This is a genomic window from Kitasatospora sp. NPDC059973, from assembly GCF_042737525.1.
In the GTDB taxonomy this organism is placed as follows: domain Bacteria; phylum Actinomycetota; class Actinomycetes; order Streptomycetales; family Streptomycetaceae; genus Kitasatospora.
Window position 1 is genome coordinate 1 of record NZ_JBHWUI010000042.1, and the last position, 56,034, is coordinate 56,034.

At 75.4% G+C, this 56,034-nt stretch carries 47 protein-coding genes, 1 tRNA gene and 1 pseudogene; 23 read left to right on the top strand and 26 right to left on the bottom strand.

Going from position 1 to position 56,034, the window contains the following annotated elements:
* Positions 1-93: 93 nt before the first annotated feature.
* From ACFWA9_RS14260 to ACFWA9_RS14285, 6 genes are all read right to left on the bottom strand, one after another.
* On the bottom strand, positions 94-1,239 hold the full coding sequence (locus ACFWA9_RS14260) for an FAD-dependent monooxygenase (protein WP_380386865.1): 1,146 nt from the start codon (positions 1,237-1,239) through the stop codon (positions 94-96).
* Between the two features lie 80 nt (positions 1,240-1,319).
* Entirely contained in the window at positions 1,320-1,931 is a 612-nt protein-coding gene (locus tag ACFWA9_RS14265; protein ID WP_329490370.1) for an ATP/GTP-binding protein, read from the bottom strand.
* 3 nt (positions 1,932-1,934) lie between these two features.
* Complete coding sequence (locus tag ACFWA9_RS14270; protein WP_380386868.1) at positions 1,935-2,360, bottom strand: DUF742 domain-containing protein; 426 nt, start codon at positions 2,358-2,360, stop codon at positions 1,935-1,937.
* A gap of 7 nt (positions 2,361-2,367) precedes the next feature.
* Positions 2,368-2,799, bottom strand: coding sequence for a roadblock/LC7 domain-containing protein (locus tag ACFWA9_RS14275; protein WP_329490371.1), 432 nt, complete (start codon positions 2,797-2,799; stop codon positions 2,368-2,370).
* Positions 2,796-5,909 carry a nitrate- and nitrite sensing domain-containing protein gene (locus ACFWA9_RS14280; protein ID WP_380386871.1) on the bottom strand — a complete coding sequence of 1,038 codons (3,114 nt, stop codon included), beginning with the start codon at positions 5,907-5,909 and terminating at the stop codon, positions 2,796-2,798. The genes ACFWA9_RS14275 and ACFWA9_RS14280 overlap by 4 nt, the downstream gene beginning before the upstream one ends.
* Before the next feature lie 370 nt (positions 5,910-6,279).
* Complete coding sequence (locus ACFWA9_RS14285; protein ID WP_329490374.1) at positions 6,280-6,972, bottom strand: FCD domain-containing protein; 693 nt, start codon at positions 6,970-6,972, stop codon at positions 6,280-6,282.
* Positions 6,973-7,186: 214 nt separating this feature from the next.
* On the opposite strand from ACFWA9_RS14285, the pseudogene ACFWA9_RS14290 reads away from it, so the two are divergent.
* The 3 genes and pseudogenes from ACFWA9_RS14290 to ACFWA9_RS14300 all read left to right on the top strand — a co-directional run bounded on the left by ACFWA9_RS14290 (position 7,187) and on the right by ACFWA9_RS14300 (position 9,622).
* A pseudogene (locus tag ACFWA9_RS14290) lies at positions 7,187-8,934 on the top strand (2-isopropylmalate synthase).
* Positions 8,931-9,413 (top strand): YbaK/EbsC family protein, encoded by a 483-nt coding sequence (locus tag ACFWA9_RS14295; protein WP_352287500.1) that lies wholly within the window; start codon positions 8,931-8,933, stop codon positions 9,411-9,413. Before ACFWA9_RS14290 ends, ACFWA9_RS14295 begins: the two are co-directional and overlap by 4 nt.
* A gap of 140 nt (positions 9,414-9,553) precedes the next feature.
* Positions 9,554-9,622, top strand: a tRNA-Glu gene (locus ACFWA9_RS14300).
* 78 nt (positions 9,623-9,700) lie between these two features.
* On the opposite strand, the gene ACFWA9_RS14305 is transcribed toward ACFWA9_RS14300, so the two are convergent.
* Positions 9,701-11,230 carry a DHA2 family efflux MFS transporter permease subunit gene (locus tag ACFWA9_RS14305; protein WP_380386874.1) on the bottom strand — a complete coding sequence of 510 codons (1,530 nt, stop codon included), beginning with the start codon at positions 11,228-11,230 and terminating at the stop codon, positions 9,701-9,703.
* Positions 11,231-11,364: 134 nt separating this feature from the next.
* Here ACFWA9_RS14305 and ACFWA9_RS14310 point away from each other — a divergent pair, with 134 nt between their 5' ends.
* Positions 11,365-12,048 (top strand): helix-turn-helix domain-containing protein, encoded by a 684-nt coding sequence (locus ACFWA9_RS14310; protein ID WP_380386877.1) that lies wholly within the window; start codon positions 11,365-11,367, stop codon positions 12,046-12,048.
* A gap of 103 nt (positions 12,049-12,151) precedes the next feature.
* On the opposite strand, the gene ACFWA9_RS14315 is transcribed toward ACFWA9_RS14310, so the two are convergent.
* Positions 12,152-12,679, bottom strand: coding sequence for a GNAT family N-acetyltransferase (locus tag ACFWA9_RS14315; protein WP_380386880.1), 528 nt, complete (start codon positions 12,677-12,679; stop codon positions 12,152-12,154).
* A 647-nt stretch (positions 12,680-13,326) separates the two neighbouring features.
* Here ACFWA9_RS14315 and ACFWA9_RS14320 point away from each other — a divergent pair.
* The 6 genes from ACFWA9_RS14320 (at position 13,327) to ACFWA9_RS14345 (ending at position 22,042) form a co-directional block, all read left to right on the top strand.
* On the top strand, positions 13,327-14,574 hold the full coding sequence (locus ACFWA9_RS14320) for an aminotransferase class I/II-fold pyridoxal phosphate-dependent enzyme (RefSeq protein ID WP_352287491.1): 1,248 nt from the start codon (positions 13,327-13,329) through the stop codon (positions 14,572-14,574).
* Complete coding sequence (locus ACFWA9_RS14325; protein WP_329490381.1) at positions 14,571-16,175, top strand: carboxyl transferase domain-containing protein; 1,605 nt, start codon at positions 14,571-14,573, stop codon at positions 16,173-16,175. The genes ACFWA9_RS14320 and ACFWA9_RS14325 overlap by 4 nt, the downstream gene beginning before the upstream one ends.
* A gap of 8 nt (positions 16,176-16,183) precedes the next feature.
* Complete coding sequence (locus tag ACFWA9_RS14330; protein WP_380386884.1) at positions 16,184-18,304, top strand: acetyl/propionyl/methylcrotonyl-CoA carboxylase subunit alpha; 2,121 nt, start codon at positions 16,184-16,186, stop codon at positions 18,302-18,304.
* 100 nt (positions 18,305-18,404) lie between these two features.
* A complete protein-coding gene (locus tag ACFWA9_RS14335) occupies positions 18,405-19,667 on the top strand; it encodes an ATP-grasp domain-containing protein (RefSeq protein ID WP_380386887.1) in 1,263 nt (420 codons plus the stop codon).
* Positions 19,664-20,965 (top strand): MFS transporter, encoded by a 1,302-nt coding sequence (locus ACFWA9_RS14340; protein ID WP_352287480.1) that lies wholly within the window; start codon positions 19,664-19,666, stop codon positions 20,963-20,965. Before ACFWA9_RS14335 ends, ACFWA9_RS14340 begins: the two co-directional genes overlap by 4 nt.
* A 300-nt stretch (positions 20,966-21,265) precedes the next feature.
* Positions 21,266-22,042, top strand: coding sequence for a helix-turn-helix domain-containing protein (locus ACFWA9_RS14345; protein ID WP_380386890.1), 777 nt, complete (start codon positions 21,266-21,268; stop codon positions 22,040-22,042).
* A gap of 65 nt (positions 22,043-22,107) precedes the next feature.
* On the opposite strand, the gene ACFWA9_RS14350 is transcribed toward ACFWA9_RS14345, so the two are convergent.
* Together ACFWA9_RS14350 and ACFWA9_RS14355 are read right to left on the bottom strand one after the other, a co-directional pair.
* Positions 22,108-22,542: a protein phosphatase gene (locus ACFWA9_RS14350; RefSeq protein WP_380386893.1), complete on the bottom strand. Its 435-nt coding sequence runs from the start codon at positions 22,540-22,542 to the stop codon at positions 22,108-22,110.
* A gap of 100 nt (positions 22,543-22,642) precedes the next feature.
* Positions 22,643-24,052: a LuxR C-terminal-related transcriptional regulator gene (locus ACFWA9_RS14355; protein WP_380386896.1), complete on the bottom strand. Its 1,410-nt coding sequence runs from the start codon at positions 24,050-24,052 to the stop codon at positions 22,643-22,645.
* A 155-nt stretch (positions 24,053-24,207) separates the two neighbouring features.
* Here ACFWA9_RS14355 and ACFWA9_RS14360 point away from each other — a divergent pair, with 155 nt between their 5' ends.
* Positions 24,208-25,137 carry an NADP-dependent oxidoreductase gene (locus ACFWA9_RS14360; RefSeq protein ID WP_352287470.1) on the top strand — a complete coding sequence of 310 codons (930 nt, stop codon included), beginning with the start codon at positions 24,208-24,210 and terminating at the stop codon, positions 25,135-25,137.
* A gap of 126 nt (positions 25,138-25,263) precedes the next feature.
* Positions 25,264-26,049, top strand: a complete 786-nt coding sequence (locus ACFWA9_RS14365; RefSeq protein WP_380386899.1) for an SDR family NAD(P)-dependent oxidoreductase — start codon at positions 25,264-25,266, stop codon at positions 26,047-26,049.
* 67 nt (positions 26,050-26,116) lie between these two features.
* Here the strand turns inward: ACFWA9_RS14365 and ACFWA9_RS14370 are convergent, their stop codons facing one another.
* From ACFWA9_RS14370 to ACFWA9_RS14385, 4 genes are all read right to left on the bottom strand, one after another.
* Positions 26,117-26,788, bottom strand: coding sequence for an ABC transporter ATP-binding protein (locus tag ACFWA9_RS14370; RefSeq protein ID WP_380386902.1), 672 nt, complete (start codon positions 26,786-26,788; stop codon positions 26,117-26,119).
* Positions 26,789-26,912: 124 nt separating this feature from the next.
* The gene (locus ACFWA9_RS14375) at positions 26,913-27,680 is read right to left on the bottom strand and encodes an ABC transporter ATP-binding protein (RefSeq protein ID WP_380386905.1); all 768 of its coding nucleotides are present in this window, start codon (positions 27,678-27,680) and stop codon (positions 26,913-26,915) included.
* A complete protein-coding gene (locus ACFWA9_RS14380) occupies positions 27,677-29,653 on the bottom strand; it encodes an ABC transporter permease (RefSeq protein ID WP_380386908.1) in 1,977 nt (658 codons plus the stop codon). Before ACFWA9_RS14380 ends, ACFWA9_RS14375 begins: the two co-directional genes overlap by 4 nt.
* A 13-nt stretch (positions 29,654-29,666) precedes the next feature.
* Entirely contained in the window at positions 29,667-30,287 is a 621-nt protein-coding gene (locus tag ACFWA9_RS14385; protein ID WP_380386911.1) for a hypothetical protein, read from the bottom strand.
* 144 nt (positions 30,288-30,431) lie between these two features.
* Between ACFWA9_RS14385 and ACFWA9_RS14390 the strand changes: the two genes are divergently transcribed.
* The gene (locus ACFWA9_RS14390) at positions 30,432-31,037 is read left to right on the top strand and encodes a hypothetical protein (protein ID WP_380386914.1); all 606 of its coding nucleotides are present in this window, start codon (positions 30,432-30,434) and stop codon (positions 31,035-31,037) included.
* Complete coding sequence (locus ACFWA9_RS14395; RefSeq protein WP_380386916.1) at positions 31,028-32,464, top strand: ABC transporter substrate-binding protein; 1,437 nt, start codon at positions 31,028-31,030, stop codon at positions 32,462-32,464. Before ACFWA9_RS14390 ends, ACFWA9_RS14395 begins: the two co-directional genes overlap by 10 nt.
* Positions 32,465-32,546: 82 nt before the next feature.
* Here the strand turns inward: ACFWA9_RS14395 and ACFWA9_RS14400 are convergent, their stop codons facing one another.
* The 4 genes from ACFWA9_RS14400 to ACFWA9_RS14415 all read right to left on the bottom strand — a co-directional run bounded on the left by ACFWA9_RS14400 (position 32,547) and on the right by ACFWA9_RS14415 (position 36,580).
* Positions 32,547-33,734 carry a PP2C family protein-serine/threonine phosphatase gene (locus ACFWA9_RS14400; protein ID WP_380386918.1) on the bottom strand — a complete coding sequence of 396 codons (1,188 nt, stop codon included), beginning with the start codon at positions 33,732-33,734 and terminating at the stop codon, positions 32,547-32,549.
* Positions 33,735-33,878: 144 nt separating this feature from the next.
* Positions 33,879-34,301: a MarR family transcriptional regulator gene (locus tag ACFWA9_RS14405; protein ID WP_329490397.1), complete on the bottom strand. Its 423-nt coding sequence runs from the start codon at positions 34,299-34,301 to the stop codon at positions 33,879-33,881.
* 146 nt (positions 34,302-34,447) lie between these two features.
* Positions 34,448-35,674 carry a M48 family metalloprotease gene (locus tag ACFWA9_RS14410; RefSeq protein WP_380386921.1) on the bottom strand — a complete coding sequence of 409 codons (1,227 nt, stop codon included), beginning with the start codon at positions 35,672-35,674 and terminating at the stop codon, positions 34,448-34,450.
* Positions 35,675-35,812: 138 nt separating this feature from the next.
* Positions 35,813-36,580, bottom strand: coding sequence for a universal stress protein (locus tag ACFWA9_RS14415; RefSeq protein WP_380386924.1), 768 nt, complete (start codon positions 36,578-36,580; stop codon positions 35,813-35,815).
* 403 nt (positions 36,581-36,983) lie between these two features.
* Here ACFWA9_RS14415 and ACFWA9_RS14420 point away from each other — a divergent pair, with 403 nt between their 5' ends.
* Both ACFWA9_RS14420 and ACFWA9_RS14425 read left to right on the top strand, forming a co-directional pair.
* The gene (locus ACFWA9_RS14420; RefSeq protein WP_352287446.1) at positions 36,984-37,691 is read left to right on the top strand and encodes a M24 family metallopeptidase; all 708 of its coding nucleotides are present in this window, start codon (positions 36,984-36,986) and stop codon (positions 37,689-37,691) included.
* A 156-nt stretch (positions 37,692-37,847) separates the two neighbouring features.
* Positions 37,848-38,987 carry a CapA family protein gene (locus tag ACFWA9_RS14425; protein ID WP_380386927.1) on the top strand — a complete coding sequence of 380 codons (1,140 nt, stop codon included), beginning with the start codon at positions 37,848-37,850 and terminating at the stop codon, positions 38,985-38,987.
* A 20-nt stretch (positions 38,988-39,007) separates the two neighbouring features.
* Here the strand turns inward: ACFWA9_RS14425 and ACFWA9_RS14430 are convergent, their stop codons facing one another.
* Complete coding sequence (locus ACFWA9_RS14430; protein WP_380386930.1) at positions 39,008-39,376, bottom strand: hypothetical protein; 369 nt, start codon at positions 39,374-39,376, stop codon at positions 39,008-39,010.
* 145 nt (positions 39,377-39,521) lie between these two features.
* Here ACFWA9_RS14430 and ACFWA9_RS14435 point away from each other — a divergent pair, with 145 nt between their 5' ends.
* Positions 39,522-40,082, top strand: a complete 561-nt coding sequence (locus ACFWA9_RS14435; RefSeq protein WP_380386932.1) for an NUDIX domain-containing protein — start codon at positions 39,522-39,524, stop codon at positions 40,080-40,082.
* Positions 40,083-40,110: 28 nt separating this feature from the next.
* Here the strand turns inward: ACFWA9_RS14435 and ACFWA9_RS14440 are convergent, their stop codons facing one another.
* The 3 genes from ACFWA9_RS14440 to ACFWA9_RS14450 form a co-directional block, all read right to left on the bottom strand.
* Positions 40,111-40,833, bottom strand: coding sequence for a siderophore-interacting protein (locus ACFWA9_RS14440; RefSeq protein ID WP_380386935.1), 723 nt, complete (start codon positions 40,831-40,833; stop codon positions 40,111-40,113).
* 172 nt (positions 40,834-41,005) lie between these two features.
* Positions 41,006-41,668, bottom strand: coding sequence for a TetR/AcrR family transcriptional regulator (locus ACFWA9_RS14445; RefSeq protein ID WP_380386938.1), 663 nt, complete (start codon positions 41,666-41,668; stop codon positions 41,006-41,008).
* 4 nt (positions 41,669-41,672) lie between these two features.
* Positions 41,673-42,992, bottom strand: a complete 1,320-nt coding sequence (locus ACFWA9_RS14450) for an MFS transporter (RefSeq protein ID WP_380386941.1) — start codon at positions 42,990-42,992, stop codon at positions 41,673-41,675.
* Between the two features lie 613 nt (positions 42,993-43,605).
* On the opposite strand from ACFWA9_RS14450, the gene ACFWA9_RS14455 reads away from it, so the two are divergent.
* Positions 43,606-44,808: an isochorismate synthase gene (locus ACFWA9_RS14455; protein ID WP_380386969.1), complete on the top strand. Its 1,203-nt coding sequence runs from the start codon at positions 43,606-43,608 to the stop codon at positions 44,806-44,808.
* Between the two features lie 87 nt (positions 44,809-44,895).
* Here the strand turns inward: ACFWA9_RS14455 and ACFWA9_RS14460 are convergent, their stop codons facing one another.
* The 4 genes from ACFWA9_RS14460 to ACFWA9_RS14475 form a co-directional block, all read right to left on the bottom strand.
* A complete protein-coding gene (locus ACFWA9_RS14460) occupies positions 44,896-45,228 on the bottom strand; it encodes a hypothetical protein (protein WP_380386944.1) in 333 nt (110 codons plus the stop codon).
* A gap of 137 nt (positions 45,229-45,365) precedes the next feature.
* Positions 45,366-45,560, bottom strand: a complete 195-nt coding sequence (locus tag ACFWA9_RS14465; RefSeq protein ID WP_380386947.1) for a DUF397 domain-containing protein — start codon at positions 45,558-45,560, stop codon at positions 45,366-45,368.
* Between the two features lie 81 nt (positions 45,561-45,641).
* Positions 45,642-45,839: a DUF397 domain-containing protein gene (locus ACFWA9_RS14470; protein WP_380386950.1), complete on the bottom strand. Its 198-nt coding sequence runs from the start codon at positions 45,837-45,839 to the stop codon at positions 45,642-45,644.
* Positions 45,836-46,648, bottom strand: a complete 813-nt coding sequence (locus tag ACFWA9_RS14475; RefSeq protein ID WP_380386953.1) for a helix-turn-helix domain-containing protein — start codon at positions 46,646-46,648, stop codon at positions 45,836-45,838. Before ACFWA9_RS14475 ends, ACFWA9_RS14470 begins: the two co-directional genes overlap by 4 nt.
* 274 nt (positions 46,649-46,922) lie before the next feature.
* Between ACFWA9_RS14475 and ACFWA9_RS14480 the strand changes: the two genes are divergently transcribed.
* The 5 genes from ACFWA9_RS14480 to ACFWA9_RS14500 form a co-directional block, all read left to right on the top strand.
* Positions 46,923-48,095, top strand: a complete 1,173-nt coding sequence (locus ACFWA9_RS14480; RefSeq protein WP_380386956.1) for a PQQ-dependent sugar dehydrogenase — start codon at positions 46,923-46,925, stop codon at positions 48,093-48,095.
* Between the two features lie 292 nt (positions 48,096-48,387).
* A complete protein-coding gene (locus ACFWA9_RS14485) occupies positions 48,388-49,245 on the top strand; it encodes a DUF4132 domain-containing protein (RefSeq protein ID WP_380386958.1) in 858 nt (285 codons plus the stop codon).
* A complete protein-coding gene (locus ACFWA9_RS14490) occupies positions 49,242-54,350 on the top strand; it encodes a hypothetical protein (protein WP_380386960.1) in 5,109 nt (1,702 codons plus the stop codon). Before ACFWA9_RS14485 ends, ACFWA9_RS14490 begins: the two co-directional genes overlap by 4 nt.
* A complete protein-coding gene (locus tag ACFWA9_RS14495) occupies positions 54,347-55,543 on the top strand; it encodes an AAA family ATPase (RefSeq protein ID WP_380386963.1) in 1,197 nt (398 codons plus the stop codon). The genes ACFWA9_RS14490 and ACFWA9_RS14495 overlap by 4 nt, the downstream gene beginning before the upstream one ends.
* 4 nt (positions 55,544-55,547) lie before the next feature.
* On the top strand, positions 55,548-56,034 hold a 487-nt coding region (locus tag ACFWA9_RS14500; RefSeq protein WP_380386966.1), incomplete at its 3' end, for a DUF5682 family protein.

A 56,034-nucleotide genomic window follows, 5' to 3' on the forward strand; every position in this document is an offset into this window, starting at 1 on the left:
CGGCGCGGCGGCCGACGGCGCGGCCCCGCCCGGGAGGTTCCGGGCGGGGCCGGTCGGGCCGGTCGGTGCCGTCGGCCGGGCGAACGCCCCGGGTCAGTACGGCTGGACGAGGACGTGCGCGGCGCCCGGGATGCCGACCTTCAGCAGCTCGTCCTCCTCCGGGGTGGTCGGCGTGCCGGTCTCCTGCTTCAGGACCGCCCGCGAGAGCGCCTGCACCCACATCGCCCGCGGCCGGCGGCGCTCCTCCCAGGCGGCGAGCGCGGCCGCGACGTCCGTGGCCGGGTCCTCGACCGCGTCCAGGCTCTGGGCCAGCACCAGCGCGTCCTCGACCGCCATCGCCGCGCCCTGCGCCAGGTGCGGGGTGCTCGCGTGCGCGGCGTCGCCGGCCAGCACCACCCGGCCGACGTGCCACGGCTCCTCGACGCTGACCTGGGAGATCCGCGAGTAGACCACCGCGGCCGGGTCGGTGACCAGCGCCAGCGCCTCGGCGACCGGGCCGCCGAAGCCGGTCAGCCGCTCGGCCAGCTGCTCGTGGGCGCGCTCCTCGTCCGGGCGGAAGTCCGCCGGCTCGGCGAACACCGATCCCAGGTACATCAGCTCGTCGGTGATCGGGGTCAGCAGCGCCTTCGCCCGCTGGTTCCCGGCGGACATCACCACGCCCTGCACCTCGGGCGAACGCGGCAGCGTCACCCGCCAGTTGGCGAAACCGGTGTACTCGGGCAGGTACTTCTCGCCGTACAGCCGGCGGCGCAGCGGCGAACCGATCCCGTCGAAGCCGACCACCAGGTCGTAGCGGCCGTGGTGGCCGTCGGTCAGGGTGACGTCGACGCCCGCGCCGTCGTCGGTCAGCTCGGCGATCGTGGTGCCGAAGCGGAGGGTGGCACCGGCGGCGGTGGCGGCGTCGCCCAGCACCCCGGCCAGGGCGGGGCGCGGTATGCCGTTGTTGGACGGGGCGTCACCCATCCGGGGCTGCGGGATCTTGGCGAGGGTGGCCCCGGACGGGTCGCAGATGGTCAGCACCTCCCACTCGAAGCCGGCCGCCAGGCAGGCCTCCAGCACGCCGATCTCGCGCATCACGTGCAGGGCGTTGGACGGCTGGATGATGCCGACGCCGAGCGCCTCCAGGCCGTCGCGCAGCTCGGCCACGTCGACCCGGTGGCCGCGCCGGGCGAGCGCGGTGGCCAGGGTCAGGCCGCCGATGCCGCCGCCGTGGATCAGTACGCGCAGGGGTGAGGTCATGACGGGGGTCTCCCAAGGGGGTCGGTGCGGGCGGTGCGGTGGGGTCGGGTGCGGGGTGGTCGGGGAAGGGCGGGCCGGGGTCAGCCGACCGGCGCGGGCCGGGCGGCGGAGAGGTCCATCAGGTGGTCGACCAGGGCCAGCAGCAGGTCCCGGCCGAAGCCGCGGTCGCGCACGTCGCCGAGCAGCATCGGGACCTGCGGGTCCAGGTCCAGGGCGGCCCGGATCTCGTCCGGCGTCCGGGTGTTCTGCCCGTGGAAGCAGTTGATCGCCACCACGAAGGGGATGCCCCGGCTCTCGAAGAAGTCGATCGAGGCGAAGCTGGTCTCCAGCCGGCGGGTGTCGGCGATGACGACGCCGCCGAGCGCGCCGTTCACCAGGTCGTTCCACATGAACCAGAAGCGCTCCTGGCCGGGGGTGCCGAACAGGTAGACCACCAGGTCGGGGCTGACCGTGATCCGGCCGAAGTCCAGGGCGACGGTGGTGGTGTCCTTGCTGTCCACGCCGGACAGGTCGTCGACGCCCACGCTGGCACGGGTCAGGTACTCCTCGGTGCGCAGCGGGGCGACCTCGCTGACCGAGCCGACCAGGGTGGTCTTGCCGACGCCGAAGCCGCCCGCGATGAGGATCTTCACGGCGGACGGCGCGGTGGCGCCGGAGGCGGAGGAGGAGGGAAGGGGTGCGGTCGGTGCCATGGTTCAGAGTCTCCGGAGTCCTTCGCGAACGGCCGTCAGCAGGCCGAGGTCCAGGCCCCCGCCGGCCCGGGCCACCGAGAGCGGCGCCCGGGCCAGCAGCAGGCCCTGGGAGATCAGGTCGCCCAGGAGGATCTTGGTGACCGAGATCGGCAGGTCCAGCTCCGCCGCCACCTCGGCGACGGCGGCCGGACGCCGGCAGCGGTCCAGGATCATCCGGTGCTCGGGCTGGAGCCCGCGCGGCCCCGAGCGGGAGGAGCCCCGCGCCAGGACGGTGCGGGCCTCCTCCGACACGGTGGTCAGCACGGTGATCAGGGTGAGGTCGTCGCGCTCGGGCGCGGTGCGGCCGCGGGTGATGGTGTACGGGCGCACCATCGTGCCGGCACCGTCGTCCTCGTCCTCGTCGGGCACCTCGCTCCAGTGCGGGATCACCGGGGCATCAACCCCGGTTCCTGGCCGCGAAGGCGTCGAAGTCGCTGCGCACCGGCGTGCTCAGCTTCTGGCCGACCTGCTGGACCAGGGTGTGCATGGCCACCGACATCACCTCGGCGTCCACCTCCTGGGAGGCGACCACGGCCAGGTGGGTGCCCTGCGCCGCGGCGATGATGAACAGCCAGACCTCGGACAGCTCGACGATCACCTGGTGCACCGGCCCGCCGTCGAACAGCTGGCCGACGCCCCGGGCGAGGCTCTGCTGGCCGGTCGCGACGGCGGCCAGCCGCTCGGCGTCGGCCCGCTCGATGGTGCGGGAGTGGCTGACGACCAGGCCGTCGTCGGAGAGCAGCACGGCGTTTCTGGTCCCGGCCACCGAGTCGACGAGTCCGTCCAGCAGCCAGTCCAGGTCCTGGTGGGTGGCGATCGTGCGGTTCATGACTGGTCATCCGTCCTAGTGGTTCGGGGATCCGCGGCGGGCAGGGCCCAGGGGGCCGGGTCCGGTGCGGGCGCCGGGGAGCCGGCGGATCCGGTGGGGGGCGCCGGGCGGGAGCCGCGGGTGAAGACGTCGGGCCCGGGGAGGTGGACCTCGCCGGAGTCCTGGCCGCGGGCCACCCGGGACTGTCGCTGGAAGGCGCCGATGGCCGCCCCCGAGCGGCGCGGGGGGCGCTGGAACGCGCCGACCGAGCCGATCGGCGTGCCGAAGGAGCCCGGCATGCCCGGCGCTCCGGTGACGCGCTCGCCGGGCGCCGGGGCCGGCGGCGGGACGCGCAGCTCGGCGGCCAGGCTGGCCTGGCGCACCCGCTGCGGCAGCGGAGCCTGGCCGTCGGCCGGCTCGCTGAGCGGCACCGTCGAGGCGTACTCGCGCCGCTCGGCGAGGCGGTAGTGGTCGGCCGGGCGGTACTGCTCGTCGGCGTAGGGGGCCTCCGCGGGCGTCACCTTGGCGTAGGCGATGTCCGGGTAGGCGGGGGCGTCCTGGGCGGGGGTGCCCCGGGCGGGGGTGTCTCGGGCGGGCGTCTCCTGGGCGGGCGCGGCGTACTCCGGGGTGCCGTCGGCGGGCGCGGCGTACTCCTGGCCCCCGTAGGCGTCCGTGCCGTACCCGTTCGTCCCGTAGCCGTCGGTGCGGTACCCGTCGGTGCCGTACTCGCCGCCGCCGTGGCCGGCCGTGCCGTACTCGCCGGCGCCGTACCCCGCGCTGCCGTAGCCGGCCGAGGCGTCGACCGGGGAGCTGTGCTCGACCGGCTGCTCGGGCGCGGGCGGCTGGATGTACTCGACGTGCGCGAACGCCTCGGCCGAGTTCTCCGCGGCCGCCGTCGCGACCAGGACGGTCTCCGGCGGCTCGATCGCCGGCGGGGCCGTCGCGACCGCCGTCGCCACGGTGGCCTCCGGGTCCGCCGGCCGGGCGTGGGCCCGGGTCCCGGCGAGGGCGGCCGGCGCGGTCCCGCGGGTGCGCCGGGCGAGCGGGATCGGCTCGACCGGGGTGGCGTCCGGCAGCCCGGCGTCACCGTCGATGACCAGCTCGTCGGGGACGAGCACGACCACCCGGGTGCCGCCGAAGGCCGACGGGCGGAACTCGATCCTCAGGTTGGAGTTGGCGGCCAGCCGGGCGACCACGTAGAAGCCGAGGCGGATGTCGTCCGCCCGGGCCAGCACGTCCATCCGGGGCGGACGGCTCATCAGCTCGTTCGCCGCGTCGTACTGCTCCGGGTCCATGCCGAGGCCGCGGTCCTCGATCTCCACCGCGAGTCCGCGGCCGACCATCGCGGCACGGACCTCGACCGGCGTCGGCGGCTTGGAGAAGCTCGCGGCGTTCTCCATCAGCTCGGCGATCACGTGCGCGACCGGGCCGACGGCGCGCTCGGAGAGCCACGGGTGGCCCTCGACGTCCAGCATGATCCGCCGGTAGTCCTGCACCTCGCTCTGGGCGGCCCGCAGCACGTCCAGCAGCGGGACCGGCTTGCGCCAGCGCCGCTGCGGCTGGCCGCCGGCCAGGATGACCAGGTTCTCCTCGTAGCGCCGCAGGCGGGCGGTGAGGTGGTCGAGGTCGAACAGGCCCTCCAGCACCTCCGGGTCCTCGTGCTTGCGCTCCAGCTCGTCCAGCTTGCGCAGCTGCTGACCGATCAGCAGCTGGGTGCGGCGGGCGATGCGCTGCAGCAGCCGCTCGAAGCCGCGGTGCTGGTCGGCCTGCCGGACGGAGGTCTCCAGCGCGGAGGTGCGGGCCAGGTTGAGCGCCTGGCCGAGCTGGGCCAGCTCGTCGGTGCCGTTGCCGTGCGGGTCGGCGGTGATGGCGCGGCTCTCGGCCTCGACGTCGACCTGCTCGCCCCGCGAGAGGCGCTCCACGACCTCGGGCAGCGTCCGCTCCAGCTCCTCGGCCTGGGTGTGCAGCGCCTTGATCCGGCGGCGCAGCGAGCGGGTCAGCCGCCAGCTGGTGAGGATCACCGCGACGACCGCGATCAGGCCGATGACGGTGGTCAGCACGAAGGCGGTGAGCAGCGAGAGGAAGGAGCCCTTGCCGACCTCGACGATGCCGTCGGTGCGGGTCTCGATCGCCTTCACCAGCTCCGGGTTGAGCTGGTCGAGCGCCTGGCGCCACTGGTCCTGGGCGGCCGGGAGCTTGACGGCGCCGCTCGGATCGGCCGGGGTGGCCCTGATCAGCGACTGCTCCACGGAGGCCTTGGCCTGCCAGGCGGGGCTGGTCATGACGTCCTGCCAGGCGGCGGCCTCGGCGGCCGGCACGTACGGCACGACCTGCACGGTGAACAGGTGGTCCTGCGCGCCGATCGCCTGCTGGACCTGCTGGTAGTCGCCGGCGGTGAGCTTGCCGGACGGCCAGCCGCGGGCCAGCAGGGCGTCCTCGCGGGCCAGCATCTCCTTGGCCCAGAAGGCGTTCACCAGGGTCTTGGAGATCCAGGTGACCTCGCCGTTGTCGACGTGGCTCAGCGCGGTGAACAGCCGCAGGTCGACGGCGATCAGGTCGGTGTAGTAGGTGAAGGCGGTCTGCTGGTCGACGGCTGCGCGGTCGATCGCCGCCCGCTGCTCGGCCAGCTTGCCCATCGCCTGCCGGGCCTCGGTGACCGCGGTGCGCACCTCGGTGGGCGCGCTGTCGGCGGTCTCGTCGGAGAGCGACTGGAACTGGCGCACCGCGTCGTCGGTGAGCTGGCGCTGGCGGCGCAGCGCGTCGGTGACGCTGCCGGGCCGGGCGAGTGCCTCGGCGCTGAGCCGGCGCTCCTCCTGGAGGTTGTAGTAGACGTGGTTGGACGGCTGCCCGGCCTTCTGGGCCAGCAGGCCCTGGGCCGCCTGGCGCTGGAAGTCGAGGAAGGTCTGGCCGCTGGTGACCGCCCAGAGGGCGGCGAGGGCGAGACTGGGGACGACGGCCAGGACGAGCAGCGCCGTCCGCAGGGACAGGCGCGGACGCCTGCGGGGGGACTTCGGCGTCGGGGGCCGCCGATTCGCACGCGCGCGCAGAGCTGACTCCTTGGGACTGGCGGCCGGCCTGGTGGGGCCGAACCGTCCGGGGGCACGAGCTTTTGACGAAGTGATACTAGTCATACGGTGTGATAGGAGTGAAAACTCGTTCGCTGCCTGGACGGTGTGCGCACACAGTCTTAACACACCGTCATCGGGCCGTTAATGATCGGTGAACGAAGGAGCCTTGCGGGGCGCGGCGCTCCGGGGCTCCGGCGGCCGGCCGCCGATGCGCCGTGATCGTGTGCGGAGCGTGCCTCCCGATTGCCCGCGCGGCCGGGGGGCGGCTGCCCGCCGGTGCGGCCGCGACTGCCCGAACGGGCCCTCGTGGAGGCGGGCTGACGGGGGCTCGGGCCGGCGGCCGGCCCGGCCCGTCGGGCCGCCCCGGCGGCTCGGGCGACTCAGGTGTCTCGGGCGGCTCAGGTGGCTCAGGCGGTTCAGGGGCTCGGGTGGCTCAGGCGGCGAGCAGGCGGGTCAGGGTCGAGGTCAGTTCGTCCGCCAGGACCTGCCCGGCCGCCTCCGCGTCGCGCCGGCGGACGGCCTCCACCAGCTCCGCGTGGGTCGCGTAGCCGTGGTGCGGATCGCCCTCGCGCAGCCCCAGCAGTCCGACCAGCTCGACCAGGCGCTCCCGGAGCACCGGGACGAACTCGGCGAACAGATCGGAGAGCACCGGATTGTGGGCGGCCGCCACCACCGTCGCGTGCAGGGCGATGTCCGCGTCCACGAAGGCGGCGTCGTCCGCCGCGCCCGCCGCGTGGCGGGCGGTCAGCGCCCGGTCGAGCGCCGCCTCGTCGGCCTCGTCGTGCCGGACGGCGGCCAGCCGGGCCGCCTGGACCTCGATCATCGCCCGCACCTCGTACACGTGCGCCAGCTCGGCCCGGCGCAGCCGCGCCGACCAGTCCTCGCCCGGCCGGTCCGCCGTCACGAACACCCCCGAGCCCTGGCGGCTCTGCACCATGCCGGCGCCCGCCAGCGCGCGCAGCGCCTCCCGGACGGTGGACCGGCCGACGCCCAGCTCCTTGGCCAGGGCCACCTCGCCGGGGAGCTTGCCGCCGACCGGCCACTGCCCGGCCGCGATCTGCTCGGCGATCCGCCGGGTCGCCTGGTCGACCAGGGGGGAGGGGCGCAGTGGGTCGAGCGGAGACATCGCGTTCACCTGTCAGGTTGTCTGAGGACTTGGTTCACGGTTACGGTACCCCGCATGAAGTCGTGGAGTCTCCTTCCCGGCTGCCTTCGCGGTGGCCTTCTTGGTGGCCTTCTTGGTGGCCGCAGCGGGGTCTGACCGGACCGGCACCCCGCTGCGGGGCGCCGTGCTGCCGGTTCGTCCTCCGGTGCAGAACCCGAGACGAAGGACCTCCCCCATGCCATTCCCCACGCTCCGCACCCCCGCCGGGCCCGTACCGGCCGCGGCCCCCGCCTGGAACCCGCAGCGCGGCAGCGCGATGCCGTTCCAGCGCTACCGCCCCGCCCACGAGCGGGTCGAGCTGCCCGCCGGCGACCGGCGGCAGTGGCCCTCCCGGCGGATCGAGCGGGCCCCGCTCTGGGTGCCCGTCGACCTGCGCGACGGCAACCAGGCGCTGGCCGAGCCGATGGACCCGGCGCGCAAGCAGCGGATGTTCGACCTCTTCCTGGCCATGGGCTTCAAGGAGATCGAGGTCGGCTACCCCTCCGCCAGCCGGACCGACTTCGACTTCGTCCGCCGGCTGGCCGACACGCCCGGGGCCGTCCCCGAGGACGTCACCGTGGTGGTCTTCACCGCCGCCCGCGCCGACCTGGTCGAGCGGACCTTCCGCTCCGTCGAGGGGCTGCCCCGGGTGGTCGTGCACCTCTACACCGCCACCGCGCCGATCTGGCGCGACGTGGTGCTCGGCCGCGGCCGGGCGGAGGTGCGCGCCCTGGTCACCGAGGCCGCCGAACTGATGGCCCGGCTGGCCGAGGGCCGCCCCGGCGTCCGCTTCGAGTTCTCGCCGGAGGTGTTCAACCTGACCGAGCCGGACTACGTCCTGGAGGTCTGCAACGGCCTCACCGAGCTGTGGGACGCGAGCCCCGACCGGCCGGTGATCCACAACCTGCCCGCCACCGTCGAGATCGCCACCCCCAACGTCTACGCCGACCAGATCGAGTACGTGCACCGCCACCTGGTCCGGCGGGAGTCGGTGATCCTCTCCGTCCACCCGCACAACGACCGCGGCACCGGGGTCGCCTGCGCCGAACTCGCCCTGCTGGCGGGCGCGCAGCGGGTCGAGGGCTGCCTGTTCGGCAACGGCGAGCGGACCGGCAACGTCGACCTCGTCACGCTGGCGCTCAACCTGCACACCCAGGGCGTCGACCCGATGATCGACTTCTCGGACATCGACGAGATCCGGCGCACCGTCGAACACGTCAACCGGCTGCCCGTGCACGAACGCCACCCCTACGCCGGCGACCTCGTGCACACCGCCTTCTCCGGCACCCACCAGGACGCCATCCGGAAGGGCTTCGCGCACCACGCCAAGGCGGCGGCCGACCTCGGCCTGCCACCGGGCCGGGCCCCGTGGGCCGTCCCCTACCTGCCGATCGACCCGGCCGACCTCGGGCGGGACTACGAGGCGGTGATCCGGGTCAACAGCCAGTCCGGCAAGGGCGGGATCGCCTACCTGCTGCAGACCGGGCACGGGCTGGGCTGCCCCGGCGGCTCCAGATCGAGTTCGCCCGGGTGGTCCAGGAGTCGGCCGACGACAGCGGCCGCGAGGTCGGGGCCGACGAGCTGTACGCGCTGTTCCGCTCCCACTACCTGGACGCGGCCCCGGCCGTCGACTGGCGCACCGGGGAGGAGGACGGCCGCCACTGGGCCGAGGTCGGCGGGCACCGGGGCGAGGGCAACGGCCCGCTGGACGCCGTCACCGCCGCACTGCGCGCCGCCGGGACGGCCGTCGACATCCTCCGCTTCACCGAGCACGCCGTGCGCACCGGGCCCGACAGCGACGCCGTCGCCTACGTCGAGGCGCGGGTGGCGGGACAGGTGGTCTGGGGCGCCGGCCGGGACTCCTCCGTCCTCGCGGCCGGGGTCCGGGCCGTGCTGAGCGCCGTCGGCCGGGCGGCCGCGGGGCACGGGAGGATGCCGGTATGACACCCTCCCTCCCCGCCCGGAGCCAGGCGGTCGCCGACGCCCTCGCGGCGGCCGGCCTGCCCGGCGAGATCCGCGTCCTGCCCGACTCCGCGCGCACCGCCGCCGAGGCGGCCGCCGCCCTCGGCTGCGAGGCCGGGGCCATCGCCAACAGCCTGGTGTTCAGCTGCGACGGCGCTCCGCTGCTGGTCATGACCAGCGGGGCGCACCGCGTCGACACGGCCTACCTGGCCGGGCGGCTGGGCACCGGCCCGATCGTCCGGGCGAGCGCCGCCGAGGTCCGCGAGGCCACCGGCCAGGCCATCGGCGGCGTCGCCCCGGTGGGCCACCCGGCGCCGCTGCGCACCGTGGTGGACGAGGCGCTGGCCGGGTACGAGCTGCTCTGGGCGGCCGCCGGACACCCGCACACCGTGGTGCCGATGACCTACGACGAACTGCTCCGGCTCACCGGCGGCACGCCGTCGGCGGTGGTCGCTCCCTAGCCTCCGGTCCCCTGACGCCGCGCGCGCGTGGCGTCAGGGGGCGGGCGACGGGGTCGATTTCACCTTTGGATCATCCCTTGGTAGTTTCTTCCTCGTCGGCGGGACGAGATCGCGGAAGTGATCGGAAGCCCGGCGGTCAGGCGTCGGTGGTGCAGTGGTAGCACGCCCGCTTTCAGCGGGAAGGGTTCGTTCGATTCGGGCCCGGCGCTCGGACATGCAGGGCGGGAGTCGTCATCGGCTCCCGCCCTCGCTGCTTTCCCGGGGGCCTTCGCTCCGGGGCCCTTCCGTCATCGGCTCCCCGCGTCCGGGCTCTTCGGCCCCGGGTTCTTCGGTCCCGGGTTCTTCGGCCCCGGGTTCTTCGGTCCCGCGCTCTTCGGTCCCGGGTTCTTCGGCCCCGGGTTCTTCGGTCCCGCGCTCTTCGGTCCCGGGCTCTTCGGTCCCGGAGCCGAGGCGCGGGCGACCAGGAGCAGGAACAGCCCGCACAGCGCCACGAGCAGCCAGCCGGGCCGCGACGCGACGGCCAGGCCGTCCGGACCGACCCCCACCACCAGGCCGCCCGCGACCGCGATGCCGATCGCCGCACCGACCTGACGCGCGGTGGAGGTGATCGCCCCGGCCACCCCGGCCCGGGACGGCGGCAGCCCGCCGACCGCGGTGTTGGTGATCGGCGCGTTGGCGAAACCGAAGCCGACGCCGATGAGCAGGTAGGCCGCCAGGAGCAGCGGGATACCGGTGTCCGGGCCGAGATCCACCAGACAGAGACCGCCCGCGGCGACGAACCCGCCCGCCAGCAGGAGCGGCCGCCGCGGCCCGAACCGCGCCACCAGGGAGCCGGACCACGGCGCGCACACCGTCGCCCCGAGCGCCATCGGCAGGGTCGCCGCCCCGGTGGCCAGCGCCGTCCAGCCCCGGGCGTGCTGGAGGTACAGCGTGTTGAGCAGCAGGCTCACGTTCAGGGCGACGAACAGGGCCACGGCGCCCAGGGCCGCCATGGCGAACGGCATCCGGCGGAAGAGCGCGAGGTCCATCAGCGGCTCGGGCCGGCGCAGCTCGACCCGGGCGAACCCGGCGGTGGCGAGCGCCGCCACCGCGCAACCGGCCACTGCCGCAGGAGAGGTCCAGCCGATCCGGGGGCCCTCGATGAGCACGGCCACCGCACTGCCCAGGGCCAGCACCAGCAGCGCCTGGCCGGGGAGGTCGAGCCGCCGGGCGCGCTGCCCGTGCGACTCCGGCACGAACACCGCCACCAGGACGAGGGCGGCGAGGATGACCGGCGCGTTGATCCAGAACACCGAGCGCCAGCCGAAGGCCGCGATGAGCGCCCCGCCGGTGACCGGCCCGGCCGCCATGCTGAGCCCGAAGACGGACGCCCAGACGCCGATCGCCCGGGCCCGCTCCCGGGGGTCGGGCATCGTGTTCACCACGATCGCCAGGGCGACCGGGCTGAGCATCGAGGCACCGATCCCCTGGGCGGCCCGGGCCGCGACGAGGAAGCCGAGCGAGGGCGCCACCGCGCAGGCGAGCGAGGCGAGCCCGAAGACGACCAGCCCGGTCCGGAACACGCGCCGGCGGCCGAAGCGGTCCGCGAGGGCGCCGGCCGAGATCAGCAGACCGGCCAGGACGACGGTGTAGGCGTCCACGACCCATTCCAGCCCGCTGGTGCCCACCGCCAGCCCGCGCCCGATCTCGGGCAGGCCGACGTTGACGATGGTGGTGTCCAGCCCGACCAGGAACATGCTCAGCGCGCACACGGCGAGGACCGTCCACCGTCGGCGGGTGCTCAGTGCGGGTCGATCAGCCAGGATTGTCGTGGTCACGGGCCCACCTTCGGTTCGGTAACGTCTGCGGCCCCATGCTCGGACCGGGCGGCAGCGCCGGCCCAGCATCTTTGCGAAGACCGCAAAATCGCGCTCCGGCCCGCCCGAGGGGCCGGACGGACCGGAGGCACCCCATGAACGGCGACCGCACCGACCCCGTGAAGTCCGTGAAGCCCGGGGAGCCTGTGACGCCCGGGGAGTCACCGGAGTCCGGGGAGCCCGTCGCGCCGGTGGCCGGCGGCGACGACGTCGACGAGATCCTCGCCGGCATCGGGCCGCGGCTGCGGGCCCTGCGCCGCGACCGCGGGCTCACCCTGGAGGCCCTCGCGGAGACCACCGGGATCTCGGTGAGCACGCTGTCGCGCCTGGAGTCGGGCAAGCGGCGCCCGACCCTCGAACTGCTCATCCCGCTCGCGCGCACGCACCGGGTCGCCCTGGACCAGCTGGTCGCGGCCCCGGCCACCGGGGATCCGCGCCTGCACCTGAAGCCGCAGCACCGGGAGCACGGCAACGTCCTGGTGCCGCTGACGCAGTACCCGGGCCGGGTCCAGGTGTTCAAGCAGGTGCTCGCCCACCGCGAGCCGAAGCTGGTGACCCACGCCGGTTACGAATGGCTGTACGTGCTCGCCGGCGGGCTCCGGCTCATCCTCGGCGAGCGCGAATTCACCCTCCGCCCGGGCGAGGTGGCCGAGTTCGACACCGGTGAGCCGCACTGGTTCGGCCCCGTCGACGCGAACGCGGTGGAGATCCTGCACCTGTTCGGCCCGCACGGCGACCAGGCCGTGGTGCGTACCGGGCCGGCCAGGCAAGCGCCTTGACGGTCCGTCCGTTGGAGCCCGGCCGTCGCGCGGGTGGCCGCGCCACCGCCGGGCGGCGCCATCTCGGGGGCGCCGCCCGGCGGTTCGGGGTGCGGGTCGGCGGCTAGATGCCGAAGGCGTCGGCCCAGCGGACCGTCCCGGACGGCAGCGGGTGCCGGTCGTCCAGGCTCAGCGCCATCCACGCCTCGTCGGGCGCGTCGACGGTGAGGACCAGTCCGTGCTCCGAGGCGCGGACGAAGCCGAACCGCGGGTAGTACGACGGGTGTCCGAGCAGCACGACGAAGCGCTCGCCGAGGCCCCGGGCGGCGTCGAGCGCCGCCCGGACGGCGGCCGAACCGGCGCCGGAGCGCTGGTGGTCCGGGTGCACGGAGACCGGGCCGAGGGCGAGCGCCGGGACGTCACCGATGAACGCGCGGCTCAGCACCGCATGGCCGACGGGGGCGCCGGCCGGACCGGTGGCGACGACGGAGAGGCCGTCGATCCAGCCCTCGTCGGTGCGCAGCACGGCGAGCAGGTCGGCCTCCGCGGGCCGGCCGAACGCCGCGAGGGTGAGGGCCTGGACGGCCGGGACATCGGCGTCGGACTCGACGCGGGTCTGCCAGGAGGAAGCGGACGAAGACGGAGAGGACATGGTGGAAACCCTTGGCTGGAGGGCCCGTCGCGGCGGCGCCGTGCACCCGCGGTGCGGGGGCGGAAGCCGTCAGACCAGGGCCCGGGGAGTGTGAACCGTCGCCTGGGCGCTGCGCGGTACGGGCGCAGCCGTCGTCACCGTGGCCACTGGTCCACCTCCTTCGCCGAGCTCGTCGTCCTGTCGTCCGGTCCGGACCCGTCGAAGGTAACACGGACAGCGGAACGGACGCCCCCGGTTTTCCGGCCGGCCGCCGGGCGGCGCGGACGGAGTCCGTGATCGGGCGCGCGTCAATGGCGCTCGACCGGCAAATAACTTCCGGTGCACCCGTCGGATGGTGGTCTGTCCAGTTTTGCGAGGCGGCAAAAATCTTCCGGTTGACAGTCGTCGCAGCGTATTGAATTCTTTCAATCGCCGGGGAGCCGCGCAGCTCTTCGGACCAAATAGCGATCGACTCCGGGGGCCGGCAGAGCGAGCGGTGCAGGAATCACTGGATCATGCGAGCGGCCGGACGGTCGGCGCCGGCCAGTCCGGACGGATGTCCGGACGCGGTTTCCACGAGTACGCCTGATCACCCGGAATTTGCGATGCCGAAAAGGCCCCGGGGAGGGCCCGGCATTTCCGTACCGAAATTCAACAAGGAATCTGGCGTGCACTCATACATGAACATCAAGAAGTCCGCGCGAATCAGCCACGACTTCTGGGAGGTCACCGCCGCGGCCGGGATGTTCGACATCGTGGTGTCCGGCCTCGGCGACGGGCGGCACCGGACGCTGGCCGACGGCCACGAGTTCGTGAACATGTCGTCGTACTCCTACCTCGGCCTCGACACCCACCCGCGGATCGTGCGGGCGGCCGCCGACGCGGTGCTCGCCGAAGGGGCGCTCAACAGCTCGACCTCGCGGATGCGGATCCGGTTCGGATCGCTGCGGGACGCCGAGACGGCGCTCTCCGAGCTGTTCGACGTCGAGGCGCTGACCGTCGCCTCCTGCGCGGCCGCCGCCTGGGCGAGCCTGCCGCTGCTGGCCTCCGGGCTGCTGACGGACGGCGTCGCGCCGCTCATGGTCTTCGACAAGAACGCGCACTTCTGTCTCAACGCGATGAAGCCCGCGGTGGCCGACGAGGCGGAGATCGCCACCATCGCCCACAACGACGTGGACGCGCTGGAGGACCTCTGCCGCAAGCACCCGCAGGTCGCCTACGTCGCCGACGGCGTCTACAGCACCGGCGGCGCCGCGCCGATCCCCGAACTGCTGCGCCTGCAGGAGAAGTACGGGCTGTTCCTGTTCTTCGACGAGGCGCACGGCGTCTCCACCGTCGGCGAGCGCGGCCGGGGCGCCGTGCTGGAGGCGATGGCGGCGAACGGCGGGATGAACGACCGCACGCTGATCATCACCTCGCTCAACAAGGGCTTCGGCGCCTCCGGCGGCGCGATCTTCCTCGGCCCGGGCGGCTCGCAGCAGCGCCGCGACACCGCACTGCGCAACGGCGGCCCGCTGATGTGGTCGCAGCGCATCAACACCGCCGGACTGGGCGCCATCATGGCCTCCGCGGAGCTGCACGGCTCCCCGGAGCTCAAGGAGCTCCAGCTCAGGCTCCAGGACAACATCGCGCTCTTCGACTCGCTGGTGGAGACCTCCTTCAACGGCGACGGCCTGCCGATCCGCTTCGTGGACATCGGCTCCGAGGACGCCACCATCCGCCTCGCCGGATCGCTGCTGGAGCGCGGCTACTACACCTCGCCGATCTTCTTCCCGGTGATCGGCCGGGGCAAGGCGGGGCTGCGGCTGATGCTGCGCGCCAACATGGCCGAGGCCGAGATCCGCGACTTCTGCGGCGCGCTGAACGACGGCCTGCGGGCCGAGGCGGCCCGCGAGCCGGGGCAGGACCAGCGATGACGGCCCTGCGCTCGCACATCGACTCCTCCGCCGAGGTCTTCCGCCGCAACACCGCGGCCTTCGACGAGAAGCGCCAGGTCATCGCCCGGGCCCGGGCCGCCGCGATCGCCGGCGGGGACGAGCGCTCGCGCCGGCGCCACACCGAGCGCGGCAAGCTGACGGCCCGCCAGCGGGTCTACCAACTGCTGGACCCGGGAACGCCGTTCATGGAGCTGGGCCAGCTGGCCGGGCACGAGGTGTACGACGAGCACGTGCCCTCGGCCGCGCTGGTCACCGGCATCGGCATGGTGAGCGGCCGCCCGGTGGTGGTCTTCGCCAACGACGCCACGGTCAAGGGCGGCAGCTACTTCCCGCTCACCGTGGAGAAGCAGCTCCGGGCCCAGCTGGTGGCCCGGGAGAACGGCCTGCCCTGCATCTACCTGGTGGACTCCGGCGGGGTCTACCTGCCGCTCCAGGAGCAGCTGTTCCCCGGCGAGTACCACCTGGGCCGGATGTTCCGGAACATCGCCGAGATGTCGGCGCTCGGCCTGCCGCAGATCGCCGCGGTGATGGGCAACTGCACCGCCGGCGGCGCCTACATCCCGTCGATGTGCGACGAGACGGTGATCGTCCGCGGCACCGGCACGGTCTTCCTGGGCGGCCCGCAGCTGGTGCGCGCGGCCACCGGCGAGGTGGTGGACGCCGAGACGCTGGGCGGCGCCGACCTGCACACCCGGGTCAGCGGGGTGGCCGACCACCTCGCCGAGAGCGACGAGCACGCCCTGTCGATCGTCCGGGAGATCATGGCCCGGGACGGCCGGCCGGCCCTCAGCCCGCCGCCGCAGCCCCCGCGCGCGCCGCTGTACGATCCCGCGGAGCTGCCCGGCATCGTCAGCGCCAGCCTGCGCGAGCACATCCCGGCCCGGGAGATCCTGGCCCGGCTGCTCGACGGCAGCGAACTCGCCGAGTACCGGGCCCGGTACGGGCCGACCATCGTGTGCGGCACCGGCCACATCGGCGGCTACCCGGTGGGCGTGGTGATCAACGACGGGGTGCTGTTCCCGGAGAGCGCCCAGAAGGCCGCGAACTTCATCGAGCTCTGCACCCAGCGGGACATCCCGCTGCTGTTCCTGCACAACATCAACGGCTTCATGGTCGGCGCCGAGTACGAGGCCGACGGCATCGCCAAACACGGCGCCAAGCTGGTCAACGCGGTCTCCACGGCCAAGGTCCCCAAGTTCAGCCTGGTGATCGGCGGCAGCTACGGCGCCGGCAACCTCGCGATGTGCGGGCGCTCGATGGGCCCCCGGCTGATGGCCATGTGGCCGAGCGCCAAGTCCACCGTCGTCGGCGCCGAGCAGACCGCGACGGTGATGGCGCTGATCCGCAGCGACCAGCTCGCCAAGGAGGGCAAGGTCCTCTCCCCCGAGGAGGAGGAGTCGATCCGGCGCCCCATCATCGAGACGTACGAGCGCCAGTCCCACCCGCTCTACTACGCCGCCCGGATGTGGGTGGACGCCGTGGTGGACCCGACCGAGACCCGTGAGTGGCTGGCGCTCTGCCTCGCCATGTCCGCCGACGCCCCCAAGCAGGAAACGCGCTTCGGCGTGTTCAGGATGTGATGACGGAAATGATCAAGCGTCTCCTGATCGCCAACCGCGGCGAGATCGCCCGGCGGATCGCCCGCACCTGCCGCCGGCTCGGCATCGAGTACGTGGCGGTCCACTCCGACGCCGACCGCTCCTCGGCCCACCTGGCGGGCGCCGTCGAGCGGGTCCGGATCGGCCCCGCCGCGGCCGCCGAGAGCTACCTGGACGTCGACGCGCTGGTCGACGCCGCCGTCCGGACCGGCTGCGACGCCGTCCACCCCGGCTACGGCTTCCTCTCCGAGCACCCCGGCTTCGCGGCGGCGGTCGCCGGGGCCGGGCTGGTCTGGGTCGGCCCGGACGCCGCCACGATCACCGCGATGGGCGACAAGTCGACCGCCCGCGCGCTGATGGCCGCCGCCGGGGTCCCGGTGCTGCCCGGCTCCGGGACGGCCACCGAGTCGGCCGAGGAGATCCTTGCCGACGCCGAGCGGATCGGCTACCCGGTGATCCTGAAGCCCGTCGCGGGCGGCGGCGGCAAGGGCATGCAGGTGGTCCGCGCGGCCGCCGAGCTGCCCGAGGCGGTGGCCGAGGCCGTCCGGCTGGGCCGCAGCAACTTCGGCGACGGCCGGCTGCTGGTCGAGCGGTACGTGGAGCGGCCCCGCCACATCGAGGTCCAGGTCTTCGGCGACGACCACGGGAACGTGGTGCACCTCTTCGAGCGCGAGTGCTCGCTGCAGCGCCGCCACCAGAAGATCGTCGAGGAGGCCCCGGCCGCCAACCTGGCGCCCGCCGTCCGCGCGGAGCTGCTGGAGGCGGCCGTCCGCGGCGCCCGGTCGCTCGGCTACGTCAACGCCGGCACCTTCGAGTTCATCCTGGACGCCACCGACCGCTGCTACTTCCTGGAGGTCAACACCCGGCTCCAGGTGGAGCACCCGGTCACCGAGGAGATCACCGGCGTCGACCTGGTGGAATGGCAGCTGAGAGTCGCCGACGGGCAGCGGCTGCCGCTCGACCAGCACGAGATCACCGCGACCGGCCACGCCGTCGAGGTCCGCGTCTACGCCGAGGACCCGGCCGACGGGTTCCGGCCCGCGCCGGGCCGCGCGGCGGCGGTCCGCTGGCCGGCCGGCATCCGGGTGGAGGCGGCGTTCGACGACACCGGATCGGGCACCGACGGGGCCGCGTCCGGCTCCGCCGCGCCGGAACCGGCCTTCGCGGGCGGTCCGGGCGGTGACGCGGCCTTCGGCGGTGCCGTCTTCGGCGGCGGCGCCGAGGTCCCGGCCTTCTACGACCCGATGTTCGCCAAGCTGATCGCGCACGGCCCGGACCGCCCGAGCGCCCTGCGCCGGCTGCTCCCGGCCGTCCGCGACACCGCCCTGCCCGGGCTGACCACCAACCTCGGCTTCCTCGCCGAACTCCTCCAGGCCCCCGCCGTGGTCGCCGGGCGGATGGACACCCACCTGGTGGACGCCCTGGTCTCGACCGGGACCGGGCAGCCGACGCAGGGCGAGCCGGCCGGCCCCGCCGGCCGCACCGACCGGGTCCTGGCCGCCGCGGCCTGCGCGGCCGCGATGCAGCTGCCGCCCGTCGACGACGCCCCCGCCTCGCCGTGGCACGGCGCGGTCGGCCCGTTCGACCGCCACCGGCTGGACCCGGTCGCGCCGTTCGGCCGGGTCGTGCTGCGGCACGGCCGGCGGACGCTGCAGGCCGGACTCACCGGACGGCGCGGCGCCGCCGTGGACGTCCAGGTCGAGTCCGCCCCGTTCACCGTCACGGTCGCCGCCGTACCGGGCCACCCCGGCCTGTACCGGGGCACCGTCGGCGACCGGCGCTGGACCGGTCTGCGCAGCCCCGCCGGCTGGGAGCTCTCCGTCGACGGGCACCGGGTGGCGCTGGCCGCCCAGAGCTTCGCCGAGGGCGGCTCCGGGGCCGCCGACAACGCCGTCAAGTCGCTGATGCCGGGCACGGTGGTCGGACTGCTCTGCGAGGTCGGCGACCGGGTCGAGGAGGGGGACGCCCTCGTCATCGTCGAGGCGATGAAGATGGAGAACCGCATCCTCGCCCCGTTCTCGGGCGTCGTCACCGCGATCCGCTGCGCCGTGCGCGACCTGGTGGCGACCGAACAGGTCCTGGTCGAACTCGACGCCGACGCCGAAGCCTGAGCGCCCAACCCGCCCGATCCGCCCGATCCGCCCGATCCGCCCCACCCCCCGGTCAGTTGAAGTAGCACCCCCCCGCACCACGCACGCAAGGAGCCCTCTCATGCCCGCTGAACCAACCCCCCGGAAGCTGCTGCTGGTCGGCGGGGTACGGGCGGTGCCGCTCGGCCTCGACATGGCGCGGCTCGCCCTGGACCAGGCCCACGCGCGCGGGCTGCGGACCCACCTGACGAACCAGGAGGCCGTCCTCGCCGCCACCCCCGGGGTGGCCGAACAGGCCGGCGCCGTCTCGGCGGTGGACTTCGCCAACCCCGGCGAGTCCGCCGCCTGGGCGCGCGACCGGGCCGCCGCGGGCGAGCGCTTCGACGCCGTCCTCGCCCTCCAGGAGATGGCCCAGGTGGCCGCAGCCGAGACCGCCGAGGCACTGGGCCTGCCGGGCAACCCGGCCGGGGCCGTCCGACGGGTCCGCACCAAGGACGCCTGCCGGACCGCCCTGGCCGCCGCCGGCTTCCGGCAGCCCGCCGTCCGGCTCTGCGCGGACGAGGCGGAGGCGGCGGAGTTCCTGCGCGGCTCCACCGGGCCGTGGATCGTCAAGCCCCGTGACGCGATGGGCAGTACGGGCGTCAGCCGGATCACCGGACCGGACGGACTGCCCGCCGCGATCGCGCTGCTGCCCGGCCGCAACCCCTTCCTGGTCGAGGAGTTCGTCCAGGGCGCCGAGTACAGCGTCGAGGGCCTCTTCCTCGGCGGCGAGCCGGTCGTCCTCGCGGTCACCGAGAAGGAGAAGGTGGAGCCGCCGTTCTTCGTCGAGGTCGGCCACATCCTCCCGGCCGAACTACCGGACACGCAGCGTGAGGAGATTGAGCGTCAGGTCAAGGCGGCGCTCGCCGTGCTGGGCCTGCGCGTCGGCGGCTTCCACGTCGAACTCTGGCTGAGCCCGGACGGCATCGTGCTCGGCGAGGTGCACGGGCGGTTCGGCGGCGACTGGATCCACCGGATGCTCGCCCACGTCGTCCCCGGCCTGGAGCTGTTCGGCCTCCTCTACGACGACCTGCTGGGCCTGCCGCGCGACGAGGCCGCGCCGACGCCGGTCCGGGCCGCCGCCGCCCGCTACCTCACCCCGCCGCCCGGCCTGGTGACCGCGGTCGAGGGGTGGACGGAGGCGGCGAACCACCCGGACGTGCTCTACGCCGACCTCGCGGTCGGACCCGGCGGCACCGTCCGCCCGCTGCGCACCTCCGGGGACCGGGCGGGCGTGATCGTGGTCGGGGCCGACACCCCGGACCAGGCCCGCAAGCTCGCCCGCGAGCTGGCCGACTCGGTCCGCTTCACGGTGGAGCCGGCCCGGACGGTGGAGCCGGCATGACGCACACGGACGCCCCGCCCCGGGCGGCCGGCCTGCTGAGCCGGCTGACCGCCACGCTGCTGCCCGCCTCCCGGCAGGGCCGGATCATGGCCGCCGGGACCACCGTGGACGCGGTCGCCAACGGCCTCTACCTGGCCACCGCCACGCTCTACTTCGTCCGCTACCTCGACATCACGGCGGTCGCGGTCGGCACCGCGATCGCCGCGGCCAACATCGCCGGCCTGCTCAGCCCGCTGGTCTTCGGCCCGCTCGCGGACCGGCTCGGTGCCCGGCCGGTCTACGTGGCGCTGACGCTGGTCCGCGCGCTCGGCTTCATCGGGTACGCCCTGGTCGGCAGTTACGCCGGCTACCTGGTCGTCACCTGTCTGACCATCGCCGCCGCGCGGGCCTGCTCGCCGCTGCTCCAGGTGATCGTCGGCGAGTTCGAGGGGGCCGCCGAGCGGACCAAGACGATGGCCTCGCTGCGCGCCATCACCAACATCGGCCTCACCGCCGGCTTCCTGCTGGCCGCCCTGGTGCAGGCCGCGCACTCCCGGGCCGCCTTCGTGGCGCTCTTCCTGTTCAACGCGGCCGCCTTCGCCGCCGTCGCGCTCGCCGTGGTGCGGGCCGGCCGGGTGGCCGGATCGTCGGCCGCGCCGGCCGCCGCGCCCGCCGAGGCCGGGGCGGAGGGCGGCTCCGGCTCGCCGTACCGGGACCGGCGGTTCCTGCTGGTCACGGCCGCCAACGCGGTGCTGATGCTGCACGACTGCGTGCTGTTCATCCTGCTGCCGCTCTGGGTGGTCGACCGGGCCGGGCTGCCGGCCAGTGCCAGCTCGGCCCTGCTGGCGATCAACACCGTGCTGACCGTGGTGCTCCAGCTCTCGGTGGCCCGGTTCGCCCAGGGGCTGGCCAAGGCGCTGCGGATGCTCCGGGTCGCCTGCCTCTTCCTGGTGCTGGCCTGCGCGTTCTTCGCCTTCGCCGACGGCCGGGGCAAGTACCTGGCGCTGGCCGCCGCGGTGGTCGCCGTCGCGCTGCTGACCGTGGGGGAGAACCTGCACGCCGTCTCGCGCTGGGAGATCTCCTACGAGCTGTCGCCGCCGGTGGGCCGCTCCCGCTACCTGTCGCTGTTCAGCACGGGCATGAGCGCGCAGCTGATCGTCGGCCCGTTCCTGGCCACCGGTCTGCTGCTGCCGGCCGGCGCGATCGGCTGGGTGCTGCTCGCCGCGCTGTTCGCGGGCGCGACCACCGTGACGGTGCTCGCCGGCCGCACCGGCATCCAGAAGTCACCGGCCGTTTCCCAGGAGGCGCTGACCGGCTGATGTCACTCTGCGTTGCTTGAACGATCACAACCGAGCAAGTACAGTCCCCCTAGAGCGTGTCAAGGGCCACGCGGGCACACCGGGGGGTGGACTTCATGCTGCGACGCTCGGTCGCGACGTTCCCCGGTCTGCCTTTCCGATGTCGGTCCAGCCACTGAACCAGCCGTTCAGCAAGGGGACTTGTCATCACCGACCGGGCTGACGAACCACCAGCCGCGCCGGTACTTCGGGCTGTCCGAATTCGACACGTCCCCCCTCGGGGCCGTCATCGTCGAATGCAGGAACAGACCGGAGTGAGCCATGGTGCTGCGCGAGGCACTGAGCATCCCCATCCCCCTCGACCACGAAGCGTCGACCACCGCCGAACTCCCCGGCCTGCGAATGGGGCTGGCCAAGCCGCTTCCCCAGATGGTCGTCGCCACCAGACTCGGCATGAGCGAGCGCTGGTACCGCGACCTGGAGCGAGGCGGCACCGCCCGCTTCGACCCCAGACTGCTGGCGCTGCTCGCCGACGTCCTGCTGCTCGACGCCGACGAGCGCGCCACCCTCTACCTCTACGCGATGGGCGGCACCCCGGCCGCCGGCCCGGCTCGGCCGGAGGACCTCACAGCCCTCCAGGAGCTGGTCGACCGGCAGATGCCGAGACCGGCCTTCATCGCCGACCGCGCCTGGACCGTCGTCGGCCACAACCGGGCCGCCGCCGAGTGGTTCCCCTGGATGAGCAGGCCCGGGGCCAACTTCGCCCGCTGGGTGCTGACCGCCCCGGAGGCCCGCGAACAGGTCGCCGACTGGACGTGGCAGGCCCGGATGACCCTCGCCATGATCCGCTTCGCGTTGGCCCGCTACCCCGGGGACGAGTCGGTGGTCGCCCTGCTCACCGACGTGCTGCGCGACCCGCTCTGCCGCCGGCTCTGGGCCGGCCGGGCCTGCGTGGTCGCCAACCGGGACGGCGACCGCTTCGCCCTGCGGCTGCCGCACCTCTCGCCCGAACCGATCGAGACGGTCGCCCAGGTCCTCACCCCCGGTGGCCGACCGGACCTCAGCTTCGTCGTCCTGGGGCCCCCGCCCGGGGTCTGACCGCGGGGTGCCCCGGGGCCGCCCGCCCCGGGGCACGAGCGGGGGCGGGGCGGCCGGGCGCGGCGTCAGTGGAACCGCGTCACGAACCGGCGCTGCCAGGGGGTCTCGACGGCGCGCCGGTCGTAGCGCTCCCGCACGAAGGCGACCGCCTCGCCGGCCGGGACGCCGTCCAGCACGGCCACGCAGGCCAGCGCGGTGCCCGTCCGGCCGAGCCCGCCGGCGCAGGCCAGCTCGACCCGCTCGGACGCCGCCCGCTCCCAGGCCTCCCGGAGGGCGGCCGCCGCCTCGGCCCGGTCGGCGGGCAGCCGGAAGTCCGGCCAGCGGAGCCAGCGGCTCGCCCAGGGGACGGCCGGCGGCCGGTGCCCCAGCAGGTAGAGGCCGAAGGCGGGTTGCGGCCCGGGCGGCAGCGGCCGCCGCAGGCCGCGCCCCCGGACGAGTCGGCCGGACGGCAGGCGCAGCACCCCGGCGGCGGCGGGGTCCCAGGTGGCGGAGGCGGTCATCCGGCGAGCCTACGGCGCGTCCGGCCGGTCGCGGGTGGTCGCGGGCGGGGCCGGGCCGGGTGGCAGCACCCGGCCGTTCCGTGCCGCGGGTCCGCGCGGGTCAGGAGGCCGCGTACAGGCCGGTCGGGGCGGGCAGACCGGCGCGGTGCGCCAGAGCGGCGGCCTCCCCGCGCGAGGTCACGCCCAGCTTGCCCAGGATGTTGGCGACGTGGAACTTCACCGTGGACTCGCTGATCAGCAGGGCGCCGGCGATCTCCCGGTTGCGCCGGCCCCGGGCGAGCTGGTCGAGCACCTCCAGCTCCCGGGGCTGCAAGCCCTCCAGGGGGTCCGGCCCGCCGGTCGCCGCCGGGGCGCTCAGCGGCAGGTCGACGGTGACGGTGGTGCCCCAGCCGGGAACGGCGTCCACCGCGAGCCGGCCGCCCACGGCGGTGATCCGGTCCGCCGTCCGGTGCACGGCCAGGGTGTCGGCGCCGAGCAGGCCCGGGCCGTCGTCGCGCACCACGATCCGCAGGACGTCCGCGACGAACTGCCAACTCACGTGCAGGCGCGTCAGACCGTCCTGTTCCATCATGGTGAGCACGGCCGACCGGACGGCCGCCCGGGCGGTGTGCGCGATCTCGGCGGGGAGGGAGCGCCCGCCCGCCGCCGGGGCCGGCAGGTCGAGCCGGACGGGGCTGTGCCGCAGCAGCGGGCGGATCTCGTCCGCGAGCCGGGCGAAGGCGGTGGCGGCGGGCTCCTCGCTCAGCTCCCGGTCGAGGTCGGCGCCCGCGCGCAGGTCCAGCAGCGCGCCGACGGCCAGCTCGGTGGCGCTGCGGCGGGCGGTGGCGTCGTCCAGGGCGGCGGAGCGCAGCGGCGCGAGGATCGCGGAGAGCGCCGAGGCGTGCGCGCCGCTCAGCTCGGCGATGGCCCGGGCCCGGGCACCGGCGGAGGCCCGTGACGTGGCGGCGTACGCGGGGGCGGCGTCGACGGCCCGGTGGTGGGAGTGGGTGACCAGCAGCTCCCAGAGCTGCTGCAGGACGGCGAGCGGCTGGTCGGGCAGCCGCTCGCCGCCCGTCCGGACCAGCACCAGCAGCGCGCCGTTGCTGCCGGGCGGGGCGGCGGAGACCGCGACGGCCGACCGCGGCCGGTCCGCCAGGACCGCCTCGCCCTGCCAGGGCAGACCGGGTGCCACCGCCTCGGCCAGCCCGGCCAGTTCCCGGGTGGTGATCCGCCCGGTGAGCTCGGTCGGACCGTGGGCGAGGGCGGGGGAGTAGGTGCAGACGCCGCTCAGCTGGGCGAGGGCGGTGTGCGGGACGAGATCGGCGAGGACGGCGGAGAGGCGCGGGAGGAGCTGTGGCCTCGGCGCCCCCAGCACCGCCACCACCTGGGCGAGCACGTCCTCGGGGCGCTCCCAGCCGCGCTGCCGGTGCCCGGCGTGCCCGGCTCCGTCCGGGGCCTGCGCCGCGTTCCCGGCCCTCGCGTGTCCAGTCGCCGCGCTTCCCGCCCCGTCGCCTGCCCCGTGGTTCGCCATGGGTTCCAGCCTAGTCACCCGGTCCGCGCGGGTGCCTGGCCGTTCGGCCAGGCGGAACCGGCCGAACGGCGGGCCGGGGACCGCCCCTCCCGCGACCAGGCTGGAGACCGTCAGACCGACGAACTCTCCGACCAGTGAAGGACAGTGGGACTCCCATGACCAAGGCCATCGCCTTCTCCGCATTCGGCGGCGCGGACGTGCTGCACCCGATCGAGATCGACCTGCCCGCTCCCGGCCCCGGCCGGATCCGGATCGCCGTCCGGGCGGCGGGCGTGAACCCGGTGGACCACAAGCTGCGCAGCGGCGCGATGGAGGGCCTGTTCCCGGTGACCTTCCCGCACGTCGCCGGTTTCGAGGTGGCCGGTGTGGTGGAGGCCGTCGGCGAGGGGGTGGACGAGTGGGCGCCCGGGGACGAGGTGTTCGGCTCGGTCCGCGGCGGCGGCTACGCCGAACACGCCGTGGTGGGCGCCGGCGACGTGGTCCGCAAGCCGGCCGGGCTGAGCTGGGAGCAGGCCGCGGGGCTCCCGGTCGCGGCCGAGACGTCCTGGCGGGCGCTTCACCTGCTGGGCGTGGAGCGCGGCCAGACGCTGCTGGTGCACGGCGCGGCGGGCGGGGTGGGCACGATCCTGCTGCAGTTCGCCCGCTCGCGCGGGATCCGGGTGATCGGCACCGCGAGCGAGGCCAACCACCCGTACCTGCGCGAGCTGGGCGCGATCCCCGTGACGTACGGCGACGGTCTGGCCGAGCGGGTCCGGGCGGTGGCGCCGGAGGGGGTGGACCGGGTGCTGGACGCGGCCGGCCAGGGTGACGTCCTGCCGCTCTCGATCGAGCTGGCCGGCGGACCGGAGCAGGTGCTGACCATCGCCGACCACGAGGGCTCGGCCAAGTACGGCGTGCGGTTCAGCGCCGGCTCGGACACCGTCCACCACCACGGCCCCGCGCTGGCCGCCGTGCTCGCGCTGCACGAGGAGGGCACGCTGCACCTCCCGCTGCACCAGGTGTTCCCGCTGGCGGAGGTGGACCGGGCGCACCGGGTGAGCGAGCAGGGGCACGTCCGGGGCAAGCTCGTCCTCACCGTCGGCTGACGCCGGCGCCGGGGAGGTCCGCCGGGTGCCGCGGTCTGCGGCGGGGTGGAGCCGCCCCGATCGCGGCCTGACCCAACTGCGCGGTGTGCCGGTTTATCTGACGGTCAGTCGGTAGAGTCCGATGTCATGGCTGATGCGATCGAATCCCCGGGTGCCGGGCGGCTGGCGGGCAAGTCGTGCGTGGTGACGGGTGCGGCGAGTGGGATCGGCCGTGCGGTGGCCGAACGCTTCGCCCGGGAGGGCGCGCGGGTGGTCGCGACGGACCTCGACGCCGAGGGTCTGCGGCGGCTGGCGGACGAGCTGCCGCGGGCGGTCAGTACGGTGGTCGGCGATGTCTCCCGCGAGGACGACGCCCGCCGGATGATCGCCGCCGCCGTCGAGCGGCACGGCCGGATCGACGTCCTGGTCGCCAACGCGGGGGTGCTCCCGCTGTCGGAGATCACCGAGGCCGACGCCGCGGAGTGGGACCGGGTGATGGCCGTCGACGGCCGGGGGATGTTCCTCACCTGCAAGTACGCGATCGAGGCGATGGCCGGGCCCGGCGGCGTCGGCGGCGCGATCGTCTGCCTCTCCTCGATCTCCGGCGAGGCCGGCCAGCGCGGCCAGGCCGTCTACGGGCCTGCCAAGTTCGTGGCGTCCGGTCTGACCAAGCACCTGGCCGTCGAGTGGGCCGACCGCGGCATCCGGGTCAACGCCGTCGCTCCCGGCACCATCACCACCGAGCGCGTCCGCCGCCTCCAGGACGAGCCGGGCGGCTCCGACTACCTGACGGCGATCGAGAAGCTGCACCCGATGGGCCGGCTCGGCACTCCCGCCGAGGTGGCGGCGGCGGTCCTCTTCCTGGCCTCCGACGACGCCTCCTTCATCACCGGCGCGGTCCTCCCGGTGGACGGCGGGTACCTGGCGCAGTAGGGCGCGTCGGCCGGGCGCAGCGGCCCCGGGGCGCGCGGGCGGGTGTGCGGGCGGTGCCCCGGACGGGTCACCGTGCCCCGGCCGGTCGGCCGACGAGCTCGGCGGGCTCCCCGGAGAAGCCGACCTCGCCCCGGTGCAGCACATGGACGACGGCCGCGCCGGTGAGGCTGCGAGGGAGCGACCGCGCGGTCAGCACGACCGCCCGGCCCTCGGCGGCGGCCGTGTCGAGCAGGTGCGCGTGCAGCCGTTCGGCCACGGCCGGGGCCAGCCCCCGGTCCGGCTCGTCCAGCAGGAGCAGGCTCGGCCGGCCCGCCAACGCACGTGCCAGGGCGACCAGTTGCTGCTGCCCGCCGGAGAGCGTCCCGGCCGGCCGGGGCAGCAGGGCGGTCAGTTCGGGCAGGAGCGCGAGCACGTCCTCGGCGGGGGCGCCGCCGAGGCCGAGGTGCTCGGCCACCGTGAGCGAGGCGAACACCGCCCGCTCCGCCGGTACCAGCGTCAGCCCCAGCCGGACCCGCTGGTGGACACCGAGCGCCGTGACGTCCCGCCCCCGCCAGACCACCCGGCCGGCGGCGGGCCGGACCAGCCCGGCCAGGGCGTGCAGCACGGTGGTCCGCCCGGACCCGTTGCGGCCGAGCAGGACGGTGACCGCACCGGCGGGGAAGGCGAGGTCCACCCCGTGCAGGGCCTCCAGCGGTCCGTAGCGGACGCGGGCGCCGTGGAGTGCGGCTTCGACGGTCATCGGGTGCCCGCCCGGGTCGCCCGAGCGGTGCGGTCGGCGGGGGAGGCGGGGGAGACGGGGGAGGCGGGGGCCGGCTCGTGCGGGGCTTCCGGTGGTCCCCGGCGGACACGGGCGGCTTCGACGGTCACGGTGCGCCCACCCCGGCCCCCGGCGCGGCCCCGCCCCAGGCCCGGGCCACCCGGGCGTCGGCGAGCACGCCGGCCGCCGGTCCGCAGGCCACCACCCGGCCGCCGGCCATCGCGTACACGGTGTCGGCCAACTCGCCGACCAGGTCGGGGTCGTGCTCGACCAGCAGCAGCGCCGTACCCCGGTCGGCCAGGCCACGCAGGGCGGCGACCAGCCGGGCGGTCTGGGCGGTGTCCAGGCCGGCCGCCGGCTCGTCCAGCAGCAGTACCTGCGGGTCGCCCGCCAGTGCGCGGGCCAGCTCCAGTAGGCGCAGCACCCCGGTCGGCTGCTCACCGGCCGGCTCCGCCGCGAGGTCCTGGAGGCCGAACAGGGCGAGCGCCCGCGCCGTCGCCGTGTCGACGGCACGCGCGTCCGGACGGCGGCGGTGCCGCCGCTCGGCGCCGATCCGGACGTTGTCCGCCACCGAGAGGGTCGGGAAGACGGCGATCTGCTGGAAGGTCCGGGCCAGGCCGAGCCGCACCCGGGCGTACGCGGGCAGCCGGGTGACGTCCCGGCCGCCGAGCAGCACCCGGCCGGCGTCCGGGCGGACCGTCCCGGCCAGGCAGTCGAACAGGGTGCTCTTGCCGGCGCCGTTCGGCCCGATCAGTGCGGTGATCCGCCCCGGTGGCGCGGTGAGGTCGACCCCGGCGACGGCCTCGATGCCGCCGTACCGGCGGATCACACCCCGGACCGTCAGCCGGGCCCGGCCACTGCCCGCCGGGCTCACGGTCGTGCCTCCTCGCCCCGGGCGGCGGCCTGCCGGGCCGTGATCAGGGTGCGGACCCGGCGGCCGGTCGCGGTCAGGCGGCCCGGCGGCAGCGTGGCGGGCGGGTGCGCCGGGTGGCGGCGGGAGAGGCGGGCGGCGGCGCCGGCGAGACCGCCCGGCAGGCGGCCGATCGCCGCCGCCAGCAGACCGACCGCGACGGCCGACACCCCGGCCACCGTGCCCGCGTCCAGGCCGATCAGCAGCGCGGCGGCCAGCACCGCGCCGAGCGCGCTGTCCGCACCGGCCACCACCACCGCGGCGAACCAGAGCAGCCCGCGCACCGGATCGAACGAGGCCGGGTCGAAGGCGCGCCCGGCCAGGCCCATCAGCCCGCCGCCGAGCGCGGCCAGCGCCGCCCCGGCCACGAAGGCGAACAGCTTCAGCCCGGGCACGTTGACGCCTGCCGCGACCGCGCCCGGTTCGTGGTCGCGCATCGCGGTCAGGGCCCGGCCCGGCCGGCCCCGGTGCAGACCCCGCACCGCCAGCAGGCCCAGCCCGAGCAGCACCAGCTCGGCCAGGTAGAAGGCGCGGTCGCCGGCCAGGAAGGCGGGCCGGTTCAGGGTGAGCCCGGTGGTCGCGTACGGCTGCTGGAAGACGAAGCGGCTCATCGCCGTCCCGACCGCGAAGGTGACCAGGGCCAGCGCCGGACCGCGCCGCCGGATCGCCGGCCAGCCGGTGAGCAGCCCGAGCGGGGCGGTGGCCAGCACCGCGCACAGCAGCGCGGGGACGGCGGGCAGCGGCGGGACGGCCGGGATCCGCCCGGACATCAGCAGCGCGGTGCCCAGCGCGCCGAGCCCGGCGTACCCGGCCTGGCCGAGCGAGATCTGCCCGCCGTACCCGGTCACCACCACGATCGAGAGCAGGACCAGGGCGAGCGCGGGCACCAGCAGCGCGCTGCGCAGGTCGTTGTCACGGAAGCCCAGCGGCAGCAGGAGCAGTACCAGGCAGACCGCCCGGGCCGCCCGGCCCCCGCCGGCCGGTCCGGGCACCGCGAGCGGGGCGCGGTCACCCGCGCCGCCGGTGATCCGCGGGCCGGCCAGCAGCGCGGCGGCCAGTAGCGCCACCACGAACAGGTTGGCCTGCACCGCCTGTACCAGCGGCAGCAGTTGGCCGGCCGGCCGCAGCCTGGTCAGCTCGGCCTGCGCGATCCCGAGGCCGAGGCCGGTCGCCACCGCCACCGGGATGCTGCGCAGCCGCGCCGCCACCGCGACCGCCATCGTCTCCATCACCAGCAGCGGCAGCCCGTACGGGTCGAGCAGCAGGTACGGCGCGAGGGCGACGCCGACCAGCCCGGCGGTGAAGGAGCCGAACGCCCAGCCCGCCGCCGAGACCCGGTCCGCGTTCACCCCGGCCAGCCGGGCCAGCCGGCGGTCGTCGACGACGGCCCGCACCTGGAGGCCGAACCGGGTGAAACGGGTGGTGGCGGCCACCGTCAGGGCGAGCACCAGGATGGCGGCGAGCTGCGCCACGGTGTCGGGGCGCAGGGTGTGCCCGCCGGGGAGGGCGATCGGCTCGGCGCCGAACGGGGAGGGCGCGCCGCTCAGCGGGGCGGTGCCCCAGACCAGCACCGCCACCCCGATGAGCAGCACGAACACGCCGAGACCGGCCACCATCGTCTCGGCCGTCCCGGCGCCGCGCCGTTGCAGGGGCCGGTAGACCAGGACGTCCAGCAGGACGCCGAGCGCGGGGGCGACGAGCAGCAGGCAGAAGGCGAGCGCCGGCCAGACCGGCCAGTGCCGGACCACCACCAGGTCGCGCAGCAGATAGGCGATGAGCATCGCCTGGGCACCCTGGGCGAGGTTGAGCACCCCGGTCGCGCGGTGGCAGACGACCAGGCCGATGCCGCTGAGGGCGGCCGCGCTGCCGACGGTGAGACCGGCCAGGGCGAGGTCGACGGTCAGGCCGAGGGAGTCGAGGGGAGGGGTGTCTGGCACGGGTGGCACCCCCTCAGCCGGCCGGGTCGGCCGGGCCGGCGGCCGCGTCCGGGGCGGCCGGTGCGCAGATCCGGCAGGGGGTGAGCCCGCGTGCCCGTACGGCGGCGGCGTCGACCGGCCGTGCGTCGTGCTTGCCGGTCACCAGCGGACAGTCGGGCCGGTGGTAGAGCGTGCCCTCGGCGACGGCGAGCAGACCGGTACCGGGGGCGGCGGGCTCCTCCGGCACCGTGGCTTCCTCCGGCCGGTCCGGTTCGACCAGGAGGGTGTAGAGCCGTTCGACCCGTCGGCCGGTCAGGTCGTCCGCGGTGGGCGGGGCCGACGGGGCCGGGGGCCGACCGGGTGAACGCAGGGCGACCAGCACGATGCCCGCCACGATCAGCGCCGCACCCGGGACGGTGGAGGAGGCCAGATAGGGGATCTGCTGTTCGACGAAGGCCTCGCCGGAGACGCCGTACCAGCCCAGGACGCACAGGGCCGCCCCGGCGGCCGCGAGGATCCAGCCCGGCCACTCGCGGGCGCCCGGGGCCGTGCGGGCGGCGCGGGCGGCCGAGCGCAGCAGCCCCCGGCCGGGCCGCCCGGCCGCCCCGTTCGGGGTGGTCTGCGGCTTCTCGCGCTCGGATTGCGATTCGTCCATGGATCCGCCTTCATGGTGTCACGTGCGACATTTCCAGGATCGGCCTGGGACAGCATCCGGAGAGCGGCGGACCGGACCGCGCGGCGCCCCCGAGCGGTCGGCGCCGACCCGGGCGGCGCAGCCGAGTTCGTCGAGAGGAACACCATGCGAGTAAGGCAGAGCGGCACCCGTCGGGGCGGCGCCCCGGTCCCGCGACCGGCGGTGGCGCTGTGCGCGCTGCTGCTGGTGGGCGCGGTGGCCGGGTGCAGCAGCAGCAGCTCGTCCGGCTCCTCGCCCTCGGCCTCGGTGTCGATCTCCGCCCCGGCGTCGGGGTCCGTCACGGTGACCGCGACCACCAGCGCGAGCGCCGGTGCCACCGTGAGCGCGGGCGCCACCGCCCCCGCCGATCCGGCGACCGCGACGAACCAGGTCACCGCCACCTGGGAGAAGTTCTTCGACCCCACCACCCCCATCCCCGAGAAGGCCGCGCTGCTGCAGAACGGTGACGTGCTGCTCCCGGCGCTCCAGGGCTTCTCGCAGGATCCGCGGGTCGGTCAGGTCAAGGCCAAGGTCACGAACGTGACGTTCACTTCGCCGACCGAGGCCACCGTCACCTACGAACTCTCGCTCCAGGGCACGGTGGTCGCGCCGGACGCCACCGGCCAGGCCGTCCTCGACAACGGCACCTGGAAGGTCTCCCGCTCGTCGCTCTGCGGCCTGCTCGCCCAGGCCGGCGGTGGGAGCGGCGCCGCCGTCCCCGGATGCGGCTGACGGCCCTGCCGTCCCGCCGGGCCGCCGACGCGCACTGCCGTCGGCGGCCCGGCCCTCGCGTCCCCCGGCGCCGCGTCCGCCGCCGCTGCGGGGGCGCCGCCCTCCTCGCGCTGCTGCTCACCGCCGTCACCGCCTGCGGCACCCGGCTGCCGGGGAGCGCCTTCACCCACCGCCCCACGCCGGCCGGCGCGAGCACCGCCGCCGGGACCAACCCCGCCTCCGACACCGGCGTCACGGCGACCGAGATCCGGATCGGTGTGGTCACCTCGCTCACCAGTCCGGTCGGCAGCGAGGTGTTCAGCGGCCCGCGCTACGGCGCGCAGGCCTTCGTCCAGGCCCTCAACGACCGGGGCGGCCTGCACGGGCGCACCGTCAAGCTGGTGACCTGCGACGACGGCGGCAGCGGCATCGGCAACCAGGACTGCGTGCACCGCCTGATCGACCAGCAGCACGTCTTCGCCTTCGTCTCCGGCAGCGTGCTCGACTACGCGGGCGCGCCGTACGTGAGCGGGAAGGGCGTGCCGGACGTCGGCGGCCAGCCGATCGGCACGGCCTACGACCGCTGGCCGCACCTCTACGGCATCTACGGCAGCGGCGCGCCGCGCGACGGGCAGGCCGTCGGCTGGAACGGGACGCTCTACCAGACCCCCGAGGTGTTCCGCTTCTTCACCGAACGGCTGGGCACCACCAGCGCCGCCGTGGTCGCCTACAACCAGGCCGACTCGGCCCGCTACGCCGCCCAGCTGAAGGCCGGACTGGAGGCGGAGGGCTACCGCGTCCTGATGCAGACGGTCGACTTCGCGCTGCCGAACTTCCAGGCGGTGGCCGCCGCCGTGCGCGCCGACGGCTCGCAGCTGCTCCTCGACGCCATGGACACCCGGGGCAACGCGGCGCTCTGCCGGGCGCTCGACGAGGCCGGGGTGCGGGTCGCGGCGAAGGCGACCAACGTGCAGAACTGGTCGCAGACCGTCGGCACCGACTACGGCGCCTCACCCGGCTGCCGCAACGCGCTCTGGGCGACGTCGGCCAGCCTCAACTACGAGGACGTGCAGGACCAGGCGGTGCGGGACTTCCGCGCCGCGATGTCCCGCTACTACCCCGACCGCGAACCGCTGCTCTCCGCCTGGGAGCTGGAGGGCTGGGCGGGCGCCCAGTGGCTCACCGACGCGATGGACTCCTGCGGCGCCTACCTCACCCGGGCCTGCGTCGAGCGGTTCATGAACCGTGCCGAGCCCTACGACGCGCACGGACTGATCCTGCCCGCCTCGTTCGTCCCGCAGCCCCCGCCGACCGGGCCGACCCGGGCCTGTCTGAACGCCGCCCGCTGGCAGGACACCGCCTACAGGGGCCGGGGCGGCTGGGTCACCCAGGTGGCCTCGATGACCACCACCTGCTTCGAGGTGCCGCAACTGCCCTACCGGCCGTGACGGCGCCGACGGGGCCCCGGAGCGGTACGGCGGGACCACCGCCGCCGGCGACCCGCGCGCCGCTGCGCCCCCCGGAGCGCCCTCAGCCGAGGCGCTCCACCGCGACGATCGCCGCGTCGTCGTCCAGCCGTCCGCCCGCGTGGGCCAGCAGGTCGTGGCGCACCTGCTGCACCAGGGCCTCCGGGGGGTCGGCGGACCAGGCCGTGACGCGCTCGGTGAGCGGGTAGAACCGCCGCCGGGCGTCGCGGGCCTCGATCACGCCGTCGGTGTAGATCAGCAGGCGGTCGCCGGGCAGGAAGGCGAACTCGTCCACCTCGTAGCCGCTCGGGGCCAGTTCGCCCAGGCCGAGCGGCGGCGCCGGCCGACGGGCGTCCAGCGCGGTGACGCCGTCGGCCCGCAGCCGCAGCGGCGGCGGGTGGCCGCAGTCGATCAGCCGGACCACCGAGCCGTCGTCCGGGATGTCCAGGATGACGGCGGTGATGAACGACTCCTCGCAGTCGTCCGCCGCCGCCTCGGTGGAGGCACGGTCCGAACCCGACCGGTGGCCGCGACCGGTCCCGTCACCCGGCCGCTCCTCGCAGGGCTGCTCGCCGAGCCGGGCCAGGCCCCAGCGGACGCTGCCGTCCAGATAGCCGGCGAGGTCGGTGAGGTCGGCGTGCAGGTGGGCGGCCGCCCGGAAGGCGCCCAGCAGGAGGGCGGCGTCGCCGAGCGAGGAGAGGCCCTTGCCGCGGACGTCGCCGACCAGCAGCCGGGTGCCGCCGGGAGTGCGGGCCGCCGCGTAGAGGTCGCCGCCGACCTGCGCCTCGGCCTCGGCGGCGAGGTAGACGGAGGCGAGGCGCAGGGGCCCGATCCGGTCCGGCAGCGGGCGCAGCAGGACGCGCTGGGCGGCCTCGGAGACGGAGCGGACCTGGGCCAGCTCCCGTTCGTGCCGGTCGCGCAGCACCCGCAGCGCGACGATCAGCACCGAGACGGCGATCTGCGCGCCGAGCTGGGTCTCGTGGTTGGGGGTGGTGAGCCCGTCGCGCGTGATGCCGATGACGGTGAGGCCGGCGAGCGCGAGCAGGGCGACGGCCGCGGTGGTCCGCGCTCCCGCGAAGGACGCGGTGATCGCGGGGGCCACGATCAGCAGCGGTCCGAGGTGGATCGTCGGCGGCGACAGCACGTCGACCACGGTGATCACGACGATCAGCGCGAGCGGGAGCGCCGTCAGCGCGTGGCGGCCGAGCCGCCACGACCGGCGGCGGTCGCGAGGACCCTGCCGAAGGGGCACCTCTCCTCTGTACACCGTCGGAGCGGTATCCCGCACCCCGGCGCCGGCCCGTTGCCGCCAGCCCGCTGTCGGCGGGACGGGACGGGCGGGGCGGGACGGGCAGGACGGGACCGGCGCCCCTCGGTCCTCGGCCCGGTCCCCGGCTCAGTCCTCGGCGCCGTAGCGGGCCAGGTAGCCGGCGAAGCGGGCGACGTCCTCGTCGGACCACTCGGTGAAGCGGGCGGTGAAGGCGACCCGGCGCTGCTCGCTGGCCTCGCGCAGCAGGGTCAGGCCGGCCTCGGTGGCGCGCAGGATCTGGCCGCGCTGGTCGTCCGGATCGGTCTCGCGGCGCAGCAGGTCGAGCTTCTCGAGCGCGGTGACCTGGCGGCTCACGGTGGACTTGTCGAGCATGAAGTACGAGGCGACGTCGGCGGCCCGGCAGCCGCCGCGCTCGTTGATCAGGTCGAGGATGCTGTAGGTGACCAGGGAGAGGTCCGGGTGCAGCTGGGAGGCCTTGTGCCGGGCACGCCGGGCGAAGGCGGTCAGCTCGCGCTGGATGGTGTCGATCGATGTCTCGCGGCCGGGCACGGCGGTCCTACCTCCTCGGTAATTTGTTGCACTGTACAACGTTTTTGGGTTCCGCCGTGCTCCGCCGTGTGCTGTCGGGCCACGCCGTCCTCCGCCGTCCCCCGCCGCGTTCCGCCTGCCGCCGGCACCCGGCCAGGGGCGCGGGCTCAGCCGGTCGTGGCACCGTCCGGGGTGCCGGTGGCTCCCGCGGCCTGCCAGGCGCGGGCGGCCGCGATCCGGCGGGTGGCACTCGGATGAGTGGCGAACAGTAGCTCAAGCACCCGGGGCGGGTCGACATCGGACACGTTGGCCACTGCCAGTCTGCGCTGCATGGCGATGAACTGCTCGGCGTCCGAGGTCAGTTCCAGGGCGTGCCGGTCCGCCCGGGCCTCGACCCGGCGGCTCACCGCGCACTGCACCGGCCCCGACAGGGCGCCCAGCAGGGCCGCGCAGGCCGCCATCAGCGGCAGGACGCGCGGATCCGCCGCGTCCGTCGCCCCCGCCGCCGACAGCAGCGGGCCCCAGCCGGTCAGCAGGCCGATCAGGCAGACCACCACGGCCGCCCCCACCGCGCCCAGCACCGTGCCGGTCAGCACGTCCCGGTGCTTCACGTGCCCGAGTTCGTGCGCCACCACCAGCTCCACCTCGCGCGGCTCGGCGGTGGACAGCAGCGTGTCGTAGGCGACGATCCGGCGGGTCGCGCCCAGGCCGGACACGTACGCGTTGAGGGCCGTGGTCCGCCGGGAGGCGTCCGCCACCAGGACGTCCCGCACCCGGACGTCGTCCTGGTCGGCGAGCGCGAGCAGGGCGGTCCGCAGCGGGCCGGGCGCCATCGGGGTGAAGCGGTTGAAGACCGGCTCCACCAGCAGCGGGTAGAGGAAGGAGAGCGCCGCCGTGAGCAGCGCCGCCGCGCCGGCGGCCGGGAGCCACCAGCGGTCCGGCCGGCGGTCGGTGAGCGCGAACAGTCCGAACGCCAGGGGCAGCACCAGGGCCAGGCCCAGCGCCAGTCCGCGCACGGCGTCCACCGCCCAGCCGCCCCAGCCCTGGGTGACCAGGCCGAACCGGGCCCGCACCGTCCGGGCGCCGGCGGCGAACGGCAGCTGGGCCGCCCGGCCGAGGAGGACCAGGGCGGCCGCCCCCGCCAGCACCTCGGCCGTCCGCGAGCCGCCGAACAGGTCGCCGGCGGCCGTCACCAGAGCGGCTCCGGCCGGGGTCAGCCCGAGCAGCAGCGTCAGGAGAAGGCCGGCCAGCCGCCCGCCCAGGGCCCACGGCAGCTGGGCACGCCGCAGCGCGCGGCCCCGGGCGCGCTGGGCGGGGGTGAAGTCGGGCGCGCCGGTACCGGCGCCGGGGGCGGGGGTCGCTGAGCCCGGAGGCGGGCTGACCGGATCTGTCATCTGTCGGCTGTCATCCGTAGTCCGTGAGCTGTCGGCCACCCGTTGCCGGGCGCCGTCCGTCGGGCGCTGTCCGGCCGGCCCGCGCCCACCGGTTGTCCGTCGGCCGCGGGCCGGCCGGCGGCTGCCGGGATCAGCATGTCACTCCCGCGCCGGCCCGGTGGCGGACTCGGTGCCGCTGCGGAGCAGCCGGTGCCCCAGCTCGACCAGGGCCCTCCCCACGGCGAACGCGTCGCCGACCGCCTCGGCGGGCTCGTCCTGCGGGCTGCGGCGGGCGCGGGTGTCGGCGTGCAGCACGCTGCCGTCGGCGTCGAGCACGGCGTGCACCCGGGTGGTGTCCCGGCCCTCGACGAGGTGCAGGCTCACCTGCCACTCCTTGGTGCGGACGGCCGATCCCGCGTCCTCGGTGAGGGGTTCCGCGGTCGCCGCAGGGGCGGCGTGCACCGGTGCGGCGGCGCCGTCCGCGCGGACGATCACCACCGGGCAGCTGCCGTGCACCGCGCAGTGGGAGCTCACCGAACCCAGCAGCGTGCGGGCGAAGGTGCCGCGCCCCCGGCTGCCGAGCACCAGGAAGTCGGCGTCCGCGGACAGTTCCAGCAGCACCTCGGCCGCGTGGCCGAGGACGAGGCTCTCCTCGATCTCCACCGGCCGGTCCCGGCCGACCACCTCGTCCACCTCGGCGGTCAGCGTGCGCCGGGCCGCCCGCTCGAAGCCGTCGTCCAGCAGCGGCGTGAGCCACCCGTAGAGCGACGGGTACTCCCAGGCCGCCACCGCGTGGACCGCGGCCCCGGTCAGGCCCGCCTGACCGACCGCCCAGCGCAGCGCCGCCTTCGAGGGCGCGGAGCCGTCGATCCCGACCACGATCCGCCGCCGGCCGCCGTTCGCCGTGCCGATTCCCACGCCGTCCATGCGCCGTCCACCTCGCCACCTCGGCCCGGGAGCGTGCAGCCCCGGGAGCGTGCACCCCCTCCACGCTGCGCGTCCGGACGGCCGGTGCGCCAGGGACACGACGGCCCGGTGCGGCGGTGGTGGGGGCCGGGGTGTCCTGGTGGGGATGGTGCCGGCGGTGGCGGGTCGTGGCGGGTCGTGGTGGTGGGGCCGGGTGCGGGGGCGCTGCGGGGGCCGGGGCGTCCCGGTGCGGCGGTTGTTCGGGCCGGTCCGTCCCCTGCGGGGGAGCCGGGGGGACAGCGAGGCGGGCCCGCCGGGCCCGCCGATACGATCGGTCGGGGCTGTCCGGCCCGGTGGGCGCGGGCAGTGGCCGTGAGCTGTGGCGCCGGTCCCGCCGGCGCCACCTGGGGAGAGGGGATCCGGTATGGCAGTCGAACCGTCCGGCGCGCAGGAGGTCCGTCGCGTCGAGGGCCTGGTGTCGGCGCAGGAGAAGGCGATCGCCCTGTTCGCCGAGGCCGAGGCGCGCGAACTGGTGGCGCCCGGGGTGGGCGAGCGCGAGGCGAGCGACCGGATCCGGGATCTCGCCAACGAGATGTTCGGCGCCACCCGGCACTGGCACAAGCGGATCATCCGCTCCGGCCCGAACACCCTGGCCCCGTACCGGGACAACCCGCCGGACCGGGTCATCGGTGCCGACGACGTGGCCTTCGCCGACTTCGGCCCCGTCTTCGAGGAGTACGAGGCGGACTTCGGCCGCACCTACGTCTTCGGCGGCGATCCGCACAAGCGGCGGCTGCTCGCCGACCTGCCGCGGATCTTCGACGCCGGCCGCGCGTTCTTCGCGGCCGACCCGGAGATCACCGGGCGGCAGCTGCACGCCGAGGTCGAGCGGCTGGCCGCCGAGGCGGGCTGGGAGGTCGGCATCTGGCACGCCGGCCACCTCGTGGGCGAGTTCCCGCACGAGGTGAACGACGGGGCCAAGGCCGACTCCTACATCACCCCCGAGAACGAGACCCCGCTGCGCCGCACCGACCGGTCGGGGCGGGTCTGCCACTGGATCCTGGAGCTGCACCTCGTCGACCGGGAGCGCGGCTTCGGCGGCTTCTACGAGCAGTTGCTCGACCTGGCCTGACCGCGGTCCCCGGCCCGCGCTCCGGCCGCCGGGCCCGTCCTGCGCCCCGGGCGCGGGGCGGGCCCGGGGCGGGCGGTCCGTGGAGGCAGACCGAAGGCGATGTGGGGGAATGGCGTAGTCTGACCGCTCTCGAATCGACCCCCGGGGGGACTTCACATGCGCCGAGTCGCGGCCGCCGTCGCACTGCTGCTCGGGCTGATACCCGTGGCCGCCTGCGGGCCGGACGACCCGGCGCCGGCCAAGGCCGCGCCGGCGGGCGACGCGGCGAAGCCCTCGGCGGCCGGGACGACGGGCGCCGCGGCGTCCGCCTCGCCGTCCGCGAGCGCCTCGGCGCCCCGCCCGGACGGTTCGATCACGGTGGCGTTCGCCGGGGACGTCCACTTCGAGGGCCGCACCGAGGCCCGGCTCGCGGTGAAGGCGCCCGAGCAGGCGCTCGGCCCGATCGCCACGACCCTCTCCGACGCGGACCTCGCCGTCCTCAACCTGGAGACCGCGATCACCGACCGGGGTGCCCCCGAGCCGAAGACGTACACCTTCCGCACCTCCCCCAAGGCGCTCACCGCCCTCAAGGACTCCGGCGTCGACGTCGTCTCGATGGCCAACAACCACGCCGTGGACTTCGGCGCGGACGGGCTCACCGACACGCTCGCCGCCAAGGACTCCGCGCCGATCCCGGTCGTCGGCGTCGGCCGCAACGCCAAGGAGGCGTACGCCCCGTACGTCACCACCGTGCGCGGGGTGAAGGTCGCGGTGCTCGCGGCCAGCCAGGTCGAGGACCTGACGAACCAGAAGTGGCGCGCCGGCGCCACCAAGCCGGGCATCGCCTCGGCGCTGGACGCCGCCGCCCTGGTCAAGGCGGTGGAGGAGGCGAAGAAGCAGGCGCCCGTCGTGCTCGTGTACCTGCACTGGGGCGACGAGGGCAAGGCCTGTCCGACCGGCGCCCAGAGCGCCATCGCCAAGAAGCTCGCCACCGCCGGGGCCACCGCGGTGGTCGGCACCCACGCCCACACCATGCTGGGCTCGGGCATGCTCGGCTCCACCTACATCGGCTACGGCTTCGGCAACTTCCTCTGGTACGGCACCTCCGACTACGCCAACTCCAACGAGACCGGCGTGACGACGCTGACCCTGACCGCGGCCGGCAAGGTCACCGGGGAGGTGTTCACGCCCGCCACCGTCGACGGCCAGGGCGTGCCCGTCCCGCAGACCGGCGCCGCCGCGACGGCCGCGCTCAAGCGCCGCGACGGCCTGCGGGGCTGCACCGGGCTGGCCCCGGTGGCGGGCGCGACGCGCTGAGGCCGGGGACGTGGCCGCGCTCAGACGCGGCGACGGTCCGCCGGGCCGAGGTCGTGCGGGTCGCGGGTGGTGAGCGCCTCGGCCACCGGCCGCCCACCGCCCGCCGACCGGGCGAGCCGCTCGCGGACCTCCCCCGGGGTGCGCGGCCGCCACCCCGGGCCGTAGCAGCAGCGCGAGTGGAAGGTCACCCCCGCGGCGAGCAGGGCCGTCAGGGCCCGCCACCCCGCGGTGTCCCGGCGTCGCGGTACCGCCAGGTCCTGGCCCGCGTCGACCAGTTCGCCGCCGCAGCGCGCGCAGACGTCCCGCCCCGGGGCGCCGTGCCGCTTCACGGACCGCCGGCACGGCGGGCAGACGAAGTGTCGTCGCGAGGTCCGGCTCCGGGTGCACATGCCGCTCACGGTAGGCGCGCGCCATGCCGTCGGCACCCGGATTTCCGGGCGGGCGGCCGCCGGGGGCGGCCCGGGGGCCCGGCGGCGGCGTGAGAGGGTCGAAGTGGAAGACGTGGTGGTCACGGGTGCGGAGGAGAGCCGGCCGATGACGGAGTGGAAGACGTACGGCCGGCGGCCGGTCTACGAGTCGCCCTGGGTGGAGCTGTGGCTGGACGACGTGGAGATCCCCGGGGTCGGGCGGGTCGACCACCATGTGGTGCGGATGCCGAAGGCCTGCACCACGGCGGTCGTGACCGATGACGCGGGCCGGTTCCTGCTGCTGTACCGGCACCGGTTCATCACCGGGCAGTGGGGGTGGGAGGTGCCGGCCGGGTGGGCGGAGCCGGGCGAGGAGCCGGCGGCGGCCGCCGCCCGGGAGGTGGAGGAGGAGACCGGGTGGCGACCGGGCCGGGTGGAGCCGCTGCTCGGGTTCAACGCGATGTCCGGCATCTCGACGATGCGCTTCCACGCGTTCCACATGACCGGCTGCACCCGGATCGGCGAGCCGACCGACCGGAGCGAGGCGACCCGGGTCGAGTGGGTGGCGGAGGAGGACGTGGTCGAGCTGCTGGCCGCCGGGGAGGTGCCCGAGGGGGCGTCGCTCGCGGCGCTCTCCTACTTCCTCGGGCCGTACCGCCTGGCGCGGCGGCGGCGGTCGGCCGACTGACCGCCGTCGGTCGCGCCGGCCGGTGCGCTCACTCCCGGTGGTTGGCCTCGCCGTGCTTCCAGTAGCCCTTCGCGTGGACGCGGTCGCGGGGGAGGCCTAGGTCGCCGAGGAGGTGGCGGCGGAGGGTTCCGACGGCGACGGCCTCACCGGCGATCCAGGCGGCGGAGCCGATGGTCCCGGCAGGGTCAGGGCCGGTCAGGACGTCGGCGGCGAGGACGGCGTCGGTGAGGAGCCGGCCCTTGGGGTGGGCGCCGTCGCGGGGGAGCCAGGTGGTGGTGAGCTCGGCGGCGGTGCCGAGCGGCAGCGCGTCGGCGCCGGTGGCGATCTCGAAGTAGGCGAAGGCCCTTACCGTGCTGGGCAGTTGATCGAGAATGGTGAGCGCGGCGGGCAGCGCGCTCTCGTCGGCGGCGAGGAGCAGCCGGGTGACGCCGTCCAGGTCGGGCCGGCGGCCGCGCGGGCCGGCGAGGACGGCCCGGTCGCCGGGGCGGGCGACGGAGGCCCAGCGGGCCAGGGGTCCGTTGCCGTGCAGGACGATGTCGATGTCCACCTCGCGCTCGGCGGGTCGGTGCCGGCGGATGGTGTAGGCCCGGGACGGGCCCTCGGGGATGGCCAACTTGACCCACTGGGTGGGGTGTTCGATCCCGAGGTCGGGCAGCGTCGGGCCGCTGAAGGTGATCCGGGTGAGGGTGGAGGTCAGCGGGGTGGTGGCGGTGACCTCGACGTCGTGGGTCGGGCGGGGGCGTCGGAACATGATGACTCCTGAGCGGGCCCGGGGGTGGACTCGGGCCGGGTGAAGGGGAGTTCGGTGACGGAGGGGCCGGGGCGCGCCACGGCGAACTGCCGCACGGCGGTACGGTGCGGGAGCCGCGCGGGGGCGGGTGATGGCGGGTGGTGGTGGGTGGTGCCCGGAGTGGGCGCCCGGATCAGTGCGTGAAGCGGGCGAGCTGCCGGTCGAGCAGGGTGTCGACGAAGGCCCGGTCGAGCGGGCGGCGCAGCACCAGGGCGCGGTGGTAGAGCGGGGCGAGCAGGGCGTCCAGGAGTGCGGCGGCCTCGTCCTCGGAGGTGCCGAGGCAGGCCCGGGTGTGCGCGACGTCCCGCTCGCGGAGCGGGTCGAGGAAGCCGGTGTGCAGCAACTCCGCTGTCCGGGAGTCGAGTTGGGAGTGCCCGAGAAGGGCTTGCAGGACTCGGCCGGCCGGTTCCTCGCCGAGGAAGGCGGCGAAGCGGTGCAGGTAGACGCGCAGGTCGGCCGGGGTGGCCGGGGAGTCGGGCCAGACCAGGGCGGGACCGGAGTCCAGCGCCAGGTTGTCGAAGAGGATGTCGACCTTGGACTTCCACCAGCGGTAGATGGTCTGCTTGGCGACGCCCGCCGCCGCGGCGATGCCCTCGATGGTGAGGCCCTCGAAGCCGTGCTCGACCAGGAGGTCGTCGGCGGCGTTCAGCACGGCCAGGCGCGCGGCCTCGCTGCGGCGACCGCCGGTACTCGCGCTGCTGCTGCCGGTGGCGGGGCGGGGCTGGGCGGCGATGGCGCTGCGGTCCTCACGGGCGGGCCGCTGCGGGAGCCGGCCGGGGTGCTGGGTCGGGCCCATCCTCTCACGCCTCCTCCGCCGCGAGGGGCGTCGGCCGTGCGCGACGGCCGGTCAGGCCGGCCGCGACGCCGACGGCCAGGACCGCGACCAGCGTGCTGAAGACGACCCCTGCCGTGCGCAGGTCGGTGGCCCGGATCAGGAGGCCGGCGCCCACGACCGGTACCGAGAGCATCGTGTACAGGACGGCGAAGTAGGCCGAGATCGCCTCGCCACGCCGCCGCGGTTCGACGCCCCCGTTGATGGTGGCGAGCCCGGTGGCGACGGCGGTACCGGTGGAGAGGCCGTTGAGCACCGCGCCGAGGAGCAGCGGCGGCAGCGTCCCGGCGAGCAGCGCGGTGGCGACCAGGGCCGCCGCCACGACGAGCCCGGCGCAGGCGGCGGGCAGGGCGCGGGGGCCGGGCAGCACGCGGGCGAGCAACTGGCCGGCCCCGGTGGCGACGAAGGCGAGGCAGGCGATCAGACCGGTGAGCGCGTGGTGGTGGATGCCGAGGACGGTGGCGAGGAAGAGCCCGCTGACGGAGGTGAGGACGCCGAGGGCGGCGAAGCCGGACCCGGCGGTCAGGGCGGCGCGCAGCAGGGCGGGCCGGATGGCGGCCGGGACGAGCGGCGGCACGAAGGGCGGGGGGTTCCCGGGGGTCTCGCGAGAGGTCTCGCGAGGGATCTCGCGGCGGGCGGTGCGGCGGGCCCTGCGGGGGCCGCCGCCGGGCGCGCTCTCCGGGACGGCGAAGAGGCCGAGCAGGGCGACCGCGGTGAGGGCGAGCATCACCGTCCAGGGCAGCCGCAGCGGGGAGCCGGCCCATTCGGCGAGGATCCCGGAGAGCAGCGTGCCGCCGGCCAGTCCGCCCATGTTGGCGGCGAGCGCGAGGGTCTGCGCCCGCAGCCGGCGCTCCGGCGGAGCGAGGTCGAGCAGGGCCGCGGTGGCGGCGCCGGTGACCAGGGCGGCGGCGAGGCCGGACACCACCCGGGCGACGAGCAGCCAGGGCAGGGCGGAGGCGGCCTCGAAGAGTCCGGCGGCGACCGCGGCGAGGAGCAGGGCGCCGGCCATGACGGGGCGACGGCCGATCCGGTCGGAGAGGCGGCCGAGCGTGAGCAGGCCCACGACGACTCCGGCGGCGTAGACGGCGAAGGTCACCGTGACCATCAACGGCGAGAAGCCGAAGGCCTGTTGGTAGAGCGGATAGAGCGGGGTCGGGACGGTGGTGCCCGCCATGGTGACCCAGAAGGCGAGGGCGATGGCGGCCCGGGCGAGCGGAGTCGCCGGGGTGGGCGGGGCGGACGGGGCGGTGGCCACCGCCGGTGGGCTGTCGGGGGGCGCGGAAGGCACGGGTGTGCTCCTCGGGTGAGGTGAGGGGGTGAGGCCTGCTGGGGCGGGAGCTCCGCGCGGGGCGGAGTCGGCGCAGCGCGGGGCAGGCCCCGGAGGCGAAAGTAGACGCAACGTTGCGTTGCGATTTGAAACGTAGCACTGGACGCAACGTTGCGTCCAGGCTCGATGGTGCACCCCGGTCGACCCCGGTGCGGAACGGCGGCCGCCGCCGCGAGTTGACGGACTCGCAGCTCCTCGGCGCACCCGGACAGGTATGTTAGGTTAGCCTTGCCTAATGCTGCTGCTCAGGGGGAGTTCGGGGAGGGGTGTCCAGGTGCGACTGCCCGAATCAGCGGGCCCGGTCGCGAACCTGCGGCCCGGAACCCCGCCCGCCCCGGTGCTCCGCCCCTGACCGGACGGAACCGGTGTCCGACCGGCGGCGCGCCACCGGCGACGCCCGACCGGCTGGCACGCGGCCGCCGAGGGCCGGCTGCCCCGCGTCGACCGGGGGCCGAGGCCCCGGACCACCAGCGACCCTCGCGCCACCCGGGCGACCCGTTCACCCGGCCCCGAACCGCCCCACCCGCCGACCACCCCGACCGGGGCACCCGGCGGCCACTCGCAGACTGGGAGAATCCAGGTGACCACCGTGCACCACGCCCCCGCCGGGACGGAACACACCGTCATCGGCGCGGCCAGCGGGCTGCTGGGCCAGTACCGGGCCGCGCCCGACGAGGCGTTCTCCGCCTCGCCGACCCGCACGCTGCTCGCCGAGGGCGTGCACGCCAGGGTGGTGCAGGACGAGCGCCCGCTGCCGGTGCGGGTCGCCGAGACGCTGGCCCGGGCGCGCCGTGACGGGGTCCGGCGGCCGCTGGTGATGGGCGCGGTGGCGTTCGACCACGACAGCAGGGCCGAACTGGCCGTGCCCGCCGGGCTGCGCGTCTGCGGCGCGCTGCGGGACGACCCGCTGATCGCCCTGCCCGCCCCGGCCGCCGAGCCGGTGGACTGGCGGGTCCGTCCGGTGCCCGAGCCCGAGGTGTACGGGGCGGGCGTCGCCGAGGCCGTCCGGCGTGTGCGGGCGGGCGAGTTGAGCAAGGTCGTGCTCGCCCGGACACTCGAACTGAGTGCCGGTCGCCCGCTCGACCTGCCCGCGATCCTCCAGCGGCTGGCCCGCCGCGACCCGAGTGGCTACACCTTCGCGGTGCCCACCGGGGCGGGTCGCACCCTGATCGGCGCCAGCCCCGAACTGCTGCTCTCGCGCCGCGGCACCACGGTGGTGGCGAACCCGCTGGCCGGTTCGGTGCCGCGCACGGCCGACCTGGGCGAGGACGTCCGCCGGGCCGCCGCGCTGCTGGAGTCCCCGAAGGACCTGCGCGAGCACGCCTTCGTGGTGGACGCCATCCGCGAGGCGCTGGCCCCGTACTGCCGGACGCTGCTGGTGCCGGCCGCCCCGACCCTGGTCCGGACCGCCGCCATGTGGCACCTGGCGACCACGATCACCGCCGAACTGGCCGACCCGGCCGTGTCGGCGCTGGAGCTGGCCACCGCCCTGCACCCGACCCCGGCGGTCTGCGGGTCGCCGACGCCGCCGGCGCGGCGGGCGATCGGCGAGATCGAGCCGTTCGACCGCGGACTGTACGCCGGGATGGTCGGCTGGGGCGACGCGGACGGTGACGGCGAGTGGGTGGTGACCCTGCGCTGCGCGGAGGCGGACGGGCGCACGCTGCGGGTGTTCGCCGGGGCGGGCGTCGTCGCCGAGTCGCGGCCGGAGGCCGAACTCGCCGAGACCAGCGCCAAGTTCCGCACCTTCCTGGACGCCGCGGGGGTGCCGCGGTGAGCGGCCCGGGCGGCGGCTGAGGCTCGCTGTGCGGTACTCGGGTGCGGGGCCGGCCGTCGCGGTCGGCCCCGGCTGACGACCCGGGCCCTACGGCAGGTCGATCCGCTCGGTCCGGTACGCCCCGATCACCTCGATCCCCTTGCTCCCCGTGATGCCGTCCAGCGGCAGCGACTCCGTGTACGGGGCGGTGGCGGGGAGCCCGATGCCGGACAGCGAGCCGACCACCTCGATGCCCCAGTACTCCGGCTGCGCGATGTAGACCCGGGGCGACAGCCGGACGGTCATGTTCAGGTAGGGCTTGGTCCCGTTCACGACGAGGATGAACGTGCCCGGGACGATCCCCGGGACGGCCTTCGCCTCCTCGAAGTCGATCAGGCGCACGGACTCCGGCGCCGACCGCTCTGCAAAGTTCTCCGCCATGGTGAACCCTTTCGTCACCGCGATGCCCTCAGGCCTTCCGACGACGCAGGCTAGCTGACGGTCGCTCACGAACGATGCCTGCCGCGCGCGCACGAAGGTGCCGGCCTGCCCGACACCCGCCCGGCGGAGCCGACCGCTCAGGAGAGCGGTGCGTCCGCGGCTGCCACGAAGGCGACGAAGTCGGCCCAGGCGGCGGGGGAGAAGGCAAGCTGCGGCCCGCCCCGGTCCTTGGAGTCCCGGACACGGACGGCGGTCGTCACGGCGACCTCGATGCACTCGCCGCCCGCAGTGCCGCTGTAGCTGGACTTGAACCATGCGAGCTCAGTGCTCATTGCTCCTCCGTCTACGCGCCGACGAACCTCGCCGAGGTTCTCGCGAGCAAGGGCGTTCTGTCTCCGGGTGGAGCAGGCCGCTCAGGAGGGCGGTGTCTCCGTGGCTGCCGCGAAGGCGACGAAGTCGGCCCAGGCGGCGGGTGAGAAGGCGAGCTGCGGCCCGCCCCGGTCCTTGGAGTCCCGGACGCGCACGGCGGTCGTCATGGCGGCGACCTCGATGCAGGCACCGCCCTCGGTGCCGCTGTAGCTGGATGTGAACCAGGTTGGTCCGTCGCTCATAGCCCCTCCGCCAACGCGCTGATGAACCTCGCCGACTCCTCCGGGGTGAGAGCCTGCCGGAGGATCATTTCATGGCGTTGGCTGAGCAGGCCCACTCTTTCCGGATCCGAGTGCAGTAGGCCCATCGCCTGGCCTTCCTCGTAGGCGAGCCGTCGGTGTTCGGTCGTGTCGAGCAGGATGAAGGGGCCGTTCAACCCGGGGTGGGCACCTCTGCCGGGTACGATCTGCACGGAGATGTGACGCGGCCTTCCGGCGTCCAGCAGATGCCGCAGCTGGCGGACGTGTGCCTCAGTAGTGGTGAGCGGGCTGCGCAGGACCGTCTCGCAGAGCAGGAAGTTGAAGGACTTGGTCTGGGTTTTCAGTAGCTCCTGGCGAGCCAGCCTTGCGCCGACACGTTCCTCGACGGTTTCGTCGTCCAGTGGTGGCCAGTTGGCCTCGAGAAGGGCCCTTGCGGTGTCTTCGGTTTGGAGGAGGCCAGGGATGAGTTGGGTCTCGAACCAGTTGAGGGTCACTGCTTCGGCCTCGTAGCGCATGTAGTCCTCGGCGAAGCGGGGATACTTCTCGGGCCTCAGGAACTCCTCGCCTGCCGCCAGGATGCCCTTCGCTCCGCACAGCTCGTCGGCGATGTCGAGCAGGTGTCTGGAGGGTCGGCGCCGACCCGCCTCCATGGAGCGGAGGCTCTCCGCGCTGTAGCCGGCCTCCCTGGCCAGGTCCTCGCGGCTGACCCCGGCTCGGGTGCGCCAGAGCTTGATCTGGTTGCCGCAGTAGCGCCAGGCCATCGGCGGTGGCGTGTTGGAAGTGGCGCTCATGGCTGTAGCCCCCCTGGTCGTCGACCGGCTCGGGCTCCGAGGGTAGGGCGGGTGTGGGTCGGGGTGGGGGCGAACCGTTCGAAACCGCACGTCCGGGTGAAGCCGGCCGGGGTGGTGGTGTGCGTCGGGGCTGCGGCCCGGTCGGGGCGGGTGGCGTGAGTGTCGGGCGGTGGAGCGCGGGGTCGCTGTGATGAGCTGAGGGCTGCCGTGCTGTCCGCTCCCGCGCGGCAGCCGTTCCGGTCCTGCTGGACCGTCCTCCTGAGGGGAGACGCTCGTGCGCAGTCGTGTCGGAGCCGGGGTGCTGGCTCTGCTCCTGGGGTCCGGCGCCGTCGCGGGCTGTTCGTCGGCTCCGGAGCCCGCGGCCACGTCGGCCGCTCCGAGCTCGGCCGCCGCCTCGGCGGTCGCCTCCTCCACCGGGTCCGCCACCGGGTCCGCCCCGGCCGCGCCCGGTGCCGCGCCGTCGGTGGCCGTCCGGGCGACGGTCACCGAGGAGTTGGCGGCGCCCTGGGGCCTGGTGGTGCTGCCCGACGGGGACCTGCTGGTGTCCGAGCGGGACGACGGCCGGATCGTGCGGGTCGCGGCGAAGGACGGCGCCCGCACCGAGGCCGGGACCGTCCCCGGGGTGGTCTCCGGCGGCGAGGGCGGCTTGCTGGGCCTCGCGCTGTCGCCCGGCTACGCCACCGACCACCTGGTGTACGCCTACTTCAGCACCGCCGCGGACAACCGCGTCGTGCGCCTGACGTACGACCCGGCGCGGCCGGCGAAGCAGCAACTCGGCACGCCCGAGGTCCTCCTGACGGGCATCCCGCACGGGCCCCGGCACAACGGCGGGCGGATCGCCTTCGGCCCCGACGGCCTGCTCTACGTGGGCACCGGGGACAGCAGCGACACCGCGCTCGCCCAGGACGAGGGTTCGCTCGGCGGCAAGATCCTGCGGCTCGCCCCGGACGGCACGCCCGCTCCCGGCAACCCCTTCCCCGGCTCGCCCGTGTACTCCTACGGCCACCGCAATGTGCAGGGGCTCACCTGGGATCCCCAAGGGCGGCTCTGGGCCTCGGAGTTCGGCCAGGACACCTGGGACGAGCTGAACCTGATCAAGGCCGGCGGCAACTACGGCTGGCCGGTGGTCGAGGGCACCGGGAACCGCCCCGGCTTCATCGACCCGGTGGCCCAGTGGCACACCGCCGACGCGTCCCCGAGCGGTATCGCCTACGCCGACGGCGCCGTCTGGATCGCCGCGCTGCGGGGCACCCGGCTCTGGCGCGTCCCGCTCGACGGTGACCGTGCGGCGGGCGCTCCGGAGGCGTTCCTCGACGACGCCTACGGGCGGCTGCGCACGGTGGTCGCGGACCGGGACGGCACGCTGCTGCTGGTCACCAACAACACCGACGGGCGCGGGGACTCGCGCTCCGGCGACGACCGGATCCTGCGCCTGACCGTCTCCTAGCGGCGCGGCCGGTCCCCGGGGTCCCGGCCGGTTCTGGCATGCCCGGATCGAGTGCGCGGTCCGCCGACCGGTCGGCCTGGTTCGCCCGCAGATCGCTTGCGCTGGAGGGGAGTTGGGCCGCCTCCGGGTCGTCGGCCGGACTGGCGGCCGCGTCGTCCTCCCCGCTGATCGTTCACTCGTTCGATGGGTTTGAAGCGGCCGGCCCGCAGGAGCGGCCCCCCGGCGGCCGCGTTGTCAGTGTGTCCCGTTACGTTCCTCCCATCGCAGACCAGCAGCTGGGAGGAGAGCGGCCGTGACGTGGGTGGAAGCGGGGACGGGCGGCTATCAAGTCGCGCTCGACGCGGAGGGCAGGGTGGTGTGCCGCAACGCGGCCGGCCGCCCGTTGAAGTCCCTTCCGTCGAAGCTGAACGACGATCCGGTGGTCACCGGGCTCAAGCAGCTCACCGAGTGGCTCGCCGCGCACCGGCGCGGCTGCCTGGAGGACGTCGAGCGGTGGATGGTCCGCTCGCTGCCCGTCCCCGCCGCGGTCCTGGTCGCGGTCTGGCCGGACGAGGCCTGGCAGGAGGTCCTGCGCGACCTGGTGGTCACGGGCTCGGACGGCGAGGTCGCCGGGTTCCTGCGCGGCGCCGACGCCGAACGCGGCCTCGGGCTCGTCGACCTCGACGGGGACACCGTGCGCCTCACCGACGGCGAGATCCTGATACCCCACCCCGTCCTCCTGGAGGACTTGGACGAGCTGCGCGAGTTCGCCGTCGAACTCGGGGTCTCCCAGCAGGTGCAGCAGCTGTACCGGGAGGTCTGGCACCGCCCGGCGGAGGCCGCGTCCGGTACCGAGGTCACCAGCTACGCCGGCGGCCGCTACAACGCCCTGCGCGACCTGCTCGGCCGCTGCGCCCGGCTCGGCTACCGGGTGCGCGGCGGCTACGCCGTGCTGCCCGTGGTCGAGGGCGGCCGCGCGCTGGAGGCCCGCGTCTGGGTCGGGGACTACTACGAGTACGACGAGTGCGAGACCGGCGCGCTCAGCTGGGCCGGCCCGGACGGCACGATCCGGCCGGCGGCCGAGGTCGGGCCGGTCGCCTGGTCCGAGGGCATGCGGATGGCCGCCGCGCTGTACGCCGGCCGCACGATCGAAGGGGAGGAGCCCGCATGAGCACCACCGAACTGCACGAGCGCCTGCTGGATGCCGGAGCGGTCCTCCCGGCGGGCACGCTGCCCGGCGCCGGGCAGCCCGACAGCGCCGCCGACGTCCTCACCGCCCGCAGCTACGCCCACCCGGCGCTCGACGGGCGCCGGATCGTCCGGCTCGTCCCGGGCGCGCTCGGGCCCGCCGAGGACCTGGCGGTCGACTTCCTCGGCCTGAAGCCGGCGGCCGAGCCGGCCGAGGTCGGCCAGGTCCGCCAGGAGGCGCTGGGCTTCCCCGCCTGGGCGCTGGTCCACGACCCGGCGAACGGCCACCACGCGCTCGCCCTGGTCAAGGAGATGGAGCGGCTCGCCCGGCAGGCGAAGTCCAAGCCCGGCCACGCCAAGGACGGCTTCGACGAGCTCGCCGTGCGCCTCGGCCGCGCGGTGCCGCACTTCCTGCCGACCTACTGCGAGGAGGTCGGCCGGATCTTCGTCGAACAGGGCAACCAGACCTACGCCGGCACCTTCTTCGGCAAGGCCCGCGAGGCCGAGCGCACCCACAGCCTCGCCGTGGACGAGGAGCGGCTGCGCGCCGTCTTCCTGGAGTTCGCGCTGGCCGGCGCGCTTACCGTCAAGGCGCTGCGCCAGTACGTGAAGGAGCTGAGCGGCCGGCTCGACCCGCTGACCGCCTGGCAGCGCTTCCGCCAGCTCTGCACCGAGCGCTCGGCCGCCGGCATGGCCCCCTACGCGGGGATCGCCGAGGACGCCCGCGCCCTGATCCGGGCCGCCGGGCTCGACCGCACCGAGCACGAGCAGGCCCTGCTCGCCGAGCTGCTCGCCTCCCCCGCCGTCAACCGCGCGCCCGGCGCCTTCTGGAAGTCCTGGCACGGCGCCGTCATCGAGCTGGCCCGGCGTGACGAGGGCGTCCGCGCCCGGCTGCTGGAGATCATGCCCGACCCGGCCGGGGTCTCCGACCAGAGCGCTCAGGACGCCTCCTGGCTCGCGGTGCTCGCCGAGAGCGGCGCCGAGCAGCTGCTGACCGGCCTGCCCGCCCACGGCGCGGCGGGCCAGGCCGGGACCACCCCGGCCGCCGCCGTCTGGCTGCAGCGCTGGGTGGGCCACATCGGCCGGGGCTGGCGCACCAACGGGCTCAACGCCGAGACCGTCGCGCTGGCCGCCCGGATGACCGGGCGGCTGCGCGCCGACGGCATCCCGGTCGACCTCTTCACCGGGACGCGGCGCAGCCCCCACCAGATCGAGCTGCTCGACCTGCTGCTCGCCGAGGGCGTCCCGGTCGCCGACCCGGCCGACGGGCAGAGCCTCGGCCTCGGCGACTGGGTGCGCGAGTCCGGGCCCGGCGGCCGCACCCTCGCCGCGGTCGCCGCCGACCCGCGGTTCCGCGCCCTGCTGCGCTCCGGCGTGCCCAACAGCTGGACGGCCGCCGCGCACAAGCAGCTGGCCGCCCTCCCGGTGCTGCGCGAGCTGTTCGTCGAGTGGTCCGACGCCCGGGCCGACGAACTCCTCGCCGCGCGCGGCCTGGCGAGCGCGGCCGAACTGCTGAAGGACCTGCGGAGCAGCCGCGGCGCGATCCGCACCGAGAACCCGGCCGCCGCCGAGCGGATCGCCGGCCTCGACGTCACCGGACTGCTCGCCCGCACGCTGCGCACCGGCATCCTCGACGAGCTCGGCTGGCCCGCGCTGGAGGAGGCACTCGTCCGGCTCGGCATCGAGGCGGGCGAGGCACCGGGCGGCCCCGAGGGCAGGGAACTGCCCGACGGCCTCTGCGTCGAGGAGGCCTGGCCGCAGCTGGTCCTGGAGCTCGGGAACCGCGTAGTGGTGGTCGGTCCGCAGGGCATCCTGCTGGAGCACACCCTGCGCATCCCCGACAAGCTGGAGCGCTGGCAGCGGCCCCGGCTGCGCTTCGTCGACGGCGAGCTGCTGGTCGCCTGGTACCGGGAGAACAAGCAGTACGCCTACTGGTCCGGCCGCCCCACCGAGACCTTCGAACTGGGCGGGGAGACCATCGTCCGCTACTACGGCGGCCAGGACGACCCGGAGATCCCGTCGATCCCGCTGTCCGGCGGGGGCCGGACCGCCGGCGAGCGCCCGCTGCACGTCGGTGACACCCGGATGCCCGCCGAGGCGCGGGTGATCGGCGACGGCACCGGTCACTGGACGGTCCGCCCGAGCCGGACCGGTGACGTCCTCACCGAACTGGACGCGACCACCGGCGCGCTGGGCCGCGCCGCCGAACCGCCCAGGATCGCCGCCACCGCGGCGGCCGGCCGGCTCGACCTCGACCGCACGTCGCTGCTGCCGATGCAGCCCGGCCTGGAGGCCACCCCGCTGGGCACCGACGGCGTCGTGCTCGGCAGCTGGGTCCGGGTCGACGGGGCCAAGGTCACCACCGGCACCGCCGACGGCACCACCCTCACCCTGGCCGGAAGGGGCCGGCGCCCCGATCGGTTCCCGCTCGGGCGGCTCGGCCTGCCCGGTGACGCCCACCCGCTGGTCGTCGAGGAGCGCGGCGGCGATCTCGGCCTCGCCCTGCCGGACGCCGACGGCAGCGGCGCCGACACCAGCACCGACCTGCAGACCTGCCGGCCCGGCGGTCTGGCGGCCGCCGGTACCGCGTTCGTCCCCCCGCTCGCCCACTGGCACGCCCTGCGGCCGCGCGACGAGGCGGGCTCGCTGGTCCTGCGCGGTCTGACCGACGAGCAGGCCGCCCGGCTGATCGACGCCGCCTGGCCGACGGACGCCGAACCGCCCGCGGAGGCCGAGCAGCGCTGGCTCACCGTCCAGGGCGTGCGGCGCCCGCTCGCGGTGGGCAAGGCCGCCCGGCAGTCCGTGCCGGTCGAGGCCGTCGGCGCCGTGCTGCCCGGCGTCGGCCACCCGCTGCTGCGGGCCGGCGTCGCGGGCCTCGCCCGGTCCGCCGCCGAACTGCTCGACCTCGCCGCCCGGTTCGTCCCGCAGCCCGAGGCCGAGGCCCGCCCCAAGCCCGGCACCGCCCGGGCGGGCGCCGCCTACCGGCCCGAGCACGGGCGTGACCAGGACCTGCGCGAGGCGGTGGAGATCCTGCTGCCCGACACCTCGGGCTTCGGCCGCTCCTGGGAGCACGGGGACCACTGGCGGGTGCTCGGCAACCTGCGCACCGTCCTCGGCGTCCTCACCGGGCCACCGGCCGTGGCGCCCGGCACCGAGGGCTGGTCCACCCCGCTCCGGGTCGAGCTGGAGGGGGACGACAACCACCACGGCTGGCTGAGCCTCCTCGGCCACCTCGGCACCCTCGCCTACGCCGCGGCCGCCCCGCTCACCGGCGCGGCCGAGCGGTCGGCGCTCGCCCTGCTGCTGACCGAGCTCACCCGCGGCCTGCTCGCCGACCGCGGCGCCACCCTGCGCGAGGTCGTGCTGACCGAGCCGCTCGCCGACTTCGTCGACCCGGACGGCACCACCCGCAAGCACCCGTCCCGGGCCGGCCAGGTGTTCCGGCACGGGGAGCGGACCGTCGTCGTCCTCGGCTGCCGCCACCACCGCGAGGACCGGGTGAACTGGCTCGCCGTCGACCACGACCCGAGCGGCGCCTTCGGGCCGGTCGCCCACTTCGGCACCGCCGGGGAGCGCAACACCGAGGAGGTCGTCACCGCCGACTGGACGGCGCGGTTCACCGCCCTGCTCGCCCTGCACGGCGGGTTCGTCCGGGAGGCCGGGCAGGCCGCCGCCTTCGGTGCGGCGACCGGCATCGGCGCCACCCGGGCTGCCCTGCTGCTCAGCCCCACCAACACCCTGTTCGGGTGGTACGGCACCGTGCTCCCCGCCGACCGGCTCAAGGAGTACGGCCTCAAGTCGGCCGAGGCCAAGGCCGCCCGGGACTGGCTGCGCGGTCGCGACCGGGCCGGCCTCCGCGCCGTCTGGACGGCGCTCCTGCCCGCCGACCCGAAGGCGCTCTGGACGGACGGCCCCGACACCGCGGCCGGAGCCGAGCGGTGGACGGAGCGGTTCGGACAGCTCGTCACCCTGCCCGAGGAGGCCCAGGCCACCGTCAACGGTGCCGGGATCAACCACATCGAAGAGGTCCTCAACCCCACCCGGACGCCCTGGCTCAACCGCACCACCGGCTACCGGGTGCGGGCCACCCAGGACGGCGGGCCGGTCCAGCTGGTCGCCGACGACCCGCACGCCCTGCCCGGCGACACCGGTCTGGGCGGGGCCGTCGACGCCCTGCGCTGGCTCGCCTACCACCTGCCCGCCGACAGCCCGCTGCGCCCGCTGCTGCCGCAGGCCGCCGCCGCGCTGCGGGCCCGGCTGGCCGACCCGGAGCTGCTGCTGAACTACGACCTGCTCCGCACCGCCAAGGGCGAGAAGCTGTCGCCGGTGCTGCGCACCCGCTTCGGACTGCCGGCCGAGGGCGGCGCCGACGCCGACGGCCTGGTCCGCTGCGGGGAGGCTCTCGTGCTCGCCCCCGGCCGTACCGAGGACGAGCAGGTCTGGCTGCGCCCGGCCGGGCTCACCGGCGGGGACGATCCGGTGCTGGAGCTGCTGGCCGGGCTCGTCGACGGCTACTGGTTCACCAGTCAGCGGCCCGCCCTGGCGGCCATCCTGGACGGCGAGCTGGAGCGCCTGGTGGCCCCGCCGGAGCTCGCGCCCGACCCGGCGCCGACCGGTGCCGGGGAGGAGGCCCGCTGGGCGCAGAACCCGCAGCTCAGCGTCGGCCCGCTGGTCGCGGAGGTGGCCGCCGCCCACGGCCTCGGCGCGGACGCCGCCGCGCTCTACCTCCAACTGCTCGCGCTGCCCGACCCGACCGACCGCAACGTCGCGCGCTGGACGGGCTGGAAGCCCGCCCGGCTGAAGCGGGCCCGGGCCGAACTCGCCGCCACCGACCTGGTGCTGGAGGCCAAGCGGTCCCGGGCCGGCCGCGGCCTCTTCCTGCCCGGCGGCTGGCAGGAGGCCAAGGCCCCCGGCCTCCCGGCGGAGACCTGGAAGGCCGGCCTGTACGAACTGCCCACCCACCACGCCGTCCTGCCGCGGCTGTCCGTCCCGGAGCTGTTCGCCCGGGCCTGGCAGCGGATCGGCGACGGGGACGTCCCCGGATACGAAGAGCTCCGTACCGGCAAGCGCAGGAAGGCCCGCCGATGACCACCGCCCCGAAGGACCAGCCCACCGCCCCGAAGGACCAGTCCGCCGACCCGAAGACCCAGTCCGCCGACCCGACGGCTCGGCAGATCGTCCCGCCCGAGGAGAGGTACGCCGCCGAACTGGAGTTCCTGGCGGCCCACGACACCGGCCCGCGCCCGCCCGGCTGGCGGCTCACCCCGCGCGCCGTGGTCACCTTCGTGATGGGCAGCGGCGGCGAGAAGCTCAAGGCCGGGCGGAAGAGCCTGGCCGTCGAGCAGAAGTTCGTCGGCGAGCGGGCGCTGGTCGAGCGCTGCGTGGTCACCCTCGCCGGGGAGCGCGGTCTGCTGCTCGTCGGCGAACCGGGCACCGCGAAGTCGATGCTCTCCGAACTGCTCGCCGCCGCGGTCTGCGGCACCAGCGCGCTCACCGTCCAGGGCACCGCCGGTACCACCGAGGACCAGCTGAAGTACGGGTGGAACTACGCCCTGCTGCTGGCCAAGGGCCCCAGCCGGGACGCCCTGGTGCCCTCGCCGGTGCTCACCGCGATGACCACCGGAGCCGTCGCCCGGGTCGAAGAGGTCACCCGCTGCCTGCCCGAGGTGCAGGACGCCCTGGTCTCGCTGCTCTCCGAACGGCGCATCGCGGTGCCCGAGCTGGCGGGCAGCCCGGACGGCCAGCTGCACGCCGCGGCCGGCTTCACCCTGATCGCCACCGCGAACCTGCGGGACAAGGGCGTCAGCGAGATGTCCGCCGCCCTCAAGCGGCGGTTCAACTTCGAGACGGTCGGCCCGATCGGCAGCCTCGCGGCGGAGGTCGAGCTGGTCCGCCGGCAGTCCACCGCCGCGGTCGCCCGGGCCGGTGCCGCGTACGCGGTGGACGACGCCGTGCTGGAGGCACTCGTCACCGCCTTCCGGGACCTGCGCACCGGCCGCTCCACCGAGGGCTGGGACGTCGAGCGCCCGTCCACCGTGATGAGCACCGCCGAGGCCGTCTCGGTGGCCACCGGGCTGGGCGTCTGCGCCGCCTACCTGCCCGACGGCGGAGACCTCCTCGGCCGGCTGCCGGGGCAGCTGATCGGCGTCGTCCGCAAGGACGACCCGGCCGACGCCGCCCGGCTGCTCGGCTACTGGGACGGCCCGGTCCGGCGCCGTGCCGAACAGGGCGCGGCCACCTGGCGGATGCTCTGGGACCTGCGTTCGGCCCTGGAGGCGTGAGGCGATGACGACGAGCAGCGCGGTGACCGGACTCTCCGGAGCCGGAGGAGCGGGCCTTCGCGGCCCCGGCACGCCCGGGGACCACGACGACCCGCGCGGGGTGGTCGAGGCGGAGGCGGCGCGATTGGCCGCCTCGGGAGCAGGCCGCCCGGGGCCGTTCCTGATCGGGGTGCGGCACCACGCCCCCTCGCTCAGCGCGGTGGTGCCCGCGCTGCTCGACGCGGCCCGGCCCGAGGTGGTCCTGGTCGAGCTGCCCGCCGAGTTCCAGCCCTGGCTGGACTGGCTGGCCGACGAGTCCACCCGGGCGCCGGTCGCCCTCGCGGCCGCCCCGGACGGCTCCGGGGACGGTCCGGGCGAGGGGCCCGCCGGGCTCGCCTTCTACCCGTTCGCGGACTTCTCCCCGGAGCTGGCCGCGCTGCGGTGGGCCCGTCGCAACGGCGTCCCGGCCCTCACCTGCGACCTGCCGCTCGCCCGGCGGGCCGAGGCCCGCC

Coding starts and splice junctions, on each gene's coding strand:
- ACFWA9_RS14260 (WP_380386865.1), bottom strand. CDS start 1,239: ATGACCTCACCCCTGCGCGTACTGATCCACGGCGGCGGCATCGGCGGC.
- ACFWA9_RS14265 (WP_329490370.1), bottom strand. CDS start 1,931: ATGGCACCGACCGCACCCCTTCCCTCCTCCTCCGCCTCCGGCGCCACC.
- ACFWA9_RS14275 (WP_329490371.1), bottom strand. CDS start 2,799: ATGAACCGCACGATCGCCACCCACCAGGACCTGGACTGGCTGCTGGAC.
- ACFWA9_RS14280 (WP_380386871.1), bottom strand. CDS start 5,909: ATGACTAGTATCACTTCGTCAAAAGCTCGTGCCCCCGGACGGTTCGGC.
- ACFWA9_RS14285 (WP_329490374.1), bottom strand. CDS start 6,972: ATGTCTCCGCTCGACCCACTGCGCCCCTCCCCCCTGGTCGACCAGGCG.
- ACFWA9_RS14295 (WP_352287500.1), top strand. CDS start 8,931: ATGACACCCTCCCTCCCCGCCCGGAGCCAGGCGGTCGCCGACGCCCTC.
- ACFWA9_RS14310 (WP_380386877.1), top strand. CDS start 11,365: ATGAACGGCGACCGCACCGACCCCGTGAAGTCCGTGAAGCCCGGGGAG.
- ACFWA9_RS14315 (WP_380386880.1), bottom strand. CDS start 12,679: ATGTCCTCTCCGTCTTCGTCCGCTTCCTCCTGGCAGACCCGCGTCGAG.
- ACFWA9_RS14325 (WP_329490381.1), top strand. CDS start 14,571: ATGACGGCCCTGCGCTCGCACATCGACTCCTCCGCCGAGGTCTTCCGC.
- ACFWA9_RS14330 (WP_380386884.1), top strand. CDS start 16,184: ATGATCAAGCGTCTCCTGATCGCCAACCGCGGCGAGATCGCCCGGCGG.
- ACFWA9_RS14335 (WP_380386887.1), top strand. CDS start 18,405: ATGCCCGCTGAACCAACCCCCCGGAAGCTGCTGCTGGTCGGCGGGGTA.
- ACFWA9_RS14340 (WP_352287480.1), top strand. CDS start 19,664: ATGACGCACACGGACGCCCCGCCCCGGGCGGCCGGCCTGCTGAGCCGG.
- ACFWA9_RS14345 (WP_380386890.1), top strand. CDS start 21,266: ATGGTGCTGCGCGAGGCACTGAGCATCCCCATCCCCCTCGACCACGAA.
- ACFWA9_RS14350 (WP_380386893.1), bottom strand. CDS start 22,542: ATGACCGCCTCCGCCACCTGGGACCCCGCCGCCGCCGGGGTGCTGCGC.
- ACFWA9_RS14355 (WP_380386896.1), bottom strand. CDS start 24,052: ATGGCGAACCACGGGGCAGGCGACGGGGCGGGAAGCGCGGCGACTGGA.
- ACFWA9_RS14360 (WP_352287470.1), top strand. CDS start 24,208: ATGACCAAGGCCATCGCCTTCTCCGCATTCGGCGGCGCGGACGTGCTG.
- ACFWA9_RS14365 (WP_380386899.1), top strand. CDS start 25,264: ATGGCTGATGCGATCGAATCCCCGGGTGCCGGGCGGCTGGCGGGCAAG.
- ACFWA9_RS14370 (WP_380386902.1), bottom strand. CDS start 26,788: ATGACCGTCGAAGCCGCACTCCACGGCGCCCGCGTCCGCTACGGACCG.
- ACFWA9_RS14385 (WP_380386911.1), bottom strand. CDS start 30,287: ATGGACGAATCGCAATCCGAGCGCGAGAAGCCGCAGACCACCCCGAAC.
- ACFWA9_RS14390 (WP_380386914.1), top strand. CDS start 30,432: ATGCGAGTAAGGCAGAGCGGCACCCGTCGGGGCGGCGCCCCGGTCCCG.
- ACFWA9_RS14395 (WP_380386916.1), top strand. CDS start 31,028: ATGCGGCTGACGGCCCTGCCGTCCCGCCGGGCCGCCGACGCGCACTGC.
- ACFWA9_RS14410 (WP_380386921.1), bottom strand. CDS start 35,674: ATGACAGATCCGGTCAGCCCGCCTCCGGGCTCAGCGACCCCCGCCCCC.
- ACFWA9_RS14415 (WP_380386924.1), bottom strand. CDS start 36,580: ATGGACGGCGTGGGAATCGGCACGGCGAACGGCGGCCGGCGGCGGATC.
- ACFWA9_RS14420 (WP_352287446.1), top strand. CDS start 36,984: ATGGCAGTCGAACCGTCCGGCGCGCAGGAGGTCCGTCGCGTCGAGGGC.
- ACFWA9_RS14425 (WP_380386927.1), top strand. CDS start 37,848: ATGCGCCGAGTCGCGGCCGCCGTCGCACTGCTGCTCGGGCTGATACCC.
- ACFWA9_RS14430 (WP_380386930.1), bottom strand. CDS start 39,376: ATGTGCACCCGGAGCCGGACCTCGCGACGACACTTCGTCTGCCCGCCG.
- ACFWA9_RS14435 (WP_380386932.1), top strand. CDS start 39,522: ATGACGGAGTGGAAGACGTACGGCCGGCGGCCGGTCTACGAGTCGCCC.
- ACFWA9_RS14440 (WP_380386935.1), bottom strand. CDS start 40,833: ATGTTCCGACGCCCCCGCCCGACCCACGACGTCGAGGTCACCGCCACC.
- ACFWA9_RS14445 (WP_380386938.1), bottom strand. CDS start 41,668: ATGGGCCCGACCCAGCACCCCGGCCGGCTCCCGCAGCGGCCCGCCCGT.
- ACFWA9_RS14460 (WP_380386944.1), bottom strand. CDS start 45,228: ATGGCGGAGAACTTTGCAGAGCGGTCGGCGCCGGAGTCCGTGCGCCTG.
- ACFWA9_RS14465 (WP_380386947.1), bottom strand. CDS start 45,560: ATGAGCACTGAGCTCGCATGGTTCAAGTCCAGCTACAGCGGCACTGCG.
- ACFWA9_RS14470 (WP_380386950.1), bottom strand. CDS start 45,839: ATGAGCGACGGACCAACCTGGTTCACATCCAGCTACAGCGGCACCGAG.
- ACFWA9_RS14475 (WP_380386953.1), bottom strand. CDS start 46,648: ATGAGCGCCACTTCCAACACGCCACCGCCGATGGCCTGGCGCTACTGC.
- ACFWA9_RS14490 (WP_380386960.1), top strand. CDS start 49,242: ATGAGCACCACCGAACTGCACGAGCGCCTGCTGGATGCCGGAGCGGTC.
- ACFWA9_RS14495 (WP_380386963.1), top strand. CDS start 54,347: ATGACCACCGCCCCGAAGGACCAGCCCACCGCCCCGAAGGACCAGTCC.